The 55160-nt window shown below is 71.4% G+C and carries 58 protein-coding genes and 1 riboswitch (1 of these 59 running past the window's edge); of the genes, 24 read left to right on the top strand and 34 right to left on the bottom strand.

Annotated features, from left to right (window positions below; genetic code table 11):
* Positions 1–515, bottom strand: partial view of a TetR/AcrR family transcriptional regulator gene (locus ACIP6U_RS40305; protein ID WP_401727727.1) — the 5' portion only. The gene continues 136 nt to the left of window position 1, outside the view; only the first 515 of its 651 coding nucleotides appear in the window; the start codon lies at positions 513–515; its stop codon lies beyond the left edge, outside the window.
* Positions 516–618: 103 nt separating this feature from the next.
* Here ACIP6U_RS40305 and ACIP6U_RS40300 point away from each other — a divergent pair, with 103 nt between their 5' ends.
* On the top strand, positions 619–1599 hold the full coding sequence (locus tag ACIP6U_RS40300) for a zinc-binding dehydrogenase (RefSeq protein ID WP_401727726.1): 981 nt from the start codon (positions 619–621) through the stop codon (positions 1597–1599).
* Between the two features lie 98 nt (positions 1600–1697).
* Positions 1698–2186, top strand: coding sequence for a hypothetical protein (locus ACIP6U_RS40295; RefSeq protein ID WP_401727725.1), 489 nt, complete (start codon positions 1698–1700; stop codon positions 2184–2186).
* Here the strand turns inward: ACIP6U_RS40295 and ACIP6U_RS40290 are convergent.
* The gene (locus ACIP6U_RS40290) at positions 2176–2868 is read right to left on the bottom strand and encodes a methyltransferase domain-containing protein (RefSeq protein ID WP_401727724.1); all 693 of its coding nucleotides are present in this window, start codon (positions 2866–2868) and stop codon (positions 2176–2178) included. The two genes, ACIP6U_RS40295 and ACIP6U_RS40290, sit on opposite strands and share 11 nt — an antisense overlap.
* Before the next feature lie 179 nt (positions 2869–3047).
* On the opposite strand from ACIP6U_RS40290, the gene ACIP6U_RS40285 reads away from it, so the two are divergent.
* The 3 genes from ACIP6U_RS40285 (at position 3048) to ACIP6U_RS40275 (ending at position 4815) form a co-directional block, all read left to right on the top strand.
* Entirely contained in the window at positions 3048–3323 is a 276-nt protein-coding gene (locus ACIP6U_RS40285; RefSeq protein WP_401727857.1) for a DUF6355 family natural product biosynthesis protein, read from the top strand.
* A 91-nt stretch (positions 3324–3414) separates the two neighbouring features.
* Entirely contained in the window at positions 3415–4056 is a 642-nt protein-coding gene (locus tag ACIP6U_RS40280; protein WP_401727723.1) for a TMEM175 family protein, read from the top strand.
* Positions 4057–4119: 63 nt separating this feature from the next.
* Positions 4120–4815, top strand: coding sequence for a DUF6518 family protein (locus ACIP6U_RS40275; protein ID WP_401727722.1), 696 nt, complete (start codon positions 4120–4122; stop codon positions 4813–4815).
* Positions 4816–4831: 16 nt separating this feature from the next.
* Here the strand turns inward: ACIP6U_RS40275 and ACIP6U_RS40270 are convergent, their stop codons facing one another.
* The 4 genes from ACIP6U_RS40270 to ACIP6U_RS40255 form a co-directional block, all read right to left on the bottom strand.
* Complete coding sequence (locus ACIP6U_RS40270; protein WP_401727721.1) at positions 4832–5827, bottom strand: aldo/keto reductase; 996 nt, start codon at positions 5825–5827, stop codon at positions 4832–4834.
* A 130-nt stretch (positions 5828–5957) separates the two neighbouring features.
* A complete protein-coding gene (locus ACIP6U_RS40265) occupies positions 5958–7187 on the bottom strand; it encodes an MFS transporter (RefSeq protein WP_401727720.1) in 1230 nt (409 codons plus the stop codon).
* Positions 7188–7321: 134 nt separating this feature from the next.
* The gene (locus ACIP6U_RS40260; RefSeq protein ID WP_401727719.1) at positions 7322–7963 is read right to left on the bottom strand and encodes a dihydrofolate reductase family protein; all 642 of its coding nucleotides are present in this window, start codon (positions 7961–7963) and stop codon (positions 7322–7324) included.
* A 129-nt stretch (positions 7964–8092) separates the two neighbouring features.
* The gene (locus tag ACIP6U_RS40255) at positions 8093–8995 is read right to left on the bottom strand and encodes a ketopantoate reductase family protein (RefSeq protein WP_401727718.1); all 903 of its coding nucleotides are present in this window, start codon (positions 8993–8995) and stop codon (positions 8093–8095) included.
* Between the two features lie 104 nt (positions 8996–9099).
* Here ACIP6U_RS40255 and ACIP6U_RS40250 point away from each other — a divergent pair, with 104 nt between their 5' ends.
* Positions 9100–9330: a DUF2277 domain-containing protein gene (locus ACIP6U_RS40250; RefSeq protein ID WP_401727717.1), complete on the top strand. Its 231-nt coding sequence runs from the start codon at positions 9100–9102 to the stop codon at positions 9328–9330.
* 43 nt (positions 9331–9373) lie between these two features.
* On the opposite strand, the gene ACIP6U_RS40245 is transcribed toward ACIP6U_RS40250, so the two are convergent.
* Entirely contained in the window at positions 9374–10012 is a 639-nt protein-coding gene (locus ACIP6U_RS40245; protein ID WP_401727716.1) for a DedA family protein, read from the bottom strand.
* A gap of 254 nt (positions 10013–10266) precedes the next feature.
* On the opposite strand from ACIP6U_RS40245, the gene ACIP6U_RS40240 reads away from it, so the two are divergent.
* Positions 10267–10800: a superoxide dismutase family protein gene (locus ACIP6U_RS40240; RefSeq protein ID WP_401727715.1), complete on the top strand. Its 534-nt coding sequence runs from the start codon at positions 10267–10269 to the stop codon at positions 10798–10800.
* Positions 10801–10819: 19 nt separating this feature from the next.
* Here the strand turns inward: ACIP6U_RS40240 and ACIP6U_RS40235 are convergent, their stop codons facing one another.
* From ACIP6U_RS40235 to ACIP6U_RS40225, 3 genes are all read right to left on the bottom strand, one after another.
* Positions 10820–12751: an FAD/NAD(P)-binding protein gene (locus tag ACIP6U_RS40235; RefSeq protein ID WP_401727714.1), complete on the bottom strand. Its 1932-nt coding sequence runs from the start codon at positions 12749–12751 to the stop codon at positions 10820–10822.
* Between the two features lie 168 nt (positions 12752–12919).
* Complete coding sequence (locus tag ACIP6U_RS40230) at positions 12920–14572, bottom strand: alkaline phosphatase D family protein (RefSeq protein WP_401727713.1); 1653 nt, start codon at positions 14570–14572, stop codon at positions 12920–12922.
* A gap of 101 nt (positions 14573–14673) precedes the next feature.
* Positions 14674–15318: an HNH endonuclease family protein gene (locus tag ACIP6U_RS40225; protein WP_401727712.1), complete on the bottom strand. Its 645-nt coding sequence runs from the start codon at positions 15316–15318 to the stop codon at positions 14674–14676.
* Positions 15319–15697: 379 nt separating this feature from the next.
* Here ACIP6U_RS40225 and ACIP6U_RS40220 point away from each other — a divergent pair, with 379 nt between their 5' ends.
* Complete coding sequence (locus ACIP6U_RS40220; RefSeq protein ID WP_401727711.1) at positions 15698–16279, top strand: TMEM165/GDT1 family protein; 582 nt, start codon at positions 15698–15700, stop codon at positions 16277–16279.
* Between the two features lie 236 nt (positions 16280–16515).
* Complete coding sequence (locus ACIP6U_RS40215) at positions 16516–17184, top strand: HAD family hydrolase (protein WP_401727710.1); 669 nt, start codon at positions 16516–16518, stop codon at positions 17182–17184.
* 114 nt (positions 17185–17298) lie between these two features.
* Here ACIP6U_RS40215 and ACIP6U_RS40210 read toward each other — a convergent pair whose 3' ends face one another.
* Positions 17299–18267, bottom strand: a complete 969-nt coding sequence (locus tag ACIP6U_RS40210; RefSeq protein WP_401727709.1) for a peptidoglycan-binding protein — start codon at positions 18265–18267, stop codon at positions 17299–17301.
* Between the two features lie 241 nt (positions 18268–18508).
* Here ACIP6U_RS40210 and ACIP6U_RS40205 point away from each other — a divergent pair, with 241 nt between their 5' ends.
* Complete coding sequence (locus tag ACIP6U_RS40205) at positions 18509–20557, top strand: DHA2 family efflux MFS transporter permease subunit (RefSeq protein ID WP_401727708.1); 2049 nt, start codon at positions 18509–18511, stop codon at positions 20555–20557.
* An 18-nt stretch (positions 20558–20575) separates the two neighbouring features.
* Here the strand turns inward: ACIP6U_RS40205 and ACIP6U_RS40200 are convergent, their stop codons facing one another.
* Entirely contained in the window at positions 20576–21070 is a 495-nt protein-coding gene (locus ACIP6U_RS40200) for a GNAT family N-acetyltransferase (protein WP_401727707.1), read from the bottom strand.
* A gap of 112 nt (positions 21071–21182) precedes the next feature.
* Between ACIP6U_RS40200 and ACIP6U_RS40195 the strand changes: the two genes are divergently transcribed.
* Entirely contained in the window at positions 21183–21863 is a 681-nt protein-coding gene (locus tag ACIP6U_RS40195) for a hypothetical protein (RefSeq protein WP_401727706.1), read from the top strand.
* 97 nt (positions 21864–21960) lie between these two features.
* Positions 21961–22575 carry a hypothetical protein gene (locus tag ACIP6U_RS40190; RefSeq protein ID WP_401727704.1) on the top strand — a complete coding sequence of 205 codons (615 nt, stop codon included), beginning with the start codon at positions 21961–21963 and terminating at the stop codon, positions 22573–22575.
* A gap of 27 nt (positions 22576–22602) precedes the next feature.
* Here ACIP6U_RS40190 and ACIP6U_RS40185 read toward each other — a convergent pair whose 3' ends face one another.
* Positions 22603–23028, bottom strand: coding sequence for a DUF1992 domain-containing protein (locus ACIP6U_RS40185; protein WP_401727703.1), 426 nt, complete (start codon positions 23026–23028; stop codon positions 22603–22605).
* An 81-nt stretch (positions 23029–23109) separates the two neighbouring features.
* Here ACIP6U_RS40185 and ACIP6U_RS40180 point away from each other — a divergent pair, with 81 nt between their 5' ends.
* Positions 23110–23502 carry a hypothetical protein gene (locus ACIP6U_RS40180; protein ID WP_401727702.1) on the top strand — a complete coding sequence of 131 codons (393 nt, stop codon included), beginning with the start codon at positions 23110–23112 and terminating at the stop codon, positions 23500–23502.
* A gap of 39 nt (positions 23503–23541) precedes the next feature.
* On the opposite strand, the gene ACIP6U_RS40175 is transcribed toward ACIP6U_RS40180, so the two are convergent.
* Both ACIP6U_RS40175 and proP read right to left on the bottom strand, forming a co-directional pair.
* Positions 23542–24213 (bottom strand): O-methyltransferase, encoded by a 672-nt coding sequence (locus tag ACIP6U_RS40175; RefSeq protein ID WP_401727701.1) that lies wholly within the window; start codon positions 24211–24213, stop codon positions 23542–23544.
* A gap of 131 nt (positions 24214–24344) precedes the next feature.
* Positions 24345–25730, bottom strand: coding sequence for a glycine betaine/L-proline transporter ProP (gene proP, locus ACIP6U_RS40170; RefSeq protein WP_401727700.1), 1386 nt, complete (start codon positions 25728–25730; stop codon positions 24345–24347).
* A gap of 275 nt (positions 25731–26005) precedes the next feature.
* Here proP and ACIP6U_RS40165 point away from each other — a divergent pair, with 275 nt between their 5' ends.
* Positions 26006–28087: a bifunctional glycosyltransferase 87/phosphatase PAP2 family protein gene (locus ACIP6U_RS40165; protein ID WP_401727699.1), complete on the top strand. Its 2082-nt coding sequence runs from the start codon at positions 26006–26008 to the stop codon at positions 28085–28087.
* Here ACIP6U_RS40165 and ACIP6U_RS40160 read toward each other — a convergent pair.
* Positions 28050–29285 carry a cytochrome P450 gene (locus ACIP6U_RS40160; RefSeq protein ID WP_401727698.1) on the bottom strand — a complete coding sequence of 412 codons (1236 nt, stop codon included), beginning with the start codon at positions 29283–29285 and terminating at the stop codon, positions 28050–28052. The two genes, ACIP6U_RS40165 and ACIP6U_RS40160, sit on opposite strands and share 38 nt — an antisense overlap.
* A 229-nt stretch (positions 29286–29514) precedes the next feature.
* Between ACIP6U_RS40160 and ACIP6U_RS40155 the strand changes: the two genes are divergently transcribed.
* Positions 29515–30684 carry a steroid 3-ketoacyl-CoA thiolase gene (locus tag ACIP6U_RS40155; RefSeq protein WP_123999548.1) on the top strand — a complete coding sequence of 390 codons (1170 nt, stop codon included), beginning with the start codon at positions 29515–29517 and terminating at the stop codon, positions 30682–30684.
* On the opposite strand, the gene ACIP6U_RS40150 is transcribed toward ACIP6U_RS40155, so the two are convergent.
* Both ACIP6U_RS40150 and ACIP6U_RS40145 read right to left on the bottom strand, forming a co-directional pair.
* Entirely contained in the window at positions 30668–30865 is a 198-nt protein-coding gene (locus tag ACIP6U_RS40150) for a DUF397 domain-containing protein (RefSeq protein ID WP_401727697.1), read from the bottom strand. The genes ACIP6U_RS40155 and ACIP6U_RS40150 overlap by 17 nt on opposite strands.
* The gene (locus ACIP6U_RS40145) at positions 30843–31673 is read right to left on the bottom strand and encodes a helix-turn-helix domain-containing protein (protein ID WP_401727696.1); all 831 of its coding nucleotides are present in this window, start codon (positions 31671–31673) and stop codon (positions 30843–30845) included. The genes ACIP6U_RS40150 and ACIP6U_RS40145 overlap by 23 nt, the downstream gene beginning before the upstream one ends.
* Positions 31674–31765: 92 nt before the next feature.
* On the opposite strand from ACIP6U_RS40145, the gene ACIP6U_RS40140 reads away from it, so the two are divergent.
* Positions 31766–32161 carry an ATP-binding protein gene (locus ACIP6U_RS40140; protein ID WP_401727695.1) on the top strand — a complete coding sequence of 132 codons (396 nt, stop codon included), beginning with the start codon at positions 31766–31768 and terminating at the stop codon, positions 32159–32161.
* Between the two features lie 21 nt (positions 32162–32182).
* Here ACIP6U_RS40140 and ACIP6U_RS40135 read toward each other — a convergent pair whose 3' ends face one another.
* The 10 genes from ACIP6U_RS40135 to ACIP6U_RS40090 all read right to left on the bottom strand — a co-directional run bounded on the left by ACIP6U_RS40135 (position 32183) and on the right by ACIP6U_RS40090 (position 42637).
* On the bottom strand, positions 32183–32821 hold the full coding sequence (locus tag ACIP6U_RS40135) for a Fic family protein (protein WP_401727694.1): 639 nt from the start codon (positions 32819–32821) through the stop codon (positions 32183–32185).
* Entirely contained in the window at positions 32818–33579 is a 762-nt protein-coding gene (locus ACIP6U_RS40130) for a hypothetical protein (protein ID WP_401727693.1), read from the bottom strand. The genes ACIP6U_RS40135 and ACIP6U_RS40130 overlap by 4 nt, the downstream gene beginning before the upstream one ends.
* A 75-nt stretch (positions 33580–33654) precedes the next feature.
* Entirely contained in the window at positions 33655–34368 is a 714-nt protein-coding gene (locus ACIP6U_RS40125) for a YoaK family protein (protein ID WP_401727692.1), read from the bottom strand.
* Between the two features lie 92 nt (positions 34369–34460).
* Positions 34461–34880, bottom strand: coding sequence for a lytic transglycosylase domain-containing protein (locus tag ACIP6U_RS40120; protein ID WP_401727691.1), 420 nt, complete (start codon positions 34878–34880; stop codon positions 34461–34463).
* A gap of 289 nt (positions 34881–35169) precedes the next feature.
* Complete coding sequence (locus tag ACIP6U_RS40115; RefSeq protein ID WP_401727856.1) at positions 35170–35955, bottom strand: ECF transporter S component; 786 nt, start codon at positions 35953–35955, stop codon at positions 35170–35172.
* 305 nt (positions 35956–36260) lie between these two features.
* Positions 36261–37874 (bottom strand): ABC transporter ATP-binding protein, encoded by a 1614-nt coding sequence (locus ACIP6U_RS40110; protein WP_401727690.1) that lies wholly within the window; start codon positions 37872–37874, stop codon positions 36261–36263.
* Positions 37871–39004 carry an energy-coupling factor transporter transmembrane component T gene (locus ACIP6U_RS40105; protein ID WP_401727689.1) on the bottom strand — a complete coding sequence of 378 codons (1134 nt, stop codon included), beginning with the start codon at positions 39002–39004 and terminating at the stop codon, positions 37871–37873. The genes ACIP6U_RS40110 and ACIP6U_RS40105 overlap by 4 nt, the downstream gene beginning before the upstream one ends.
* Positions 38997–39659: an SCO2322 family protein gene (locus ACIP6U_RS40100; RefSeq protein WP_401727688.1), complete on the bottom strand. Its 663-nt coding sequence runs from the start codon at positions 39657–39659 to the stop codon at positions 38997–38999. Before ACIP6U_RS40100 ends, ACIP6U_RS40105 begins: the two co-directional genes overlap by 8 nt.
* Entirely contained in the window at positions 39656–40957 is a 1302-nt protein-coding gene (locus ACIP6U_RS40095; protein WP_401727687.1) for a prenyltransferase/squalene oxidase repeat-containing protein, read from the bottom strand. The genes ACIP6U_RS40100 and ACIP6U_RS40095 overlap by 4 nt, the downstream gene beginning before the upstream one ends.
* Before the next feature lie 133 nt (positions 40958–41090).
* Positions 41091–41182, bottom strand: a riboswitch (cobalamin riboswitch).
* Between the two features lie 135 nt (positions 41183–41317).
* Complete coding sequence (locus ACIP6U_RS40090; RefSeq protein WP_401727686.1) at positions 41318–42637, bottom strand: PucR family transcriptional regulator; 1320 nt, start codon at positions 42635–42637, stop codon at positions 41318–41320.
* A gap of 287 nt (positions 42638–42924) precedes the next feature.
* On the opposite strand from ACIP6U_RS40090, the gene ACIP6U_RS40085 reads away from it, so the two are divergent.
* Positions 42925–43797 carry a DUF4394 domain-containing protein gene (locus ACIP6U_RS40085; RefSeq protein WP_401727685.1) on the top strand — a complete coding sequence of 291 codons (873 nt, stop codon included), beginning with the start codon at positions 42925–42927 and terminating at the stop codon, positions 43795–43797.
* Between the two features lie 102 nt (positions 43798–43899).
* Here ACIP6U_RS40085 and ACIP6U_RS40080 read toward each other — a convergent pair whose 3' ends face one another.
* The gene (locus ACIP6U_RS40080) at positions 43900–44928 is read right to left on the bottom strand and encodes an MBL fold metallo-hydrolase (protein WP_401727684.1); all 1029 of its coding nucleotides are present in this window, start codon (positions 44926–44928) and stop codon (positions 43900–43902) included.
* Between the two features lie 210 nt (positions 44929–45138).
* Here ACIP6U_RS40080 and ACIP6U_RS40075 point away from each other — a divergent pair, with 210 nt between their 5' ends.
* From ACIP6U_RS40075 to ACIP6U_RS40065, 3 genes are read left to right on the top strand one after another with little or no spacing between them, the layout of a single operon-like run.
* Entirely contained in the window at positions 45139–46596 is a 1458-nt protein-coding gene (locus tag ACIP6U_RS40075) for an aldehyde dehydrogenase (RefSeq protein WP_401727683.1), read from the top strand.
* 5 nt (positions 46597–46601) lie between these two features.
* The gene (locus ACIP6U_RS40070) at positions 46602–46835 is read left to right on the top strand and encodes a ferredoxin (protein WP_401727855.1); all 234 of its coding nucleotides are present in this window, start codon (positions 46602–46604) and stop codon (positions 46833–46835) included.
* 55 nt (positions 46836–46890) lie between these two features.
* Entirely contained in the window at positions 46891–47436 is a 546-nt protein-coding gene (locus tag ACIP6U_RS40065) for a hypothetical protein (RefSeq protein ID WP_401727682.1), read from the top strand.
* A 19-nt stretch (positions 47437–47455) separates the two neighbouring features.
* On the opposite strand, the gene ACIP6U_RS40060 is transcribed toward ACIP6U_RS40065, so the two are convergent.
* Positions 47456–48133 carry a TetR family transcriptional regulator gene (locus ACIP6U_RS40060; RefSeq protein ID WP_401727681.1) on the bottom strand — a complete coding sequence of 226 codons (678 nt, stop codon included), beginning with the start codon at positions 48131–48133 and terminating at the stop codon, positions 47456–47458.
* Between the two features lie 210 nt (positions 48134–48343).
* Between ACIP6U_RS40060 and ACIP6U_RS40055 the strand changes: the two genes are divergently transcribed.
* Genes ACIP6U_RS40055 through ACIP6U_RS40045 form a run of 3 tightly spaced genes read left to right on the top strand, consistent with a single transcriptional unit; the run spans position 48344 to position 51530 of the window.
* Entirely contained in the window at positions 48344–49726 is a 1383-nt protein-coding gene (locus ACIP6U_RS40055) for a glycosyltransferase family 4 protein (protein WP_401727680.1), read from the top strand.
* On the top strand, positions 49720–50463 hold the full coding sequence (locus ACIP6U_RS40050; protein ID WP_401727679.1) for a class I SAM-dependent methyltransferase: 744 nt from the start codon (positions 49720–49722) through the stop codon (positions 50461–50463). Before ACIP6U_RS40055 ends, ACIP6U_RS40050 begins: the two co-directional genes overlap by 7 nt.
* Positions 50460–51530, top strand: a complete 1071-nt coding sequence (locus ACIP6U_RS40045; protein ID WP_401727678.1) for a prenyltransferase/squalene oxidase repeat-containing protein — start codon at positions 50460–50462, stop codon at positions 51528–51530. The genes ACIP6U_RS40050 and ACIP6U_RS40045 overlap by 4 nt, the downstream gene beginning before the upstream one ends.
* A 20-nt stretch (positions 51531–51550) precedes the next feature.
* Here ACIP6U_RS40045 and ACIP6U_RS40040 read toward each other — a convergent pair whose 3' ends face one another.
* Positions 51551–51838, bottom strand: coding sequence for a hypothetical protein (locus ACIP6U_RS40040; RefSeq protein WP_401727677.1), 288 nt, complete (start codon positions 51836–51838; stop codon positions 51551–51553).
* Positions 51839–51983: 145 nt separating this feature from the next.
* Here ACIP6U_RS40040 and ACIP6U_RS40035 point away from each other — a divergent pair, with 145 nt between their 5' ends.
* Positions 51984–52574: a hypothetical protein gene (locus ACIP6U_RS40035; protein WP_401727676.1), complete on the top strand. Its 591-nt coding sequence runs from the start codon at positions 51984–51986 to the stop codon at positions 52572–52574.
* A gap of 6 nt (positions 52575–52580) precedes the next feature.
* On the opposite strand, the gene ACIP6U_RS40030 is transcribed toward ACIP6U_RS40035, so the two are convergent.
* The 3 genes from ACIP6U_RS40030 to ACIP6U_RS40020 all read right to left on the bottom strand — a co-directional run bounded on the left by ACIP6U_RS40030 (position 52581) and on the right by ACIP6U_RS40020 (position 55047).
* Positions 52581–53585, bottom strand: coding sequence for an LLM class F420-dependent oxidoreductase (locus ACIP6U_RS40030; RefSeq protein ID WP_401727675.1), 1005 nt, complete (start codon positions 53583–53585; stop codon positions 52581–52583).
* Positions 53586–53724: 139 nt separating this feature from the next.
* A complete protein-coding gene (locus ACIP6U_RS40025; RefSeq protein WP_401727674.1) occupies positions 53725–54534 on the bottom strand; it encodes a hypothetical protein in 810 nt (269 codons plus the stop codon).
* A 336-nt stretch (positions 54535–54870) separates the two neighbouring features.
* Positions 54871–55047 (bottom strand): hypothetical protein, encoded by a 177-nt coding sequence (locus tag ACIP6U_RS40020; RefSeq protein WP_401727673.1) that lies wholly within the window; start codon positions 55045–55047, stop codon positions 54871–54873.
* Positions 55048–55160: the final 113 nt, after the last annotated feature.

Below are 55160 nucleotides of genomic sequence, written 5' to 3'. Positions count from 1 at the left end.
GTGGGTGACGGGGCGTGGATCCCCTTGTTGGCCATGAGCATCAGGACGAGGTCGTCGAGCGTGAAGTCGGGCCGCAGGCGCCCCGCGTCCTTGGCTCGCTGAGCCAGCGCGTCGACCGCCTTGAACTGGTACTCGCTGCTCGCCACCACGGCCGCCGCGTCCGCTCCCGGGAGCGTCGACATGAACGCCTCGGTGAACCCCCGGTCACGCGCGTGCAGTTCACAGACCTTCTCGACGACCGTACGGAAACCACGCCACGGATCGGGATCGGCGCAGGCCGCGTCGACGATGTCACGGCAGGCGCGCAGTTGGTCCGCGAAGGCGGCGGTCACGAGCGCCTGCTTGGTCGCGAAGTGCCGGTACAGGGTGGCGGGCCCGACCTCGGCGTGCCGGGCGACCTCGCGCATCGGCACGTTCAGGCCCTCGGCGCGGAAGAGCGCGCGGGCCGCGTCGAGGATGCGTTCGCGGTTGAGCTGGGCGTCGGAGCGCAGGGTGTGAGGCAAATCGTCGGTCACGCTCTCACTTTAGCCAAACGGACGGGGGCGTCCGTTACGGTCCGAAACGGCGGCTGCAACCGCGCAACCGCCTCGAACAACCCCGACCCGGACGGAGACCACGTTGAAGGCCATCGAGATCAAGTCGTTCGGAGGACCGGAAGGTCTGGCGGTGGTGGATCTTCCGGCGCCGCTGCCTGCCGCCGGCCAGGTCCTCATCTCCGTGGAGGCGGTGGGCGTCGGCGGCGTGGACACCCTGATCCGGAGCGGCGCGCTGGCCTCCTACGGCTTCACGGAGGGGTTCGTCCCCGGCGGCGAGGTGGCCGGCACCGTCACCGCCGTCGGGGACGGTGTCGAGGGGTCATGGATCGGCCGCCGGGTGTGGGGGTCCCCCGGCGCGGGCGGCGGCTACGCCGAACAGGCCGTCGCCTCGGCGGAGCGGGTCGTTCCGCTCCCCGCCGATCTGTCCGCCGTCGACGCGGTGACCCTCGGCAGCGCCGGGTCCGTCGCGCACTTCGCCCTCGCGCACGCCCATTTCGTGCCCGGGGAGACGGTCCTGGTGCGCGGCGCGTCCGGCAGCCTCGGGCTCATGACCGTACAACTGGCGGCGCGCGGTGGGGCCGCGGCGGTGGCGGTCACGACGTCGTCCGCCGAGCGGGGCGAACGCCTGCGCGCGCTCGGGGCGACCCACGTCCTCGACCGCTCCGGCAACGGGAACGACCACGGCAACGGCAGCGCGGACGCGCCCGCCGGCTACGACGTCATCATCGACATCGTCGCCGGCGCCGACCTGCCCGCGTTCTTCGTCCGGCTCAACCCGAACGGCCGCCTCGTCGCCGTCGGCATGGTCGGCGGCCAGCCGCCCGCGGACTTCGGTACGAAGCTCATGGCCGCCTTCCGGAGTTCGCTGACCTTCGCCACCTTCAGCCTCGACACGGTGGACGAGGCCGACCTGCGGGCCGAGCGGAGCGCGCAGTTCGCCGCCGCGGGCCGTGGTGGACTGGAGGCGGTGGTCCACGAGGTGCTGCCGTTGGACGAGGCGGTGGCGGCGCACCGGAAGATGGACGCCGGTGAGGTGTTCGGCAGGATCGTGCTGATCCCGTAGACCGCCGGATCGGCTCCCGTAGCACCGCCGGATCGGCCACCTCGCGGAGCAGGAAATCGGGATGCGTGGGTGCGGGCCCGGCGCCTAGCGTGAGTGCCATGCGTGTTGTCTTCACCAAGGGCCCCGGCACGAGTTACGACATCGCCGTGCACCGCGAGACCGGCGCGGCGCTGGCTCCGCGCAACGGTCCCGGCGGGCATCCGTATCTGCCGCACGACCTGGTGCACTTCCTCGTGGAGGCGGAGGCGGGGATCAGGCTCGGGGTGTACGGGCGACTGGCCGCCGGTGACAACGGCCTGTTCTGGCCCGCGGATCCCGCCGAGCGGAACAAGGCGGCCCGCCGTCGCAGGTCGAAGCCGACGACACCGTCCCCGCAGGCCCGTGCGGACATGGCCCGCTCGGAGGAGCTGGCGGCCGTCGCGGTCCCCGTCTGGGAGGTCCGGCGCGGCCACGCGAAGACGCTCCCGGCGTATGTCCGTGCCGACCAACTCCCCCCGGTCGTCGACCACATCGTGGCCCGCTTCGACACGTACGCGGACCGCTGGCACGCCTTGCCGGTGGGCGGGAGCCTCGAACTCAGCTGGTAGGGCCGGGGCGTTCGACCGTACGAGGGGGTGCGGAGGTCGGTGTGCCCGCCAGGATCTGCACCCCGGCCGCCTCATGCCCGTTCATCGTGGCGACCGTGATGGGGCGGGTGTCGATGGACGTGAAGTCGCTGAGCAGGTCGGTGAACCAGTCGTCGGGGTGGTGGCGGCAGACGGCGCCGTCGTCGGTGCGGAAGACTCCGTAGGGGCCGCCGTGGCGTTCGCTGTACTCGGTGTAGCGGTCGCGATTGCGCCGGTCGCTCTGGAGGAGCAGATCGCTGAGGTAGAGACGTCCGCCCGGTTTGAGGACGCGGCGCACCTCGCCGATCAGCCGGCGCTGTGCCTGGTCGTCGGGGACGCAGGTCAGGACCGCGAAGAGGACGACCAGGTCGATGCTCGCGTCCGGGCACGGCAGGGTCGGCGGGGTGTCCAGCACCTCGAAGCGCATCGCGGGGTGCAGACGGCGGGCGCGGGAGATCATCCCCGGCGAGGTGTCGACGCCGAAGAGGTCGCCGAAGCCCTGCTGTTCGAGGGCGTCCATGGTCCGGCCGTATCCGCAGCCGTAGTCGAGGATCACGGCGTCCCGGCCGAGGCCGTCGAGCCACGGTGTGTGCAGCGGGTGCGTGAAGTGCTTGGTCTCCGCGACCGCGTCCCAGTAGGCGGTCTGGTGGTGGAGGTCGGACATCGGGCCATCCGTTCGGCGTAGTGGGTGAACGATTCGCCAGGTGAACAACCCGGGCGGCCCCTCAATCCCGCCGGGATACGTCGCAATACTCGGGCATCCAGCCAACTGACCGGCAGGCACAAGCCTGTTCGTGTCGTCGGCCTGCACTGATCCAGGAGTTCCGCTTGCGTATTCGTCGTATGGTGACCCGCGTCCTCGGTGTCACCGCATTCGCGTTCGCCTCCCTGGCCACGGGGACCGTCACCGCCGGACCGGCCGCCGCCGACCCGTGCGGGTTCTACGAGACCTCCAGCGACGCCTACTACAACCACTGCACCTCCGACGGCTCGCGAGTCGTCATCCAGGTCAGGGTTGCCCTGGCGCCCGACTACGAGCGCTGTGTCGCGCCCGGCACGACCTGGCTGGGCTCCGCCGACAAGATCCAGGGAGCCCACTACGTGGGCCGTACCTGCTGACGTACGGCCGCCGGTGACGGCGTGACGGTGTGAGTCGACCGAGCCTTGGCCGGTGCGATCCGGCCAGGGCGGACGCCCTACTCTCGTCGCCATGACAGAGCCGGCGGCGCAGACGCGCACCCACGAGAACGCCCCGGGCGTGGCACGCCTGATCGCTTTGTCCGACGGCATATACGCCATCGCGATGACCCTTCTCGTCATCGACGTGGCGGTCCCCGCGGGTCTGAACGACGCCGCGTTCCACCGGGCCCTGAGCGACGAACTCCCCAGCCTCGGCGCCTTCGCCCTCAGCTTCACCCTCCTCTCCGGCTTCTGGCGCGACCACCGCCGCATCCTCGCCTCGCTGCCCGTCGAGTCGTTCGTCATCACCGAGTTGATCCTGCTCGGCCTGGGCCTGGTCGCCCTGTTGCCCTTCCCCACCGGGCTCCTGGCCGAGTACGCCTCCCAGCCCGTCGCCGTCGCCCTCTACGCCGGTGCGATGGCCGCGATCCACGCGGTGCACACCGCCCTGCTGCTGCTCACGCAACGCCAAGTGCACCCCACGCCCACCTCACCCGCCGCCGTGGCGCGTCGCCGCCTCACCGCCCAACTCGGCTCCAGCGTGCTGGTCTTCGGCCTCTCCATCCCGCTGGCCTTCGTCAACACGGACGCGGCCATGTGGTTCTGGGTCGCGGTCGTCCCCACCCACTTCGTTCTCGGTCGCTTTCCCCGCCGCCCGGTGCCGACGCCGTGATGTGACGCCTCAGGACCGGATGGCTATACACGGCGCGTATACATCGTATGTATAGTGGCCGCCATGGCGACGACTGCGACCCCGGACGGCTTGGGTGATTCGGGCGGCTCGGGTGACTTGGTGCAACCGGGCCGTCACCTCGATGCGTTGACCGCCACGGCGGCGGCGACCGTCGGCGGATCACTGCTCGGCGTACTTACCAACCTCGCCCAGGGATGGCTGCCGGGGGCCTGGAACCAGATCGCCAACTCGGGCGCCGTGTGGTCGGCGGTCGCGTTCGTCGCCGGGGCGCTGCTCGCCGGGCGGGGCGGCACGGTGGTCCGGTCCGCGGTCGGTGGGCTGGGAGCGGAGGCCGGACTTGTCGTCGGGTACTACGGCTACGCCGAGTTCGGGCGCGACGGCATGGGGTCTCTGTTCTTCCCGCTCGTCTGGCTGGGGATGGCGTGCGTGGCGGGGCCGTTGTTCGGCGTCGCGGGGTACGCGTGGCGTGCCGGCAAGGACGTGCGCGGCCGGGACGCGTGGAGCCGTGTCGCCGGGCTTGCCGCGTTCGCCGGGCTCTTCGGGATGGAGGGCGTGATGTTCGCCCGGGACCTCCACTACGCGCCCCAAGCCTGGGGCTGTTTCACGGTGTTCGCCCTCGTCCCCCTGCTCATGGCCCGCACACACCGAGAGCGCGCCCTCACCCTGGCGGCAGCCGTGCCCTTCGCGCTCCTCGCGTACGCGATCGTCGAACTGCCCCTCCAGATGGTCTCCGCCTGAGCGGTGGGTGGCGCACTCACTCGGCGGGAAGCGGTACCCGCGCGTGCAGCAGCCCGGCCTGCCGGACGGCGGTCCAGAACGCGCCCGGTAGCGGATGCGCGAGCATACGGGCGGTCTCCTCGACCTCGGCCGGTGTCCGGGCGCCGACCACGACGCTCGTCACCGCGGGGTGTCCGAAGGGGAATTGGACGGCCGCCGCCTTCGGGGGCACGTCGAAGCGGTCGCAGAGGGCGTGCCAGGCGGTGACCTGACGGGACAGTTCGGCCGGGAGGTGGGTGTAGCCGTGCGGTGCATCGGGGCGGGGGTCGGCGAGGAGACCGGACTGGTAGACGCCGGCGGCCATGACGGCGACACCCCTCGCGGCGCACAGCGGCAGCAGCGCGTCGAGGCCGGACTGGTCGAGGAGGTTGTACCGTCCCGCGAGCATGACGCAGTCAGGCCCGGGCGCGGCCACCTCCTCCAGGTAACGGGCCGCCACCGGCGCGTGGTTGACGCCGATCGACACCGCGCCGACGGTACCCCGGCGGCGCAACTCCGCCAGCGCCCGGTAGGCGTCCGTCACCGCCGTGGGGAAGTCCTCGTCGGGGTCGTGCACATGGAGCACGTCGATCCGATCCAGCCCCAGCCGCTCCAGACTGTCCTCGACCGAGCGCATGACCCCGGCATAGGAGTAGTCGCGCCGCGGTCCGACACCGGGCGGCGGATCGGCCCAGATCGGCTGGGTGTCGCCGCCCCCCGGCACGATCAGGCGGCCGACCTTGGTGCACAGCGTGTACCGCTCGCGCGGACGGCTGCGAAGCGCCGCCCCGGCACGGCACTCGGAGCGGCCGTATCCGTAGACGGGCGCGGTGTCGAAAAGCCGGACGCCGACGTCCCACGCGCGGTCGACGGTCCGCGCCGCGTCCTCGTCGGAGACCGGCGTGAACAGCCCTCCCAGGGACGCGAGTCCGAGTCCGAGCCGGGTGACCCGCAGCTCCGTACGCCCCAGCACGACCGTTTCATCGGCCCGCATCCGCAGCTCCTCACTCCGGCGAGTCCCGCTCGCCTGTCGGTCGAGTCCTCAAGTGGGTTGAGGCCACAAAGGATGCCCCCGCCTCGAAACCGGGCCACGGCCGCAACCACGCCTCACCGCTCACCGCGCGTCAGCCGCCCCCGCCCGCCACCCTTCCCTCCCCGCCGCCCCACAAGCAGAACCCCACCGCAAGTACCGCCATCCCCGTGGTCCCCGCCGCGGCCAGCGCGAAGCCGCCCGTCGCGCCGAAGGCGTCCACCGCTCGGCCGGAGAGTGCCGCCGCGCCCGCCGAGCCGGCCGCGCTCGCGGAGTTCAGCCAGGTGAAGGCCTGGGTGAGGACGGCTCGGTGGACGGTGGACTCGGCCAGGACCGAGAGGAGCACCAGGACGGGTGGGATCGCCGCGCCGGTGAAGACGATCACGGATCCCAGTGCCAACGGCGAGCCGGCGGTGGGGAGGAGCAGGCCGCCGAGTGCCAACACGGCTGTCGCCACGGCAAGTTGTCGTTGCGGGGTCGCCCGCCATCGGCGTACCCCGTACAGCCAACCGGCGAGCAGTCCGGCGCAGTTCGATGCCGCGAAGATCGGTGCCGTCGCGGCCGCCGCGTGGTGCTCGACCGCGAAGGCGGTCACCGAGACCTGTACGGCGCCGAAGAACACGCCGATGGCGAGGTTGAGGCCGATCAGGGCGGTGAATGCGGGGCGTAGGAGCGAGCGCCCCGCGCGGGAACGTTCGGCTGCTTCGGGCGGCGACGTCAACGGCGTCGGCGCGGTGCGGTGTTGGGCGGCGAGGAGGCCTCCGCCGGTCACCACCAGGGCGGCTGCCAGTACGGTGCCCAGGGCCGGATGCCCGTTCGCGCCGAGGGCGCTGACCAGGGTCGGTCCCGCCAGGTAGCCCACCGCGTTGCCGAGCGACTCCAGCGAGAAGGCGCTGGGCAGTTCCGCGGGCCGCTGTTCGCCCAGCAGCGCCACCCAGCGGGCCGCGGACAGCGCGCCGAGCTGAGGGATGGTGGCGCCGACCAGGACTCCGCCCGCTGTCATGAGCCCGGGCGGGCTGTCACCGGCGACCAGGGCCAGCAGTGTGGCCACCGCCGCCGCGTGCGCGAGCAGGAGGGGTGGCAGTACCCGGGTCTGGCCGAAGTGGTCGATCAGGCGGGCGAGTTGAGGCCCGACCAGGGCCTCGGCCACGGCGAAACCGCCGCTCACCAGACCGGCCGAGGCGTAGGAGCCGGTGCGGCCGTGCACCAGCCAGACGATGCCGAGGCCGGTCATCGCGATGCCGACGCGGCCGACGGTCGCGGTCAGGAAGAAGCCCGCGGCACCAGGGGTGCGCAGCAGACGGGGGTAGGGCGCCGACGACACGGCGAATCCTCTTCGCTGCCCGGCGGGGCGGACCACCCGGGGTCGTCGGCGCCCAGATTCACCGACCCGTGGTCATCGCCTGGAACCGTCCAGTGGTGGCGCGGAACGGGGACACACACCCCACGCCGACTCCGTCACCGGGCAGAAGTCTCTCGTACGTTCGGAAGACGATACTTCAGGTGGACGGCGAGAGGAGTGTGGACCACCCGGACCGGCTCGACGGGACGCGGCCGTTGTCCGGTGCCCAGTCCTTCGAACAGCCGTAGTCCGTCCCCCAACAGGGCGGGCACCACGTGCAGTTGGAGCTCGTCGACGAGGTCCTCCGCGAGGTACTGGCGGACCGTGTGCGCGCCGCCCGCGATGTCGACGTTCCGGTTGCCGGCGGCGGCCTTCGCCCGGTCGAGGGCGCTGTGGATGCCGTCGGTGACGAAGGTGAAGGTGGTGCCGCCCTCCTTGACGAGGGTCGGTCGGGGGCGGTGGGTGAGGACGAAGACCGGGGCCCGGAAGGGCGGGTTGTCGCCCCAGAACTCCGCGCCGGTGTCGTACATCATCCGGCCCATCACCACCGCCCCCGTGGCGTCGAACCACTCGCGCATCAGCTCGGAGTCCTGGTTGTCCTCCCCGCCCGTCATGCCCTGGCGCTCCCGCCAGCTCGCCAGGTTGTGGATCCACTCGAAGAGCGGTTCGGCGCCGTGGCCCCCGGGGTTGTCGAGGGTCACGTCGGTGCCGGCGATGTAGCCGTCGAGGGAGATGGCCATGTCTGCGGTGACGGTCACGGTCGGGTGCTCCTGACTCCTGTGCGTCATGGAAGTACTGCCTTCACCCTCACGTCGATCGGGCACCGGCGCATTCGACACGCCCCGACGCCCGACCTACCCCGACCCACCCCGCTTCCCCCGGCGCCCTCAGCCCGCCGAATCCTCCAACTCCCGCACCAGCCGCTCAGCGACCGGCACAGCCACCCCGTGCCGTTCCGCCGCCCGCAGCAACGCCCCGCCGATCGCGTCCAGTTCGAGCGGGCGGCCGGCCTCCGCGTCGCGTTGCATCGAGGACTTGGCGCCGCGCGGGAAGGCGTCGTAGCGGGCCAGGGCCTGGGCCGGGTCCGACGGGCCGCCGCAGGCCCGGCTGACCGCGGCCGTCTCCGCCACCAGGGCCGTCAGTTCGGCACGGTGGCGGGTGCGGACCTCGCCGAGGGGGAGGGCGTAGCGGGTGGTGAGCAGGGCGAAGGGGGCCAGGAACGACATCTTCGCCCACAGCGTCGCCGTCTCGTCGTCGAGGACGCGGGTGGTGGGGCCGGCCGCGTTCAGGGCCCGCGACAGGGTGTCGAGCCGCTCGCGGGGGACCGGGTCGCCGGTCAGGTCGATCTCCGCGAACGGGCTGCCCAGCTCGATCACGCCCGGTGCGAGCCGGGTGGACTCGGCGCGGATGACCGCCGGGGCGACCAGCTCGCGGCGGTAGCGGGCGCGCAGGGCCGCCGGGTGTTCGACGCCGTTCAGGAACGGTACGAGGAGCGCGTCGCCCAGGGCGGCGGGCGGCACGCGCTCCAGGGCGGAGGCCAGTGCCGTCTGCTTGACCGCCACCAGGCACGCGTCGACCGGCTCGCGCAGCACCGCGTCCGCCTCGACCCGGGCCGTGAAGTCGCCGAACAGGCCGCTGCGGACCCGGATCCCGTCCGTCCGCAGTGTCCGGGCCGTCGCGTCACCGGCCAGGCAGATCACCCGGTGTCCGGCGCGTGCCAGCAGCCCCGCCAGCAGGCCGCCGATACCGCCGGGGCCGAGCACCGCCACGGTGAGTTCGTCGTTCGCCATGATTCTTCTGTCCCCTTCGTCGGTCGGCCCCTTGCCGGTGGCCGCCTCGAACGGGATCATCCCAGGCCTCGCCGAATCGGGGGAGACCGGTGGAGACTGGTCGCATGTGCCGAAGCATCAAGACACTCCGCCCGCCCGTGCTGCCCGAGGAGGCGACGGAGGAGGAGATCAGGGCCGCGGCCCTCCAGTACGTACGCAAGGTGTCCGGCTTCCGGGCCCCCGCCGCCCACAACCAGGAGGTCTTCGACCAGGCCGTCGACGCGATCGCCGAGGCGACGGCGGAACTGCTGGCGGGGTTGCAGGTGCGAGGTCAGGGACAGAAGGCCGGCGCCTAGGGCCCGCGACGCCGGACTGATCCGCCGGACAGGCCCTAGGGGCTCAGGGGGCGTCCACCACGGCCGCCTTCTCCGGCCGGCGCATCACGTACGCCGCCCCCGCGCCCGCCCCGAACAACGCCAGCACGGACACCCCGGTGCCCAGCCAGGTCGTACCGAGCCAGCGGCCGCCGTAGTAGCCGAGGGCGACGCTGTACGCGGCCCAGGCCAGGCCCGCCAGGGCGGACCAGGGCAGGAACTCGCGGACCCGGCGGTGGGCGGCGCCCGCGCCGAGGGAGACGACCGAGCGGCCGGCCGGGGCGAAGCGGGCGAGGATGACCAGGGCGCCGCCGCCGCGGGCCAGCGCGACGCCGAGACGTTCCTGCGCCAGGGTCAGCCGGCGGGAGCGGGCGATGGCGCGGTCCAGGCGCTCGCCGCCCCGCCAGGCCAGCCGGTACGCCACCAGGTCGCCGAGCACGGACGCGGTGGCCGCGCAGAAGATGAGCGCCAGGATGTCGGGCACCTGGGTCGGGACCTGGCTCGACACCTGCCCGGTCGCCGAGCCGGCGGCGGCGGCCGTCGCCGCCGTGATCACCAGCACTCCGCTCGGCAGCACCGGCAGGAACACATCAAGCAGGACCGACAGCGCGACCATGGCATAGATCCATGGACTGCCTGTCAGCGTCCCCACACTCTCCAGCACCGCGACTCCCCGTGAACTCCCCCGTGGCCAGACCGTGCCGCATTGTCGCGGGGGAGCGGCAGGGGCGGCCATCAACAGCCATACAGCGTACGCCTGGAGTGTGACAGCAGATTCATGGGGGGCACGTGGGATCGGCACACGACGTTCACCCGGCTGCCGTCCCCCGGCGGGCGCGGGCCGCCGGTGTCCCGTAGCACGGAGTGGGGGCGACCTTCGGCCGCAGCGGCCGTACGACGTGAGGAACGGTACAGATCATGGTGGCAGGTATATGCGCGGGCGCCGTCGCGGCGGCCGTGCTCGCGGCAGGCCCTGGCGGCGCCCACGGCTACTCGATGCACACGGACGCGGCTTTCGCGCCGCCCACCGCCCTCGTCCCGTCGGCGGCGAAGACGTACGACATGAAGCTGGTGCCGGCGGGTTCGTGGATCGAGGTGGACCAGCGGACCGCCGAGGGCGGTGCGACGACCGTGCGGCTGCGGGTCGAGGGGCTGGTGCCCGGGCACGCGTACGCCGTCCATGTGCACCAGAAGCCCTGCGCCGCCGACCCGGCCGCCGCGGGCGGGCACTACCAGCACGAGGTGGGCACCGACGCGGCCCACGTGAACGCGGACAACGAGGTCTGGCTCGACTTCACCGCGGGCAAAGACGGCTCGGGCGAGGCGAGCGCCCACCACGACTGGGGCTTCCGGCGGGGCGAGGCGTCCTCGGTCGTCATCCACGACATGCCGGGCACGCACGGCGCCCGCGTGGGCTGCTTCACGGTGCCGTTCGGCTGGGTCGCCGGGTGATCCGGTCAAGCCGGGTGAACTAGTCGACGCGGGCGAGCCGGGCGCCCGGCCACGGACCCGCCTCCACCGCCATCCCTGCCTCCGGTGCCGCCGGTGCCTCCGGCCCCACCTCGGCCGCCGCCACCCGCAGCACCGCTCTCGCCACCGCGTCCGCGTCCGAGAGCGTCACCGAGTCCACCCCGGGGCGGGCACCCGCGGCCGTCACCCAGTGGACGCCCTCCGTCGGCACGCCGAAGGCGAACCGCCGTGCGTGGGGCCGACCTTGACGGTCCATCAGCCGGTACGGCCGTTCCGTGACATCGAGGCCGCCGGTCTCGTAGCCGTCGACGGTGTGCGGTCGGCAGCGGCCCGTCTTCAGCAGCCGCGCGAGGAGGGGGTCGGCGGTGCGGCGCAGGTCGGGTTCCGGGAGACGGGCCTCCACGAGGGTGGTCACGCGGGCCGCGGAACCCGGTATCTCGGGGGAGCGGGCCAGCCAGGCGCCGTCCTCCTCGGTGACCTCCAGGCGGGGGCCGAGGACCTGCACCACGCCCGCCTCCACCAGCGCGGCCAGTTCCTCGATGCGGCGGCGGGGCGGGCCGATGGAGAGGAAGGCGTTGAGCGGGGTGTACCAGCGGTCCAGGTGGTCGCGGCGGGAGATGCCGGTCAGGCCGCCGTGGTCGACCACCAGCCGCAGCTCGTTGCGCAGGTCGCGCAGGACGTCGAGGGCCGCTTTGAGGGGCCCGTCCACCGTGCCGAGGGCTGCCTGCGCCGCGTCCTCGCGCAGATGGGCGAGGAGCCACTCGCGCCACTGCCCGGGATGCGCGAACTCCCTTTCCCGGTACGGCCGGGAGACCCGGTCCCAGCTCCAGCGCCGGGCGGCCGGGACCCCGAACGCGTCGAGTACGTCCGCCTCTTGGGGATCGCCGTGCGGTACGGAGAGGAAGCGCGCCGCGAACTCCGGGCGCCGTGGGCGTCGTAGCAGCGCCGTGTAGTAGACCGTCTCGACCTCCTTCGCCACCAACGGCCATATCTCGGCGAGGAAGTCGGGCGCCTCGCCGTTCTCGGCGCGTTTGCGGAAGCCGGCGATCACGTCCGGGGTGAGGACGCGCGGGGTGTGGCGGCCGTAGGGGCCCTTCGCGTTGTCGCCGCGCGCCTGGTAGGGGACACCGCGTCGGGAGCCGGCGTACAGGCGGGGCTCGCGGCCGGAGGGGACGTACCGCAGACCGCCGCGGCGGGTGGCGACGAAACGGCCGCCGCGGCCGGTGGTCAACAGGGCCGTGTGGTCGAAGAAGTTGAGGCCCAGGCCGCGCAACAGCACGGGTTCGCCGGGCGGTACGGCGGACAGGTCGACGTCGGCCGGGTTGGCGGGCGGGACATGGCGCAGGCCGTGCCGCTCGGCGTAGGCCGCGAGGCGTTGCTGCGTGCCGTCGGCGACGGTCGGCAGGTGGCCCTGGGCCAGGACGACCGCGGCGAGGCCGGTGAGCAGCCCGCCGTCGTCCAGGGTCAGCAGCTGGCGGCCGTCGGAGGTGTCGTCGAGGCGCACCGCGCGCGCCCGGTGCGGGACGACCCGGACCGCCGCCGGGGCCTCGCGCACGGCCTTCGCGAACACCCACTCCAGGTACCGCCCGTAGTGCGCGCGGGTCGGGTACTCGTCCGCGCCCAGCTCGCCGTCGGCCCACTCGTACAGGCTCGGACCGGGCCGTACGGGCCCCGAGCAGTCCACGCTGTCGTCGGTGAAGAGGGTCACCTGGCAGGCCACGGTGTTCATCAGCAGCTCGGGCGACTGGCCGGTGCGCCACACGCTGCCCGCGCCCGGCGGGGCGGGGTCGACGACGTGCACGGTCAACCGGACGCCCGGCGGGAGGAGTTCGGGCACCGAGGCGCAGAGGCGCTCCAGGACGCCGGTGCCGCGCGGTCCGGCGCCGACCACGGCGAGCGAGACGGAGGGCGGTTCCGCGGTCGGTGCAGACAAAACGGGGACTCCCGGGCGTGTGGGGCGCTTGGCAGCAAACCGCCTACTGGAAGCAGACGGTCCGCATCATCATGCCTCCGGCAGTCACGTAAGCCAACGTCAGCCCCACCCGCCCCCATTGCCCCGCATGCGGTGGTGAGGGCCGGATTACTCGGTGGTGAGTCGGGACTACTTGGTGGTGAGGACGGACTCCGTCACCGTCTCCAGATCACCGACCGTCCCCGGCACCGCCCCCGGCCGCACCCGCGCCTGCTCCAGCCGCAGCCCCGCCGAACGCCCGCGCAGCGTCAGCGTCATGAGCTGGTTGCCGAACCAAGGCCCGCCCTTCTTGCGCCACTTGACCTTCAGCGGCGCGCACCGGCCGTGCCGCAGGAACCGTCGCCCCAGCGCTCGGGCCACCGCGCTCCAGCCGAAGCGGAAGCCGACGCGGACATAGGCCGGTACGGAGTTGTGGACCGGCGAGCAGGTCAGTTGCAGCACCCGCGCGTCCGGCGCGCCCTCGTCCCAGGTCGCCTCGGCCACGTACGCGTGATGCACGTCTCCCGAGAGGACGAGCACGCTCGCCGGCGCGGTGGGCCCGGAACCGACCTCGGCGATCAGCTCGGCCAGGGCCGCGAAGGACGTCGGGAAGGCCGCCCAGTGCTCAAGGTCCCCGGTGCGCCGCAGGTTCTCCCCGAACCGCGCCCAGCGCGCCCCGCGCTCCCCCCGGCACAGGGCCGCGTCCCACTGCTCGGCGTCGTGCACCAGATGCGGCAGCAGCCAGGGCAGGGAGGTGCCGATCAGGAGGTGGTCGTACGACTCCCGGTCCGCCAGGGCCTGTTCGCGCAGCCACCGCGCCTCGCCCGGGTCGAGCATCGAGCGGGACTCCTCGTCCAGGACGCGGGCCGCCCGGCTGTCCACCATCAGCAGCCGGACCCGGCCGAAGTCGCGCCGGTAGCTCCAGCGCACCGAGGCCGCGTCGGCGTCGGCCTTGGAGGCGAAGGCGCGCAGGTCGTCGGTGGCGTCGGGGACCGCGCGGACGGCCGCGTAGAGGGGGTCGTCGGCCAGTTCGTCGGGGGAGAGGTTGCCCAGGTGCTGGTGGACCCAGTACGACATCAGGCCGCTCAGGATCCGCTCCCGCCACCAGGCGGTGGCGCGCATGTCCTCGAGCCAGGCGGCGGAGGTGTTCCAGTCGTCGATCACGTCGTGGTCGTCGAAGATCATGCAGCTGGGCACGGTGGACAGCAGCCAGCGCACCTCGGGGTCGAGCCAGGACTCGTAGTAGAGGTGCGTGTACTCCTCGTAGTCCGCGACCTCGCTGCCCGGGGCGTCGCCCAGATCGCGCCGCGCCGCCAGCCACCGCTTCGTCGCGTCCGAGGTCTCGTCGGCGTACACCTGGTCGCCCAACAGCAGGAGCACGTCCGGGCGTTCGCCGTCCGGGTCGGCCGCCATGCGGGTGGCGAGCGAGTCCAGGGCGTCGGGTCCGACGGGGTCGTGACCGCCGGCCGGCGGCGCGGCCCAGCGGCAGGAGCCGAAGGTGACGCGGACGCCGTCGTCCAGGACGCCGGTGCGGATCACGGAGGGCGGGAAACGGGAGTCCGGCAGCGGCCATACGCGCGCGCCGTCCAGGAACACCTCGTACGCGGTCGTCGTGCCGGGGGTCAGCCCGGTCACCGCCACCAGCGCGTAGTGATGGCCCGCGACCTGGAAGGTGCGGGTCTGTCCGGCGCTGCCGTCCGCGCAGCGCACCTCGGCGGTGCACGGACGGCTCGCCTCGACCCATACGGTCGCGGACGAGCCGTCGGCATACCTCAGCAGTGGTCCCAGGCGCAGTTCGGCCACGATGATCGCCCCTCCTCCGTCGCACCGTACGGTATTGAACGACGGGGGAGGGCGGACAGTGTCCGGCGATCACCGTTACCGAATCAGCAGCCGTCGCCGGATCAGCAGCCGGAGAGGTAGCTCGTGAGCGCGGACTTCTCGGCCGAGTCGACGGAGAGGTCGTAGTAGTACTTCACTTGCACCCAGGCGCGGACGTAGGTGCAGCGGTAGGACGTGAGGGACGGCATCCAGGTGGCCGGGTCCTGGTCGCCCTTGGACTGGTTGACGTTGTCGGTGACCGCGAGGAGCTGCGGGCGGGTGACGTCGTTGGCGAAGGACTGGCGCTGCGCGGTGGTCCAGTTGCGGGCGCCGGAGTCCCAGGCCTCGGCCAGCGGCACGAGGTGGTCGATGTCGACGTCCGAGGCGGCGGTCCAGGTGGCGCCGTCGTAGGGGGAGTACCAGCTGCCGCTGGTGGCGACGCAGGCGGAGGTGGTGACGACGTTCGTACCGTCCCGCTTGAGGATGTACTCGCGGGTGTTGCAGGTGCCGCTGATGGTGATCCAGGTCGGGAACAGATCCCGGTCGTAGCCGGTCCTGACCTCGGTCGCCACGGGGAGGGAGGCGAGGTAGGTGCGGGCGGTGGAGGCACTGATGGGGGTGGGGAGGGCGGCGGAGGCGTTCGGTCCGTTGAACAGGGCGACGGAGGCTATGAGTCCGGTGAACGCCGCGAGTATGCTCAGCCGTCGACGCGCGTAGAATTTCGGCATACGAACTCCCTTGGGGTGGGGGGACGTTGGAGTGCGAGCGAAGGAATGCTCGCGGTGCCGTGTTGCGGTGGGGTGTGCGTTGGGTAAGAAGCTAGTGACGCGTACATGACATGACAAGGTTTACGGTCGAACTTCTGCCTTGTGAGTCGGTCGCGTACAGTGGACGGCGCAGAAGGGGAGTAGCTCTTCGCTGGACCGTCGACATACTGCTCAGCTCGTCTGAGCCGGCGCCCAGAGGCAGGTCCGTGATGCGTCACGGCCGGCCAGCGAGACCTTCGGTAAGCAGTGCACCAGTTGTTTTTGTGTGTGCTGCCGTGCCGAGGTGTCCGCGGACAGCACACACACTCTCGGTGGGGCAGCCCCGACCGATAGAGGAACCTTGATCACCTTCAGCGTCACGGCGGTCGTCTTCGGCGTCGTCTTCCTGGCCGAACTCCCCGACAAGACCGCGCTCGCCGGGCTCGTCCTGGGCACCCGCTACCGCGCCTCGTACGTCTTCGCGGGCGTCGCCGCCGCGTTCCTGCTGCATGTGGTGCTCGCCGTGGCGGCGGGCAGTGTGCTCACGCTGCTGCCGCAGCAGCTCGTGGCCGCGGTGACCGGTGTGCTCTTCCTGGGCGGGGCCGCGGTGCTCCTCTTCAAGAAGGACGACGACGAGGAGGAGGTCCGCAAGCCCGGGGATCAGTCCTTCTGGAAGGTCTTCGGCGCCGGGTTCATGCTCATCCTGGTCGCCGAGTTCGGAGACCTGACCCAGATCATGACGGCCAACCTCGCGGCCCGCTACGACGATCCGCTCTCCGTCGGCCTCGGTGCGGTGCTGGCGTTGTGGGCGGTCGCCGGGCTCGGCATCGTCGGCGGAAAGGCGCTGATGAAGCGGGTGCCGCTGGCGCTGATCACGAAGATCGCGGCGCTGCTGATGCTGGGGCTCGGGGTGTGGAGTCTGTGGGAGGCGGTGGCGGGCTGAGGCTCGGGGCCGGGGGGCGGAGGGTCCGAGGTGAGGGATCGGCCGAGCTGAACGTTCGGTGAACTGTTCCCGGAGTCGGTGGCGGATGCGGGAGATGTTTTGTACCGTGGAGGAACAAAGTGGCTCCCGTCCGTTCTCCCTGACCGGCGGGCGGGGCGCTTTGTCCCTCCGGCTGTACCGCCATGGGCTCGACCCGTAAGCCTCTGGCGCCCCTTCCCGCCGCCTTGGAGCTGCCGATGACGGCCACCACCGTGCCCACCGTCCTCACCGCCCACGCCCTCCTGCTGGACATGGACGGCACCCTCGTCAACTCGGACGCCGTCGTCGAGCGCTGCTGGCGGCGCTGGTCCGAGCGGAACGGGCTGGACGCGGACGAGGTCATGAAGGTGGTCCACGGCCGCCAGGGCTACGCCTCCATGGCGGTCCTGCTGCCCGACCGGCCCATGGAGCAGAACATGGCCGACAACGCGCGCATGCTCGCCGAGGAGACCGCCGACCTGGACGGCGTCGTCCCCGTCCCGGGCGCCCAGGAGTTCCTCGCGTCCCTGGCGGGCCTTCCGCACGCCCTGGTGACCTCGGCCGACGTGGCCCTCTCGACGGCCCGCATGGGCGCGGCCGGCCTCTCCCTCCCGGACATCCGCATCACCGCCGAGTCGGTCGGCGCGAGCAAGCCGGACCCCGAGGGTTTCCTCAAGGGCGCCGCCGAACTGGGCGTCGACCCCGCCGACTGCATCGTCTTCGAGGACTCGGCGGCGGGCATCGCGGCGGGGCGCTCCGCGGGGATGCGGGTGGTGGGGGTTGGGGGTCGGGCGGATTTTCATGAGCCGGATGTTGTGGTGCGTGACCTGCGGCAGGTGCGGGTCGAAGGGGTTGCGGGCGGGGGGATTCGGGTTTACGTGGCTTAGGGGTAGGCGGGGTGAGCGTGTGCTGGGGGCTCCGCCCCCAGACCCCCGATCGGCCCTGAAGGGGCCTCGTCCTCAAACGCCGGACGGGCTGAAAAAAGTGACCGGCGTCGAGAGCTACGGCTCCGTCGTCTCGGACTCCAGCTTCGCCCGCGTGGCCGCCCCGTACACCCCGGACTCGTCCCCGGTGATCCCCCTGGCCACCTGGAACGTCCGCACCGAACTCTCCACCGACGTGCTGAAGTCGCCGTCGTCCTTGCCGATGTACAGGTTCAACTGGCCGAGCCGTTCCTGGAGTTCGACCACCTCGGCGCCGTGGTCGCCGCGCCGCAGCACCGGTGGCGTGGTGCTGTCGCCGCCGCCCTCCTGGATCGTGCCGGTGGCGCCGACGGTCGACGGCGTGTGGGTGGGCTCGGTCGACCGGGTCGGCCTCGGGGAGACGGCGGTCGCCGACGGTGACGTCGAGGGCGTCGGGCTCGTGCTGACGGACGGTGACGGCGACGAGGTCGTCGGCGACGGGGAACCGGTCTCCTCGGACGGCGACACGGACGCCGTCGCGCTCGACGCCGGCACACTCGCCCGTACCCCGCCCGAGGCCGCGTCGTCGCGGGACGGCGTCTGGTACGACAGGAACCCGCTCGCCAGCCCGGTCGCGGCCACCACGGCGACGACGGCTCCGCCGGCCGCGAGCAGGACGGTACGGCGACGGCGTACGGGCCTGACGCCTTCCTCGGCCTCGGGCTCGTCCATCGACGGAACCGGCGGCAAGGGCGGCAGCAGGGACGTGGCGTCCACGGCCTGGAGCGGGACCGTCTCGTCCGCCGGTAAGGCCGACGGTGCGGGCGTCACCGGTGGCGGTGCGGGCGGTACCGCCTCGCGGCCCTCGCTGCCCGTGCCCCCCTCGCCCGTCAGTTCCACGTACGGCCGTATGCGCAGCGGGTCGAAGTCCTCCGCCGCGGCCGCCTCCGCCGTGCGGGCATCGCGCAGGGCGTCGGACGCCCGCTGTGTGCAGCCGCACGACGGGGTGTTGTCGGCCCCTCTGGGTGCCCCGCACTCCGGGCACTCGTGGCCTGTCGGCTCTGTCACGCGTCGTCCCTCCCTCCGCAATCCCCCCACGAACTCCAGAGATTATGCAGACCGTCTCCACAGCCGCTGTCGGAAGCCCCCTGGGGAGGGTCCCGGTAAATCGGGCGGCAACGGGACTCGACAGGCCATAACGGTGTGCACCGATCACCATGGATGTGAGGGATGTGCAGGCGAGGGTGCTGTGTAACGAGAGCCGCTGGAGGTCTTCATGGCCGAGGATGCGCACGGTATGACGGGAAATATGCGAGACGTACCGATGCGGGGCAGTGCTCCCAAGAAGGGCAGTGCCGCCGAGGAACACGTGCCCGGCAATGTGCTGGTCTCCATCGGTGCCCTGCTGCTCGGCATGCTGCTCGCCGCCCTCGACCAGACGATCGTGTCGACCGCGCTGCCCACCATCGTCAGCGATCTCGGCGGTCTGGAGCACCTGTCCTGGGTGGTCACCGCGTATCTGCTGGCGTCGACCGCCGCGACCCCGCTGTGGGGCAAGCTCGGTGACCAGTACGGGCGCAAGCGGCTCTTCCAGACGGCGATCGTGATCTTCCTGATCGGTTCGGCGCTGTGCGGAATGGCACAGAACATGCCGCAGCTCATCGCCTTCCGCGCGCTCCAGGGGCTGGGCGGCGGTGGCCTGATGGTGCTGTCGATGGCGATCGTCGGGGACATCGTGTCGCCGCGCGAACGCGGGCGCTACCAGGGGCTGTTCGGCGCGGTGTTCGGGGCGACGAGCGTGCTGGGCCCGCTGTTGGGTGGGCTGTTCACCGAACACCTCAGCTGGCGCTGGGTGTTCTACATCAACCTGCCCGTCGGCCTGGTCGCCCTCGCGGTGATCGCGACCGCGCTGCGCATCCCGCGCAAGTCGACGCGGCACGTCATCGACTATCTCGGTACGTTCCTGATCGCGTCGGTCGCGACCTGCCTGGTGCTGGTCGCCTCGCTGGGCGGTACGACGTGGGGCTGGGGTTCGCCGCAGATCATCGGTCTGGCGGTGCTGGGCGTGGTCCTGGCGGTCGTCTTCGTACAGGTGGAGCGTCGGGCCGCGGAACCCGTCCTCCCCCTCAAGCTCTTCACCGTCCGCACCTTCACCCTCTCCGCGGTCATCAGCTTCGTCGTCGGGTTCGCGATGTTCGGCGCGATGACGTATCTGCCGACGTTCCTCCAGGTGGTGCAGGGCATCTCGCCGACCATGTCGGGCGTGCACATGCTGCCGATGGTGATCGGGCTGCTGCTGTCGTCGACGGCGTCCGGGCAGATCGTCAGCCGGACGGGCCGCTGGAAGGTGTTCCCGGTGGCGGGCACGGGCGTCACGACGATCGGCCTGCTCCTTCTCCACCGCCTCGACGAGAACAGTTCGACGACCGAGATGAGCGCGTACTTCTTCGTCTTCGGCCTCGGACTCGGCCTGGTCATGCAGGTGTTGGTCCTCATCGTGCAGAACTCGGTCTCGTACGAGGATCTCGGCGTCGCCACCTCGGGCGCGACCTTCTTCCGCTCGATCGGCGCGTCCTTCGGCGTGGCCATCTTCGGCGCGATCTTCGCGAGCCGCCTGGCCGACAAACTGACGGACGCCTTCCGCGGCACCGACCTCCCCACCGGCATCTCGGCGGACACCCTCAAGTCCGACCCCCGGGGTATCAACTCCCTGCCGCCCGCGCTGCGCGAACCGGCGGTGCACGCGTACGCCTCGTCCATCACGGACGTGTTCCTGTACGCGGCCCCCGTCGCCCTCCTCGGCTTCGTCCTGGCGTGGTTCCTCAAGGAGGACCGCCTGCGCGGCTCGGTCACGGCGCCCGACCTCACGGAGACGCTGGCCAGCAACCCGGTCGAGCGCTCCTCCTACGACGAGGTCTGCCGCGCCCTGTCCGTGCTCGGCACGCGGGACGGCCGGCGCGAGATCTACCAGAAGATCACCGACCGGGCGGGCTACGACCTTCTCCCGGCCGCCAGTTGGCTCCTGCTGCGCATCCGCCGCGACGGCTGGGCGGAACCGGCGGTCCTCGCCGAACGCAGCACCGTGCCCCTCCCGGTCATCCTCGCCGCGGTCCGCCAGGTCGAGGAACGCCGGCTCGCCACCCGAGAGGGCCTGGACCTGGTCCTCACCCCCGAGGGCCGGGAAACCGCCGACCACCTCTCCAAGGCCCGCGAGGAGTCCCTCGCCACCCTCCTGGGCGACTGGTGGACCCCCGACCGCCCCACCGACCTCAACCGACTGGTCACCGAACTCACCGACGAACTCTGCGGCTCGGACAGGGAACAGCCGCACAACGGGTCGGCGCCGCGGATCAGTTGAACGGGCGCCTCGGACTCCTCACCCGACCAGCTTCTTCCGGAACCAGTGCTCGGCGTACCGGCCGTCGTTGTGCGGCCCGGTCTCCGCGTAGCCGAGCCGCGCGTACAGGGCACGGGCCTCGACGAGGTCGCTGCGGGTGTCCAGGATCAGCTCCTCGGCGCCCAGGGCGTGTGCGGCCTCCTCGGCGGCCCGTACGAGGAGCGCGGCGCCGCCCTTGCCGCGCGTCTCCTCGTACACGAACACGCGGGTGAGCTCGGCGGTCGTCGACGTCAGCAGCCGTACCCCCGCCGACCCGGCCGCCGCACCCCGGTACCACCCGACCAGCAACTGCCCGCCGGGCGGCGCGAGTTCGGCGCCGGTGGACGCGGCGATCTCGCGTTCCAGCTCGGCGGGGTCGGTCCGACGCCCTTCGTGCAGGAGGTACCAGCGGTCGCTGACCTCCGTGTAGTAGGCCCGCCACAGGGCGGCGGCGACGGCCGAGTCGAAGCGTTCCGGGGCGATGATCCAGTTCATGCCGGAATTCTCGTCGATCACCGTCGTCGCGTTCCACGCAGTTTGAGTGCGGGGTTCCGGGCAACCCGGAGGGAGAACCGGCCCGTTGGGCCGAAGCATCCGGAAGGCACCCATGTCCACAGGCATGATCATCATCGTTATCGTGATCGTGGCGGTCGTGGTCGTTGTTGCGGCCGCCCTCACCCTGCGTAGCCGCGGCGGCGTCGGTGGTCGGGATCTGAAGCACCGCTTCGGGCCCGAGTACGACCGCGCGGTGACCCGCCACGACGGCGACACCAAGGCCGCCGAACGTGAGCTCGCAGAGCGCGTTGAGCGGCACGGATCGCTGCGTGAGCAGCCGCTGGAGACGGCCCGGCGCGAGCAGTTCGAAGCCCGTTGGGCGGCCGCGCAGGAGCGGTTCGTTGACTCGCCCCGAGAGGCCGTCGCCGACGCGGACCAGCTGCTCGGCGAACTCGCCACCGTCCGCGGTTTCCCCGACGGCGCCCAGTACGAGGAGCAGCTCGCCGCCCTCTCCGTCCACCACGCGCCCGACGTCAACGGCTACCGCCACGTGCACAGCGTGGCTCGCGCCGACGACACCCGCGCCGACACCGAGGAACTGCGCGAGGCGATGGTCGAGGCCCGCGCGCTCTTCGACTCGCTCATCGACGGCGCCCGCACGTCGTCCGGCACGTCCCACGACAGGTCGCACGGCAAGACGTCCCACAAGCTGTCCGACAGGCTCCCTGGCAAGACGGCCAGGCGGTCGCACGACACCTCATCCGACAAGCAACAGACGATCAAGGGGGGTTGACACAACCATGGCCGACGAGACCAAGAGTTCCACACCCGCATCCACACCTGGTTCCACGCCCGGTTCCACGCCCGCAGCGACACCGACGCCGATACCGATGTCCGCGCGTTCGGACCGCTCGGACGGCTCGGACCGTTCGGAGCGCCTGGACCGTTCGGACCGCTCGGACCGCTCGGACCGTTCCGAGACGCCCACGCGTACGGGCACGGACGAGACCAAGACGTCCGCCCGCACCGACGGGAGCAGGGTCCCCGCACCCACTCCCACCTCCACCTCCGCGCGTACGGACACCCCCGCCCGCACGGAGACACCCGCACCGACGTCCACGCAGTCGACCGACGGCAGGACCCCGGCGCAGACATCCTCGCGCCCGAACTCCTCCACCCCGTCGTCGTCTTCGTCCTCGACGCCGACGTCGACGCCGTCCTCGTCCCCGCTGCTCCCGCGCGACGAGACCGACAAGCTCGCCGAGCGGCTCCAGCACGCCCTGGCCGGGTTCGTCGACGACCCTCGTACGGCCGTCGAGGAAGCCGACCACGTCGTGGAGGAGATCACCGGCCGCTACACGGACGCGCTGACCCAGCGCCGCCGCACGCTGCGCAGGTCCTGGCAGGAGGGTGACGCGAAGTCCGACGACCACTCCGACACCGAGCAACTCCGGCTGGCCCTGCGGGACTACCGCGAGATCGCCGAGCGGCTGCTGCACGCCTGACTCGCCCGATCCGCCCGACCCGCTCGATCAGACCGTCCCGCCCGACCCGTCCCCCGCCCGGCGCTCCCGCCACTCACGCACGACGTCCTCGACGTCGTAGGGCTTCTTGCCCAGGGGAGGGCCGGGCGGCGGCTTGAACATCATCTCGCGGATCTTGACGTTGACTTCGGTGATGATCTTGCGGACGATACGTTCGGAAGGGGCCGCGTACGCCGCCGCGAGCGCGTCCTCGGCCTCCTTGCGCAGGGCCAGTGTGGGCGGCAGGACCGAGAAGCCCTCTCGGGCCAGCTTCTGCCTGATCCACCAGAGTTCGTCGTAGGACGTGTCCGCGCCGTTCGGCAGGGGCTTGCCCGCGCCGGGGAGTTCGGCGAAGTCGCCGCGCGCCTCCGCGTCGCGGATCTGCTTGTCCACCCAGGATTCGAACGGCACGCCGGGAGGCTTTCGCTCGGTCATGAGTCCAGTGTGCCGGACGCGACATGGCCGGGCGATTTATCATGCGGCGGCTGCATAAGGACACTTCAGGAGGAGCGCCGCGTGCTCGAACTCACCATGGCCACCGTCTCCGGGACGGAAGAGGGGGCCACGGCCGGCATGCTCATGGCCGAAGCGCCGAGCGAACCCGGTGCCGTGCTCCGGGTGGGGCGGGACAAGTCCGTGTGCCGGCTGGCGACGCCGGACGACTGGCTGTTCGTCTCACGGGTCCATCTGGAGTTCCTGTGCGGCCCGGAGGGCGTCTGGCAGGTCTCCTGGCTGCGCGGTTCGCAGCCCGACCCGTCGTCCGAAGTCCGCCTGATCGTGGGGGAGTACGCACAGCCCCTCGTCTACGGCGGCAGCGTGACACTGCCCCGGGGCGGCAGCGGCGAGATCGTCGTCCAGGACCGCACCGCCCCGCGCAGCGTCAACGTCGGCTTCTACCACGAGGGTTGAGCCCCGCGAGGCCGCCCGGGACCCGTGAAACGCACGGCGCTACGCCAGCACCCGCGCCAGCGCGAACCCGTCGTACCCCTTCGTGCCCACCGTCTGGATCGCCGTGGCGCTCAACTTCGGGTGGGCGCCGATCAGTTCGATGGCGGCGCGGGTGCCCACCACGTCCGCCGCGGTGCTGTCCGTGTCGGTGACCCGGCCCTCCCGGACGACGTTGTCGACGATGATCAGGCTGCCGGGGCGGGTCAGCTTGAGCGCCCACTCGACGTAGTGCGGGTTGTTGCCCTTGTCGGCGTCGATGAAGACCAGGTCGAAGGGGGCCGGGTTCTCCTCCGCCAGCTTGGGCAGCGACTCCAGGGCGGGGCCCACCCGTACCTCGACGAGGTGGTCGAGGCCGGCCCGCGCGATGTTGTCCGTCGCGACCTCGGCGTGCTTCGCGCTGAACTCCAGGGAGATCAGCCGGCCGTCGGCGGGCAGCGCGCGGGAGAGCCAGATGGTGCTGTAGCCGCCCAGGGTGCCGATCTCCAGGATCCTGGAGGCGCCGTGGATCTGGGCGAGGAGATGCAGGAGCTTGCCCTGCGGGGCCGTCACCGCCGCGTGCGGCAGACCGGCCGCCTCGCTGTCGCGCGTGGCCGCCGTCAGGGCCTCGTCCTCCGGGGTGAGGTGGGCGGTGAAGTAGTCGTCGACGGCGTCCCAGACCTGCGACTGGCTCATGAGTCCGTGCCTCCCGTGGCCTCGCGGATGTCTCATTAGAGTTTCTAACTAGGTGCGCTAACGAACATAGCCCTGTGCGGGTTCCCCGTCAGCCGCGTCACGAGCGCCCGCGCGCGGATGTTTCCGGACCGTCATCGGGGCTCCACCGAGGGTGCCGAGCCCGGCAGCGGGCGGCCCGCCGACTCGGTCATGCGCCAGACGGCGAAGCCGCCGATCACGGCCGCCACCATCATGTAGTACGCGGGCATCATCAGGTCGCCGGTCGCGCCCACCAGGGCCGTCACCACCAGCGGGGTCGTGCCGCCGAACAGCGACACCGACACGTTGAAGCCGATCGAGAGGGAGCCGTAGCGCACCCGCGTCGGGAACAGGGCCGGGAGCGCGGACGGCATCGCGGCCGTGAAGCAGACCAGGAGCAGGCCCAGGGCGGCCATGCCCAGCGCGACCGCGACCAGGCTGCCCTGGCGGATCAGGAGCAGCGCAGGGACCGACAGGAGCAGGAAGCCCGCGCAGCCCGCCGCGATCACCGGGCGGCGGCCGACGCGGTCCGTCAGGGCGCCCGCGAACGGCTGGACGACCATCATCAGCGCCATCACGCCCAGGACCACGAGCAGCCCGTGCGTCTCGTCGTACTCGAGCTCGCTGGTGAGGTAGCTCGGCATGTACGACAGCAGCATGTAGTCGGTGACGTTGAAGACGAGCACCAGGCCCACGCACAGGAGCAGCGCCCGCCACTGGCCCGTCACCATCTCGCGCAGCGGCACCTTCGGGCGGCTGGCCTCGGACTTCGCGACCTCGGCGGCGAAGGCCGGGGTCTCCTCCAGGCGCAGCCGCAGATACAGGCCGATGATCCCCATCGGGCCCGCGATCAGGAACGGGATCCGCCAGCCCCAGGACGTCAGGTCGTCCGTGGACAGCAGGGCCGTCATCAGCGTGACCAGGCCCGCGCCGCCGACGTAACCGGCCAGCGTGCCGAACTCCAGCCAGCTCCCGAGGAACCCGCGCCGCTTGTCCGGCGCGTACTCGGCGATGAAGGTGGACGCGCCCGCGTACTCACCGCCGGTCGAGAAGCCCTGGACCAGGCGTGCGGCCAGGAGCAGCAGCGGGGCGCCGACGCCGATGGACCCGTACGACGGGATCAGGCCGATCGCGAACGTGCCCGCGGCCATCATGACCATCGTCAGCGCGAGGACCTTCTGGCGGCCGATCCGGTCGCCCAGCGGGCCGAAGACCGTCCCGCCGAGGGGGCGGACCAGGAAGGCCGCGGCGAAGGCGCCGAAGGTGGACAGCAACTGGGCGGTCGGGTTCCCGGAAGGGAAGAAGACCTTGCCGAGCGTCACCGCGATGTAGCTGTAGACGCCGAAGTCGAACCACTCCATCGCGTTGCCCAGCGCGGCGGCCTTCACGGCCCGCCGGACCAGCGCGGGATCGGTGACAGTGACGTCGGGGGCGTCGGTAGGGCGGGCGGGGGCGGGGTACTCGGACGGGGGACCGGGGGTGGTGTCTAGGAGGGACATATCCGACCGACCATAGGGGCGGTCGCGGCGTGTACGTGGCGTATGCAATCAGTTGCGCAGGGCAGCAAAAGGGCGGGTGCGCAGCGCCGCTCACCCGGCCGCGGGCGGTTCCCGGCGGACGCCACTGTGATCCATCTCGCGTCCCGCCGAGGCAACCCAACCTCCGGCGCACTATCGTCGTCCAGACAAAAGGAGAACGGACGACAGGTGAAGCCGGGGTAGCCTGCGTCTCTCTGTGGGGGCACACAGAAAACGGGGCGGGAGGCCTACGAGGCGTGGCGAACGTGGAGCACAGCGGGCGACCGGCGGATGCCTTCCGGGCGACGGCCGCCGGAGCCGTCAGAGGGCGGCTGCGGGTGGCACGTCTGGGGTTGTGGCTGGTGGCCGCGGTCCTGGCCGTCCGTCAGGTGGTCGTCGTCCTGAGCACCCCCAAGGGCGAACGGCTGACGGACCTGGAGACCTGGGTCGGTCCCGACGGTGTCCTGCACGTGAACGGGTCGCTGTACGACTCGACGCGCTTCACGGGTACGCCCTTCGGCGGACTCGTCCTGAAGCCCCTGACCAAGGCCGCCGAACAGGCCCTCGGCTGGGGCTGGACCTTCGGCACACTGCTCCTGGTCGTCGCCCTCGGGCTGATCGCCGCCCGCGCCCTGCCCAAGCCCGTCACCCGCCGCAGCGCGCTGCTGGCCGCGCCCGTCGCGATCAGCCTGCTGATGCTGTCGCTGCCGGTGCGCAACACGCTGTGGCTCGGCCAGACCAGCATCATCCCGGTCCTGCTCGTGCTGCTCGGCTGCTTCACCGTCCGCGGTGAGCGGACCGGCGGCCTGCTGATCGGCATCGCCGCGGCCCTCCAGCCGACCGTGCTGCTCTTCGCGCCGCTCCTGTGGTTCACCGGCCGCCGCCGCGCCGCCGTCTCCGCAGGAGTCACCTTCGCGGCCTGTACGGCCATCGCCTGGGCCGCGATGGCGCACGACTCGTACACCTACTGGGTGCACCACATGGCGGGCACCGGACTCGGCGGCCCCGCCGACGACCTCGCCAACCAGTCCCTGCACGGCGCCCTGCTGCGCCTGGGCCTGTCAGGACCGCTGGAGATCGGCCTCTTCCTCACGCTCGGTGCCGCCGTCGCCGTCCTCGGAGTGCGCCGCGCCGTCCACTACGCGCGCGACGGACAACTGCTCCTCGCGGTCGCCATCACCGGCTGCGCGGCCATCGCCGTGTCCCCGACCACCTGGCAGCACCAGCTGCTGTGGGTGCTGCTCGCGGTCGTCGGACGGGTCGGCAAGCGCGCCTCCGACCGGTACGTGTGGCCGGTCGCCGTCGTCCTGGTGATGACGCTGCCCGCCAAGATGATGCTGCCGAACATGTCGGCGATGTACGCCCTGCGCGACAACGTCGTCCTGCTCGCCGCCCTCGCCGCGGCCACCGTCATCCCGTTCCTGTCGCGCACCTCGCCGTACTACCGCTCCCCGATCCCGACCGAGTACGCCGCCCCCGTGCCGGCCCGCCTCAAGCACGTACCGCTGCTGCCGTTCCTGCGCCGGGTGCTCACCCGCCCGAACCTCCTGCTGGAACTGCTCCTCATCCGCGTCACCTACGCCGCCTACCAGAAGGTCCGCCTCGCGGCGACCGGCGGCTCCAACTCGGCGGGCCGGGTGCGGGCGGAGGAGCACGGGCACCAGATCCTCGACATCGAGCGGTTCCTGCACATCGACGTCGAGCACTGGGTCAACCACGCGGTGGTGAAGGTCGACTTCCTGCGGAACTTCTTCGACTTCTACTACGAGTCGTTCCACTTCATCGTCCCGCTGAGCGTCATGGCCGTCCTGTATGTGCGCCGCCCGGTCGACTACCGCTGGGCCCGCACGTCCCTCGGCTTCGCGACCCTGCTCGCGCTGGTCGGCTTCTGGCTCTACCCGCTGGCCCCGCCGCGCCTGCTGCCCGGCCTCGGCATCATCGACACCGTGCACGGCGTCCAGGACTTCTCCAAGCCGGACTACGGCACCCTGACGGCCCTGACCAACCAGTACGCGGCGATGCCGTCCCTGCACTTCGGCTGGGCCCTGTGGTGCGGTGTCGTCATCGCGATCATCGCGCCGAAGTGGTGGATGAAGGCGCTGGGCCTGCTGCACCCGTTCTTCACCGTCTCGGCCATCGTCGCGACCGGCAACCACTGGGTGCTGGACGCGGCCGGCGGCGCGGCGGTCGTCGGCGCCGGGTTCGGGCTGTCCTACCTGCTCCAGGGGCCGCGGGCACGCTTCGCGGGACGGGCCGGCGGCGCCGGGAAGGCCGCCGACCCGAGTTCCGAGCCGGTGGGCGTCAGCCCGTCCGGACCTGAAGGTGCTTCACGCCGTTGATCCACGCGGACCGCAGCCGGTCGGGGTCGCCGGCCAGGGTGAGGTCCGGGAGGGCGTCGGCGATCGCGTTGAAGATGAGGTCGATCTCCAGGACGGCCAGGGACTTGCCCAGGCAGTAGTGCGGGCCGCCCCCGCCGAAGCCGAGGTGGGGGTTGGGGTCGCGGGTGATGTCGAAGGCGTCGGGGTCGGTGAAGACCTCGGGGTCGTGGTTGGCGGAGGCGTAGAAGACGCCGACCCGGTCGCCCTTCTTGATGAGTTTGCCGCCGAGTTCGGTGTCCTGGGTCGCGGTGCGCTGGAAGGCGTTGACCGGGGTGGCCCAGCGGACGATCTCCTCGGCCGCCGTCGCGGGCCGGTCCCGCTTGTACCGCTCCCACTGCTCGGGATGGGTGAGGAAGGCGTGCATCCCGTGCGTGATCGCGTTGCGGGTCGTCTCGTTGCCGGCCACCGCCAGCATCAGGACGAAGAAGCCGAACTCGTCGGAGTTCAGGTTCCCTTCGTCCTCCGCGGCCACCAGGGTGGTGACGATGTCCTTGGCCGGGCACTGCTTGCGGTCGGCGGCCATGTTCATCGCGTAGGCGATGAGTTCGGTGGCCGACTCGGCGCCGACCTCCTCGGTGATCGCGTACTCGGGATCGTCGTACGAGATCATCTTGTTGGACCAGTCGAAGATCTTGGTCCGGTCGTCCTGCGGGATGCCGATGAGTTCGGCGATGGCCTGGAGGGGCAGTTCGCAGGCGACCTCGGTGACGAAGTCGAACGGGCCCGCGTGGGTACGGGCGTTGGCCGCGATGGCGTGGGCGCGCTCGCGCAGGCGGTCCTCCAGGGCGCGGATGGCCCGCGGGGTGAAGATGCGCTGCACGATCTGGCGGACCCGGGTGTGTTCCGGCGGGTCCATGTTCAGCAGGATCAGCTGCTGCGCGTCGATCGCGTCGCGCTCCATGTGCTCGTGGAAGCGGATGATCGCCGTGTTGGTCGTCGAGGAGAACAACTCGGGGTGCGTGGACACGTACTTGACGTCGGCGTGCCGGGTCACGGCCCAGTAGCCCTCGTCCTGGAAACCGGCGATGCCTGCCCGCTGGGGGATCCAGCAGACCGGTTCGACCCGGCGCAGTTCGGCGAACTCCGGTAGGGGAACGCGGTGGTGAAGCACGTCGGGGTCGGTGAGGTCGAACCCGTCGGGGAGAGCTGGACAGGCCATGGGTGTCTCCAGCTGAGTTCTGACGGTCCATCAGGAATTGCCGTGAAGGTAGTAACGGGTTCTACAAGAGGCAAGGGGTATGGCAGCCCTAATTACCTGCACGCCCCTTGCGGTTGCGGACGGACTGTCAGCAGACTGCACAAAGAACTAGAACACGTACTAGTTCTGCGTGGCGGGTGGGCCGGGACGCCCGCGCCGCGCGGGTACCGGATGGAGAGGATCCACCCTCATGGCCGCGGAACCCGTGATCGTCGAAGCCGTACGCACCCCCATAGGCAAGCGCGGCGGCGCGCTGGCCAATCTGCACCCTGCCTACCTTCTTGGCGAGACCTACCGTGAACTCCTGGGCCGCACCGGCATTCCCGCCGACGCGGTCGAGCAGATCGTCGGCGGCACCGTGACCCACGCCGGCGAGCAGTCCATGAACCCCGCGCGTACGGCCTGGCTGACCGTGGGCCTGCCGTACGAGACGGCGGCGACGACCGTCGACTGTCAGTGCGGCTCCTCGCAGCAGGCCTCGCACATGACCGCCAACATGATCGCGGCCGGTGTCATCGACGTCGGCATCAGCTGCGGCATCGAGGCGATGTCCCGCGTGCCGCTGGGCTCGGGCTCCAAGCACGGTCCGGGCAAACCGTTCCCCGACGAGTGGAACGTCGACCTGCCCAACCAGTTCGAGGCGGCGGAACGGATCGCTCGCCACCGGGGCCTGACCCGGGAGAACGTCGACTCGCTCGGCCTCATCTCGCAGGAGCGCGCGGCGAACGCCTGGTCCGAGGAGCGCTTCAAGCGGGAGACGTTCGCGGTCCAGGTGCCGACCACGGAGGAGGAACAGCGGGCCGGTCAGGGCATGTGGCGGCTCGTCGACAAGGACGAGGGCCTGCGCGACACGTCCATGGAGGCGCTGGCCCGCCTCAAGCCGGTGATGCCGACGGCGATCCATACGGCGGGCAACTCGTCGCAGATCTCCGACGGAGCGGCGGCCATCATGTGGGCGTCGAAGCGGATGGCTCGCGCCCTGAAGCTGAAGCCGCGGGCGCGGATCGTGGCGCAGGCCTTGGTGGGTTCCGACCCGCACTTCCACCTGGACGGGCCGATCGACGCCACGCGCGCGGTGCTCGGCAAGGCGGGCATGACCCTGAAGGACATCGACGTCGTCGAGATCAACGAGGCGTTCGCGTCAGTGGTGTTGAGCTGGGCGCAGGTCTTCGAGCAGGACCTGGAGAAGGTCAACGTCAACGGCGGCGGGATCGCGCTCGGGCACCCGGTGGGAGCGACGGGTGCGCGGCTCATCACGACGGCACTGCATGAACTGGAGCGCGCGGACAAGGAGTTCGCGCTGGTGACGATGTGTGCGGGTGGCGGTCTGGCCACGGGCACGATCATTCAGCGGCTGTAGACGTCCAGTTCAGGAACGTGGTGAAGGCGGTGGGGTCGATCGTGACGGTTGGCCCCGCCGGGTTCTTGGAGTCGCGGACGCCGACGGTGGGGGTGGCGGGGTAGGTGGGTTCGGCGACTTCCACGCACTCGCCGCCCTGGTCGCTGCTGTAGCTGGACTTACGCCAGTTCCTGCTCGCCATAGCGGTCCTCCATCACGCGCCGGATCAACTCCGCCGACTCCCTGAGGGAGAGTGCGGACGCTCGGAGATGATCGTATCGGAGCGAGCAGTTCTTGACCGTGTCCGGGTTGGCCGTGGGATGCCCGCTCCCGTAGCCCTCGGTGTAGACGATGGTCGGGTCGCTGGCGAAGCGGAAGACCGTGAATGAGCCTGTGAGTCCCGCGTGCGCTCCGGCGGCGAACGGCAGTACCTGGATGTTGATCCGGGGATTGTTCTCGAAGCTCAACAGGAGCTCCAGTTGACCGCGCATGGTGGCCGGACCACCGATTTCCTGGTGCAGCGCGGCTTCGCTGAGGACCATCCAGAAGACCGGCGGCTCACCCTTCTCGAAGATGCGCTGGCGGGCGAGCCGGACGGCGCTGCGGTCGTCGAGGTCGGTGTCGTCCAGTGCGCCGAGTACGGCACGGACGTATTCCGGAGTCTGCAACAGCCCGTGGACCATGCCCATCTGGAACGTACAGATCTCTGTCGCCCGCACCTCCAGCTCAGCCACCTGCTGAAACCACGCCGGAAGTTGACTTCGCAGCACCAGCTCCACGAGCCGGGACAACGACCCGCCCGTCCCCAACGCTGCGTCCACCCGTTCGCTGAACTCCCGCGTCGGCAGCTTCCTCGCCGTTTCGATCTGGCCGACCAGTGACCCGGTGTAGTTGACGATGTCGCCGAGCTGCCGTTGGGTCAGGGCCGCCGCCTCGCGGTAACGGCGCAGTTCGTAGCCGTAGTAGTCGAGTGGCGAGGCGCCGGGGTCGAGGACGTTGATGTTGGTCACGCAGGGCCCCCTCTCGGGCAACTCGGTCCACAGACGGACCGGTTGTGTCCATTCGGTAGCCCAGGGTAGTCAGTCGGGGTCACCCTCGTCCTGTGAACGGATACCTTCCCCCTACGTACCGCATGCGCCTGACCGTGGGCGAACACTCGGTACGTCACATTCGCCGTATCGTGCGCTCGCTGCTCGACGAGTGGGAGCTGCTGGAGCTGTGTGACGCCGCGGAGTTGGGCGTCAGCGAGCTCATCACCAACGTCGTCCGCCATGTCCCGGACCGGCGCTGCACCGTGCTGATGCTGCGGGTGGCGGCGGGGATGAGGGTGGAGGTGTCCGACGGGGTGCCCGAACTGCCGGTGATGGCGGCCGAGTTGTCCATGGACGCGGAGGGCGCCCGCGGACTCGTACTGCTCGACGCCGTGGCCGACAAGTGGGGTGCGGAGCGGGTGAGCGGGGGCGGAAAGAGGGTGTGGTTCGAGTGCTGGAGACGGTGACGCGGCCGGGGCGGGCGGCGGCTAGACGCCGATGAGGACGGCCAGCAGGTCGGCGAGCGCGAGCGCGCCCTCGGGGTCGTCCGCGTGACGCTGGATGCGGCGGACGGGACCGACCTGTTCGAGGGCGACGCCGGCGCGCGCCAGCACGTACGTGAGGGTCAGGAAGGCGGAACGGGCGTTGCCGTCGTCGAAGGGGTGGAAGAAGCAGACGTCGAGGTACGCACGGGCCGCGCGGGCGGTGAGGGGGAGGGGCGAGTCCTCGGCTCCGGCGACGGCTTCCGCTGCGGCCTCGGCGAGGCAGGCCTCCAGGAGGGCGGGAAGGTCCGCGCCGGTGCCGTACCGCTCGCGGCCTCCCTTCGCGTAGGCCGGGTGACGGCGGAACGGGGCCTCGGGGACGTCCAGGACATGCCGCTGCCAGGTGCTGAGCGTCGCGAACGTCAACGGCGTACCGGATGCGGCGTCCGCGCGGGCCAGGGCGAGCGCGGTCAGCAGGGAGTGCGCGCGGTGCGGGGAACGGGCGTGGTCGTGGGTGCGGATGTCGTGGACGGCGCCGTCACGGGCGGGGCGGCGGGCGGGGAGGGCGACCGGGCGGGCCTGGTGCCAGGGCACCTGGGTGCGGAGGGCGAGCCAGATGCGGAGGTGGTCCGTGGCGGTGGTCACTCGTCGAGGTGGGACTGGATGCGGGCGGACGTGTAGGTGTACGTGCCGCTGGGGTCGGCAGGTTCTTCGGCGCCCAGCGCGACGGCGAGCTGTTCCGATACGTCGTCCAGCAGCTTCCCCGCCGGCATGGTCCAGCTCTCGAACCGGCCGCCGATCGCCTCCTCGACCAGCGCGCGTGCCGTCGTCGGGTCCGTGTCCCAGCGGGTGAGGTACCAGGTCAGGACCTGTCGGCAGTGGGCGTACCAGGCGTCTCCCGAGCCGGTGCGGTCCACGACCTGGAGGATCAGGCGATGGGTGGCGGGCGGCCCCTCCAAGGGGTAGCGGGCGAACCAGTCGGCCAGGAACTCCAGCCACTCCCGCCACTCGCACAGCGCGGCGGCGACCCGTTCCAGGGTCTCCTCGGGGGTGCCGATCGAGTGCAGGGTGCAGCACCAGGCGCCGACGGGCCCGCCGCCCAGGTCGCCCTCGTCGTGCGCCCACCGCCAGCCCGTGCTCCACCGGCCGTACCGCTCGACCAGCGCCTCGGTCATGTCGTCGGCCCAGGCCCAGCCCTCGTTGTGGGACCAGTGGCAGAGCGTGCGGTACTGCTCGGCGGCCTCGACGGGTTCGGACGTACGTTTCTGGACCGGCCGCACCGGGACGCGGCTCGCCGGTTCCAGGGCGCGGACCATGTCCAGGGCATCGGCGTGGTCGAAGGCGTGCGTGCGCGGGTCGACGTCGGTCCAGGCGAGGTCGTAGGGGCGGAGCTCCAGGTTCACCGCACAGACGTTCCATGACGGTCGCCCCGCGCTCAACCCAATTAGTCCCGCCCGACCGGTACTGGTCCCGCCCGATCAGTCCCGCCCCGACGCCACCACCGCCAGTACCCCGGTCAGCGCCGCGGCGACCAGGAGGGGGATGCCCAGGCCGTGGTCGGTCACCAGCCAGGCGCCGAGGAAGGCGCCGAGCGCCAGCGCGATCACGGAGGCCGTGCGGCGCGCGGCGTGGGTGCCCGGGCCGCCGCCGGCGGGCGACTCGGCGGCGAGGCCGGTCAGGGTGGTGGTGACGACGACCGTGGTCGGCAGGGCGGGCACGCCGAGTTTGCGGACCGTCGCGGTGCGCAGGCCCATCGCGAAGGCGGTGAGGGCGATCACGGTGTAGCGGGTCCCGCCCGCGTCCGGGGCGGCGAAGGCGACCACCGCCGCGGCGCCGACCAGCAGCGCCTCGGCGGTCAGCGTGAGCCGTGCCCAGCGCCGCTTCGGGCCGCCGCCCAACCACCCCTCGATCCGGCCGCCGACCACCGCGCCGATCAGGAAGCAGCCCAGTGAGGTCACCGTGTGCGGCACCGAGAACCCGGGCGCCCCGGCCGCCGCGAAGCCCAGCACCACGACGTTGCCGGTCATGTTGGCGGTGAAGAGATGGCCGAGGCCGAGATAGGCCACGGCGTCGATGAGCCCGCTGACGACGGTCAGCCCCAACAGGACGAACACCAACCGCAGGCCGCGGGCTTCGGTGTCGGACGTCTCCGGTGACTCAGGCGTCTCCGGGGTCTGGGGACTGGCGCTCATCGCCCCAGAAAACCACGAAGTGCCCCCGAGGTCGGTCCGACCTGAGAGGCACTTGTGCTTGGGCGGCTATGTGCGAAGCCACTGGGGACGGCTCAGTACCAGCCGTTCGCCTGCCAGAAGGCCCACGCGCCGGCCGGGCTGCCGTAGCGGGAGTTCATGTAGTCGAGACCCCACTTGATCTGGGTCTTGGCGTTGGTCTTCCAGTCCGAACCGGCCGACGCCATCTTGGAGCCGGGGAGCGCCTGGACCAGGCCGTACGCGCCGGAGGAGGCGTTGCTGGCGTCGACGTCCCAGCCGCTCTCGTGCTCGACTATGTTGCTGAAGGCGTTGTACTGCGCGGAGCTCGGGATCAGCTTGTGCGCGATCGCCTTGGCCTCGGTGGCCGAGTCGGCGGTCGCGGCGTGGGCGGGAGCCGCGGTCAGCACCATGCCGGCGGTGGCGGCGGCCACGGCGGCGGAGGCGAGGGCCTTCTTCGGGGACGCGATGCTGCGGGCGATGCGGGAGACGATCACGAGGAACCTTTTCTTCGGGGACGGGACGGTCGCGCACACCTTCGGCATGCGTCGGCGCCGAGGCCCAGTGGGCTCGTCGGCGCCGTGCGACGTTGTCCAGAGAAACAGGCTTGAGGGGCGTCCGCAATGACCCCTTTTACTAGTTGTGGTCGAATCGAGTGGAATGGCCGGTCGTGTGACCTGGCTCTCAATGTGCAGGTCAGAGCGGGTTATGGCATGCCCATGGCGTCCGATATGCCCTACGAGGGAAGATAGTTGGTGATGTGGGTCATGTGGGGTGGTTCACCGCTCAACCGGCCTCGAATGTGACCGCGGTCTCGAACGCGGCCCGCCGGGTGGCTCTGCGTAGCGCCTTGAGCACGGCCGGACCGACGGCGAGGGTGAGGACGACGGTGACCACCGCCCGGCCCAGGTCCCAGCCGAGCGAGGTGGCCACGCAGTACGCGACGAAACGGGCCAGGTTCGTCGGGACCGCGGCCTGCGGATCGAAACCGATGCCCGAGGCGAGCGCGCCCATGAAGGGCCAGCCGGCCAGGTTCATGATCGTGCCGTAGGCGAACGCGGCCAGGAAGCCGTAGCAGGCCAGCACCGCCAGCTCGGTACGGCCCCGCAGCCGGTCGGGCCCCGGCAGCAGCCCCGCGCCCATCGTGAACCACCCCATCGCGAGCATCTGGAACGGCAGCCACGGCCCCACCCCACCCGTGAGCAGCGCGGACGCGAACATGGTGACCGACCCGAGGGTGAACCCGAAGCCGGGCCCCAGCACCCGCCCGCTCAGCACCATCAGGAAGAACATCGGCTCGAGCCCGGCGGTCCCGGCCCCGATCGGCCGCAGCGCGGCCCCGGTCGCCGCGAGCACCCCCAGCATGGCCACGGCCTTCGGCCCGAGCCCGGACTCCGAGATCGTCGCCGCCACGACCCCGACCAGCAGCACGAGCAACCCCGCGAACAGCCACGGCGCGTCCTGCGCGTGCGCCGCCACCTGCGACCCGGGCGGCGCGAGAAAGGGCCACCCGAACCCGACGACCCCGACGGCGCTGACGAGGAGGAGGGCGGCGACGGATCGGGGGCCCAGGCGGACAGGGCGGGCTTGGCGGGTGGTGGCGCCGGGCGATGACGAGGGCGCTTCGGCGGGCGCGTGCGGGGTGGGCGGCGCGGACCCGTGTGGTGTTGAGGGCGTGCGCGGGGTGGGCGGCGCCGGTCTGCGCGGGGTTGGGGGCGCGGGTGTGTGCGGGGTCGGCGCCCCGGGCGTGTGCCGGGTGGCGTGGCCGTGCTCCGGCGGGATGGTGTCCTCGGGGGCCGGCGGAGGCGTCTTCGCGGTCCCGTGCGCGGCTGCCTGCCACGGGCCGCGCGGGATCGCCTTCCTGATCCATCGCCCGGTCATGCGAGAGCCTCGCGCACCTGCGCCACCGTGAGCCACTGCTGCGGCGCCAGGATCTTCGTCACCTGCGGGGCGAAGGACGGCGAGGACACGACCACCTCGGTCGTCGGACCGTCGGCGATCACCTCACCCTCGGCCAACAGGACGACCCGGTGGGCGAGTTCGGCCGCCAGCTCCACGTCGTGCGTCGCGAGGACGATGGCGTGCCCCTCGGCGGCGAGCGACCGCAACAGCCCTACGAGCCGTGCCTTCGCCGCGTAGTCCAACCCTCGCGTCGGCTCGTCGAGCAGGAGCAGCGGCGGGCGTGCGGTCAGTACGACGGCCAGCGCGAGCGTGAGCCGCTGGCCCTCGGAGAGGTCACGGGGGTGGACGTCGTCGGCGACACCGGGGAGGAGGTCCGACAGCAGCGCACGACAGCTACCGGGCTCGGCCCCCGCGTCCCGGTCGGCCGCCGCGCACTCACCGGCGACCGTGTCGGCGTACAGCAGATCGCGCGGCTCCTGCGGGACCAGACCGACCTTCCGTACGAGGTCCCGGGGCCGCGTGCGGTGCGGGGTGAGGCCACCGACGCGTACCGTCCCGCCGCTCGGCTCGACCAGCCCGACGAGCGCCCCGAGGAGCGTCGACTTCCCGGCGCCGTTGCGTCCCATGAGGGCGACGGTCTCGCCGGGGGAGACGGTGAGGTCGACGTGCCGGAGAGCTCGAACGCGGGCGCGTCGGACGGCGAGGGCGCGAACCTCCGCGATGGGCGCGGGAGTTGAGGAGGCGGCGGGGGTCGGGGTGGGCGGCACCTCGTGGTCCGCCAGCCGCTCCCGCAGGGCACCCGCCCGCCTTCGCGCATCCCTGACCGACAACGGCAGCGGCGACCACCCGGCCAGCCGCCCCAGCCCCACCACCGGCGGATACACCGGCGATACGGCCATCATCTCGGCCGGTGTGCCGAGCAGCGGGGCGGCTCCCGGGGCGGGCAGGACGGCGACCTGGTCGGCGTACTGGACGACCCGTTCCAGCCGGTGCTCCGCCAGCAGGACCGTCGTGCCGAGGTCGTGGACGAGGCGTTGGAGCACCGCGAGGACCTCCTCCGCGGCGGCCGGGTCGAGGGCCGAGGTCGGTTCGTCGAGGACCAGGACGCGGGGGTGCGGGGTGAGCACCGAGCCGATGGCGACGCGCTGTTGCTGTCCGCCGGAGAGCGTGGCGATCGCCCGGTCGCGCAGCTCGGCGAGGCCCAGCAGGTCGAGCGTCTCCTCGACCCGGCGGCGCATGACGTCCGGCGCCAGCCCCAACGACTCCATCCCGTAGGCGAGTTCGTCCTCGACGGTGTCCGTCACGAAGTGGGAGAGCGGGTCCTGGCCCACCGTGCCCACGACGTCGGCGAGTTCACGCGGCTTGTGCGTCCGGGTGTCGCGTCCGGCGACCGTGACGCGACCGCGCAGGGTGCCGCCGGTGAAGTGCGGGACCAGGCCGCTCACGGAGTTGAGGATCGTCGACTTGCCGGTGCCCGACGGGCCGACGAGCAGGACGAGTTCACCCTCGGGGACCTCGAGGTCCACGCCCCGCACGGCGGGTTCGGCGGCTCCGTCGTAGGTCACGGAGACATCCTCGAAGCGGATCACGACGGCTCCTCGGGGGCGGAAGCGGAGGCGGGGGTGGGTGCGACGAACGGGGGCAGCAGGCCGACGAGCACGGCCGCGGCCGGCCACAGGGGGAGGGCGGGCGCGACCAGTGGGACGACACCGGGATGCAGCGCGTCCGGATCGGCGCTCGCGGCGAGGGCGAGCAGTGCGGCGACGGCCGCCCCGGAACCGGCGACCAGCCAGGCGCGTACGCCCCAGTGGTCGGGGCGATAGCGGGTCCGGATGCTGCGCCGACCCCCGAGCCGCAGCCCACCGAGCGCCGCCACGAGCCCCGCGAGCAGCAACGGCAGCCCGTACGTGCCCCCTTCGGCGGTGAGCAGCCCGTACGTGCCCGCGCAGACGCCGAGCAGACCGCCGAGGGTGAGGGCGGCGGTCGTACGGCGGACCGGGGCGGGCACGTCGGCGGTGCGGCCGTAGCCGCGGGCGTCCATCGCGGCGGCGAGGGCGACGGAACGCTCCAACGCGCCCTCCAGGACCGGGAGTCCGACCTGGAGCAGGCCGCGGACGCCCTTGTCCGGACGGCCCCGCAACCGGCGCGCGGCGCGCAGGCGTTGGACGTCGGCGATGAGGTTCGGCGCGAAGGTGAGCGCGACGACCACCGCCACGCCGATCTCGTACAGGGCGCCCGGCAGGGACTTGAGCAGCCGGGCCGGGTTGGCGAGGGCGTTCGCCGCGCCCACGCAGATCAGCAGGGTGGCCAGCTTCAGGCCGTCGTAGAGCGCGAAGACGAGCGCCTCCGCGGTGACCTCGCCGCCGAGCCGGATGCCCTGCGCCCAGTGCGGGAGCGGGACTTCGGGGAGCGTGACGAGCACGTGCGTGCCGGGGATGGGGGAGCCGAGGGCGACGGCGAAGAAGAGGCGGATGAGGAGGACGGCGAGCGCGAGTTTGACGAAGGCCGCGTAGGAGCGCGCCCAGGGGGTGTCGGGGCGGCAGGTGGCCACGACGTACGCGGAGACCGCGACGAGCAGGGCGAGGAGGAGGGGGTTGGTGGTGCGGGTGGCGGCGGTGCCGAGGCCCAGCGACCACAACCACCAGGCACCGGGGTGGAGTTGCCGTCCGTGACCGGCGGCCGTGCGGGCGCCGAGGCGGGGTGCGCGGACGTCAGCCATGCCTGCGTCGCCGCGCCTGCCACACCGCTGCCGCCCCCAGCAGGGCGACGGCCCCGGCACCGGCCCACAGCCCGACCGAGGGTCCGCCGTCGTCGTCCTTCGGCGCCTTCTTCCGCACCTCGGTGGTCGGCTTCTTCCCGGCCGACACCTGCTCCCCGCACCCCGTCCGCGGATACCCCGCGATCGCGCAGAGCAGCGCGCCGGTGTCGTACCGCAGGGGCTTCGCGACCGAGGCGAGCGCCTGCGCCGTCGTCGCGTCGGACGCCACCCGCGCACAGGCCGTACGCCGGGCCGGCGGGGTCTCGCCCGACGGGGCGTCCGCCGCCGTACCGAAGTCGATGACCAGCGCGACCCGCTTCTCGCCGTCCTTGGCGGGCGTCCGCGCGCAGATGACGGTGAAGACCGCCGGTCCGCGCGGCCGCGCCGAGTCCGAGGAGTCCTCGCTGACCGAGAAGCGGAAGCCCTGGACGTCTCCGTCGGACGGGCGGGCGGTGGAGGGGCCCTGGGTGGCGTAGGCCCAGGTGTCGCCGGTGCGGTCCCAGAAGGACCAGTAGCGGTAGCCGGCGGCCTGGGCGGGGGCGGCCTGGCCGATGCCGGCGGCCAGGGCGACGAGGAGGAGGACGGCGAGGTGCAGGGCGTGCCGGGCGCGGGTCACGGCTGCTGCCGCCGTCGGCCGCGGAACATCAGCGTGGCGCCGATGAGGGCGCCGATCAGGAGGCCGCCGCCGATCGCCCAGACGGCCTTCGGGGTGCCGTCGTCACCGTCCGCCGACTTGGTGGCAGGGGTGGCCGTGTCGGTGGCCTGCGCGTCGGACGTCTTCTTCGGTGTCGGGCCGGTCGCACCGAGCTGGTCGACCAGGTTCTGCCCGCCGAAGTCCCGGGGATCGGCGCCCGCGTCGGTGGCGGCGAGGATCAGCTGCGCGTACGCGGCGGGGCCGGCCTGCGCCGCCCACTTCGCGGAGTTCGCCTCCAGCCAGCGCACGGCGGGCTTCGCCTGGTCGGCGAGGCCGGCCGAGGTGAGGGCGACGACCGCGTCGGCGGTGTTGCCGTAGTCGGGCTGGTCGTCGGCGCCGGGGAGGGCGGAGGTCAGGTGGCCGTCCTTGGCGAGGGCCTTGGCGAGATAACCGGCGCCGTTCAGCGCGGCGCGCTCGGGGTCGGCGGTCTTCGCGCAGGCGGAGGGGGTCTCGGTGCGGGCGGTGCCCTCGGTGCCGGAGCCGGTGATGGGCTCGCCGAGCGCGCCCAGGACCGCCGCCGCGGTGGCGTCCGCGTTGGCGGTGAGGGCGCCCTTCTTGTCCGGCTGGTAGGCGAAGGCGCCCGCGTCGGCGCCGGTGCAGGGCAGGGCGAGCGCGAGCAGGGCGTCGTAGGGGGACTTGCCGGAGCTGCCGGAGCCGGCGCCCTTGCGGATGTCCTGCGGCTTCGTTCCGGCCGTGGCGAACGCGCCGATGACGACGGACGTCGAGTTCGCGTCGCTGGGCCCGCCCGCCGTGTACCCCCAGCCGCCGTCCTTGTTCTGCACGGACTTCAGCCAGGCCAGCGCGTTGTCGGTCGCGGTGTCGTGGCCGCCCAGCGCCGCGAGCGCCTGTACGGCGACGGCCGTGCTGTTGGTGTCGGCGGCGCAGGGCTTCCCGGCGTCCGCGCGGAAGGCGCCGAAGGCACCGTTCGCGCACTGCTGCCCGGCCAGCCAGGTCACCGCCTTGTCGGCCGGGACCACCCCCACGGCGTCCTGCGCGATCAGGGCGAGCGACTGGCGCCACACGCCGTCGTACGTCGGGTCGGCGGTGCCGTAGAGCCCGGCGGGGATCGCCACGGACGGCGAGGGCGAGGGCGTCGCGGCGAGGGCGGGTGCGGCGGAACCGACGACCGCGGAGCCGATGACTGCGGTGCCGACGGTTACGGAGCCGATGACTGCTTTGGCGGCGGCCAGGGCCGCGGCGGTGCGGCGGACGGCGTTCATGATCGGCGGATGCCTCTCCCTGCGGGAGCCGGGCAGGCGCACGGGACACCCCGGGCGGCTCGGCTCCGTATGCCTCGACGGTGCCGTGCGCCGACGGGTTGCCGACACACCTGAGCCGGTCACGATCCGCGCGGGGCGATCCGGCTCACCGGTCCCAGGGCCTCTCGGGCTCTCGCGGACCGGCACACGGTTGCGGGTCAGCGCCGGAATTGCACCGGCTTCCCCCCGTACGGGTGTGATGACGACCTGGCCACTCTACCGGGGCGTAGGAATCGGCTGAGGGCCGCCTGTGAGCCCGAGCGGATCCGGTTCGCGGCTTCGCCTCACCGGCCGGGGGGAGGGGGGGCTGAGCACCGAGGGTCAGTGCCACGCCCCCGACAGGTCCCGGGCGACGACGGTGGTGAAGAGCCGGACGCCGTGTGTCGAGCCGGGGTCGGTGTCGGTGAGTTCGCGGACCCGGCGCAGGCGGTAGTCGAGGGTGCGCGGGTGGATGTTGAGGGCCGCGGCCGCGGGACCGCGGTTCATGTCGTGGCGGTAGTACGCGTCGAGGGTGATCAACAGGTCCGGGCCGGATGCCAGGCGCCGGGCCGTCGTACGGAGCCAGTCGTCGACGAACGGCTCCTCGGCGACGGAGAGTTCGATGAAGACGTCCGCCAGGGTGTGCGGTCTCAGCCGGGTCGACGCGCGTCGCAGCGGGGCCGCCCGGCTGATCCGCCGGGCCAGGTCGAACGCGTCCGCGAGGCCGGTCAGCGGTGCGGTGGCGGTGCCGGCGGCACAGGGGCGGCCGAGGGCGTCGGCGAAGTCCCGTAAGAGGTCGGGCACGACATCCGGTAATCGGTCCGGTACGGGATCCGGTGTATCCGGTGAATCCGGTACCAGGGCGACCAGTTCACCGCCTCGGTCGGTGCCGGTGCCGGTGCCGGTGCCTGTGCTGCTGCCGCTGCCGGTACCGCTGCCGATTCCTCCGCCGGCCCCGTACTTGTCCCCGGCCCCGTGTCCGTGGCGTTCCGGGTACCACGTCACCGGTACCCGGTGTGTCTTCACCAGTGCTTCGATGTCGTTCCTCAGTTCGCGGTCGCCGGCCGGGCGGTCCGGTACCCGGATCACCAACACCGTGTAGAACTCGGCCAGTTCCATGTCGGCGACCTGGGCCAGCTCCTCCGCCGTCCCGTTCTCGGACAGCAACGCCCTTGCCAGCAGCGAGACTTGCTCGACGTACGGCTTGCGGCGACGCATGACCGTCACGAAGCCCCGGCGGTAGGCGCCGATGCCGCGTTCGCCCTGGGGGGCGAACCAGCCCATGATGCGCATGAGTTCGTCGAGGTCGCCGCCGCGCAGGGCCTCGGTCGCCTCGTTGATCTCGCGCAGCATCAGCTCGGTGTGGACGCGCAGGACGCGGTGCCGTGAGTCCAGCGACATCCCCGCGCCGGCCCGCACCTCGCCCATCGACGCGATGTAGTCGAGGTCGTCGTCGGTCAGCACGCCGTTGCCCGGGGCCAGTTCGACCGTGCGGCGACGGAACCAGACCGCGTACTCCAGGGACTCGGCCCTGGCCCGGGAACTGGTGCCCAGGGACCCGAGTTCCGGTATCTCGCGTACGTACGTCTCGACCTCGCGGCGAGCGTTGGTCGACGCCCGCCGGGCCAGTTCGGCGAAGAGGCTCCCCATGAGCGTGAGCATGTCACCCAGGGTGAGGCGGTCGACAGGCGAATACCGGACGGGCATTTATCAATCCGGGTGAAACGGTGAAGCGTGTGAGGGCGGCGCATTTGTCACAGTGCGCAAAGTTCCTTTATCGGGGCGTTCTTGCGGCTCGATTCCCTTGTGAAGGAGCTGTGGCCTCGGCTTAATGAGAACCGCGCCCGATGCCCATGGGGACCGTTTCGGACAGGGACCACTTCGAATTCGCGGGGCGCGTGCCACCCAGTGACCTTCGTTCAAACGGGAGGACAACAATGTCGAAAGCCATGAAATCCGGAACCAGAAAGAGAATCGCGACCGCGGTCGCGATCGTGTCCGCGGCCACCGCGCTCATGGTGACCTCGCCCGGCTCCAGCTCCGCCGCGGCCACCCCCAAGCTGATGGCGTACGGGATCACCGCGGACGGCACGACCATGGCCAGCTTCTCCACCGACACCCCGGGGGTCCTCAACTGGGTCCGGGATGTCACCGGACTCAGCGGCGACACCAAGCTGGTCGGGATCGACCACCGGGTGCAGAACGGTCTCATGTACGGGCTCGGCGAGAAGGGCGGCATCTACACGATCAGCACCCCGCCGACCACCACGGACGTGGTCGTCACCAAGGTCTCCCAGCTCCAGATCGCGCTCTACGGCACGTCCTTCGACATCGACTTCAACCCGGCGGCCGATCGGCTGCGGGTGATCAGCAACAACGGCCAGAACCTGCGGCACAACCTGAACGACGGCACCACCGTCGCCGACTCGGCCCTGAACCTCCCGCCGTTGACCACGGCCGCCACCGGCGTGACCGGCGCCGCGTACACGAACAACGACCTGGTCGGCTCCACCGGCACCACGCTCACCGACGTGGACACCTACAACGACCAGATCACCATCCAGTCGCCCCCGAACGCCGGCAGCCTCGTCCCGACCGGCCTGCTCGGCTTCGACGCGAACCTCGAAGCCGGCTACGACATCTTCAGCACCCTCACCAACGGCAAGACGACCGCCAACTCCGCCTTCGCCACCCTCACGCCGTACAACGGCAAGGCGTCGTTCTACAGCATCGACATTCTCACCGGCGCGCCGACGCTCATCGGTACGTTCCCGACCCTGGTCCCCCTCACGGACTTCACCATCTCCATCAGCGGCACCTGACTCTCCGGGCTCCCGACAGCCTCTACTCGCCGCGGTCCGGCTTTCCCGGCCGCGGCGCAGTACGCGGCGCTCGGCCACGGAGGCCGGTTCGCCGAGGTCGGATCACACCGCCACGTACGTCACCGGCTCGCTCCCCGGCACCGCCTCCGCCCGCCCCAGCTTCACCAGCCGCCGCAGGTGCGCCTCGGCCTCCGAGACGGCGATGTTCCTTGATCCGTACGGGATCTGGGCCCAGGGCCGGTTCCACTCCATGCGCTCGGCGACCTGCCAGGGGGTGAGCGGCTCGACGAGAAGGGCGCGCAGCCCGGTGAGCCGTTCCTCGTGATGGTCGAGCAACTCCCGTACCCGGCCCGGTCCGTCGGCGAACGCGTACTGGTGGGCGGGGAGGACCTCGGCAGGGGCGAGGCGGCCGATGCGTTCGAGGGAGTCGAGGTAGTCGCCGAGCGGGTCGGTGACCGTGACGTCGTCGGGATCCTCGTACAGGCCGATGTGCGGGGTGATCTCCGGGAGCAGGTGATCGCCGGAGAACAGACGTCCGTTGCCGGGGAGTTGGGAGGGGTGCTGCTCCTCAAGGTGGAGGCAGACATGGCCGGGCGTGTGCCCCGGCGTCCAGATCGCGCGCAGCCGCCGACCGGGGAGGTCGAGCAGCTCGCCGGGGACGATCTCACGGTCGGGCAGCGCGGGGGCGAAGCCCGGCAGGGTGCTGCGCGGAGCGGCGTCGCGCAGGGGCGCCACGTGCTCCTCCGGAGCGCCGACGGTGACCAGCTTGTTGGCCATGTACGAGAACCAGCGCCCCGGCCGGGTCTCCCGCGTCCGCCGCACGATCGCGGTGTCCGCCGCGTGCATCGCGATCCAACTCCCGGACGCTTCCCGCACCTTGCCCGAAAGGCCGTGATGATCGGGGTGATGGTGGGTGACGACCACGCCATGGATCTCGGCCACCGAGGTGCCGCACCCCGTCAGCCCCTCGGCGAGCGTGTCCCAGGAGGCGGGGTCGTCCCAGCCGGTGTCGATCAGGACCGGGCCGCGGTCGGTGTCGACGACGTAGACGAGGGTGTGGCCGAGAGGGTTGTCCGGGATGGGGACCTTGATCGACCGTACGCCCCCGCCGTGATCGGCCGTGTCCACCATGGGTTCCCCTATCGCCGCGTCCCGGCCACTATAACTAGAACGCGTTTCGATGGGAGCCCGAGTCATCCGTCCGTCCCGTTCCGTGGACTCCTCCGAGTGGAACTGGTATCAGTTCCACTGAGTGCGTATCTGATGGATCGTCAGAGACTCAATGAATCGTCAGAGGCTCAGTGGAGACTCAGGGGCGAGGATCCGGGGAGGCGGTCGGCCATGGCCGAGCTCGTGGAACACGGACAGCTGTTCATCGGCGGGGAGTTGACCGACCCCCTCGGCAAGGACGTCATCGAGGTCGTCTCGCCGCACACCGAGGAGGTCATCGGACGGGTGCCGCACGCCTCGCCGGCGGACGTGGACCGGGCGGTCGCGGCGGCCCGGACGGCGTTCGACCAGGGGCCCTGGCCCCGGATGACCCTCGACGAACGGATCGAGGTGGTCGGCCGGATCAAGGACGCGATCGCCGTACGGCACGAGGAGATCGCGCGCGTGATCTCGTCCGAGAACGGGTCGCCGTACTCCTGGAGCATCCTGGCGCAGGCGCTCGGCGCGATGATGGTGTGGGACTCGGCGATCACGGTCGCGCGGAACTTCACGTACGAGGAGTACCGCGACGGCGTGCTCGGCAAGATCCTCGTCCGGCGCGAACCGGTCGGGGTGGTCGCGGCCGTCGTCCCCTGGAACGTCCCTCAGTTCGTGGCCGCGGCCAAGCTCGCGCCCGCGCTGCTGACCGGCTGCACGGTCATCCTCAAGCCGTCGCCCGAATCGCCCCTGGACGCCTACCTGTTGGGCGAGATCGCGAAGGAGGCGGGCCTGCCGGAGGGCGTGCTGTCGATCCTGCCCGCCGACCGCGAGGTCAGCGAGTACCTGGTCGGACACCCCGGCATCGACAAGGTCTCCTTCACCGGTTCCGTCCCGGCCGGCAAGCGCGTGATGGAGGTCGCCGCGCGCAACCTCACCCGCGTGACACTGGAGTTGGGGGGCAAGTCGGCGGCGGTCGTGCTGCCCGACGCGGACATCACGACGTCCGTCCCCGGCATCGTCTCGGCCGCGTGGATGAACAACGGCCAGGCCTGCGTGGCCCAGACCCGCATCCTCGTACCCCGCTCGCGCTACGACGAGTTCGCGGACGCCTTCGCCGCGGCGGCGAGCGCGCTGGTGGTCGGCGACCCGCTGGACCCGGCGACCCAGGTCGGCCCGTTGGTGGCGAAACGCCAGCAGCAGCGCAACCTCGACTACATCCGCATAGGCCAGGAGGAGGGCGCCAAGATCCTCACCGGCGGCGGCCGTCCCCCCGGCCTCGACCGCGGCTGGTACGTCGAGCCGACCCTCTTCGGAGACGTCGACAACTCCATGCGGATCGCCCGCGAGGAGATCTTCGGCCCGGTCATCTGCCTGCTCCCGTACGGCGACGAGACCGAGGCGGTGAAGATCGCGAACGACTCCGACTACGGCCTCAGCGGCAGCGTCTGGACGGCCGACGTGGCCCACGGCATCGACATCGCCCGCCAGGTCCGCACCGGCACCTACTCCGTCAACACCTTCAGCCTCGACATGCTCGGCCCCTTCGGCGGCTACAAGTCCTCAGGTCTGGGACGGGAGTTCGGCCCGGAAGGCTACGGCGAGTTCCTCGAACACAAGATGATCCACCTGCCGGCCGGCTGGGAGGCATGAGCGGTATGGGCGACCGCTGGGAGGTAGAGGTCGACCGCTCCATCTGCATCGGCTCGGCCCAGTGCGTCCACCGCGCCACGGGCGCGTTCCGTCTCGACTCGGCCATGCAGTCCCACCCGATGGAACGGGAGACCGACGCGAACGAACTCATCCTGGAGGCGGCGGAGAGCTGTCCGGTGGAGGCGATCGTGATCACGTTGCTGGGGAGCGGGGAGCCGGTTTTTCCGCCTGAGGAGTAGCTCGTACGTGCGAAACTCTGCCTCGACTGTGTGTGATCTGTGAGGCGGGAGAGCCATGCGAGGGGTGGGGACCGTGCTGTCCACGGCCGTGACGGTCGTGGTGGCCGTGGCGCTGGCGGGATGCGGCGGGGGAGACGGTGACGGGGGCGGCGGTTCGAAGGGCAAGGCGTCTGCGGTGGATGCGGGCGAGCGGACGGTGACCGTCGCCGCTGTGCAGGGGGATGTCCGGGCCGCCGTGGCGGCCGGGGGATTCGGGCGGCCGGCCTTCGCCGACGAGCGGTCGGCGACGATGCGGCGGCATCCGTGTCAGGTGGCCGCGCGGGTGCGCACCCACACCGCGCCGGACCGGAAGGCCGCCGAGCGGGTCGTCGCCGAGCTGACGGACCGCGGCTGGACGGCTGAGGAACCTTTCGTGGACGAAAGCGGGATCGCCTGGGCGCTGGACCGAGACGGCTGGACGTTGAGTGTCATCGCCGGCGATGCGTACCCGCAGGAGATGTGGGCGGCCCTTCCGCCCGAAGACGGAGACGGTGGGTTCGAAGGGGTGGCGTTCTTTGGATTCGGCAACTGCGGGCTCGGCACAGCCACGCCGACCCCCTGACCCCAGCCCCCGCCGAGGACTACTCCCGCTCCCTGGTCTCCGTCAGGTCGATCAACCGGCACACCGTCTCGATGTCGATCTTCACCTGGGCGATGGACGCGCGGCCCGAGAGCCAGGTGATGAGGGCCGAGTGCCAGGTGTGCTCGATGACGCGGACCGCGGAGAGCTGTTCCGGGGTCGGGTTCTCCAGGCCCATCGCGTCCAGGATGATCACCGTGGTCTGGCGGGAGACCTGGTCGACCTCGGGGGAGACGCTGCGGTCCGCGAAGGTCAGGGCGCGGACCATCGCGTCGGCCAGGTGCGGCTCGCGCTGAAGGGCGCGGAAGGCCCGCATCAGGGTCTCCGCGACCCGCTGGGCCGAGGTCTCGCCCTGGGGCGGCTTCTTGCGGAGCGTGCCGTGCATGTGTTCCAACTGGTCCTGCATGGTGGCGACCAGGAGGTGGACCTTGGACGGGAAGTACCGGTAGAGCGTGCCCAGGGCGACCTGGGAGGACTCCGCGACCTCCCGCATCTGCACCGCGTCGAAACCGCCCCGGCTGGCCAACTGCGCGCTCGCGTGCAGGATCCGGCGCCGACGTGCCTCCTGGCGCTCGGTCAGCGGCGCGGAGGACGGCAGGGTGGAAGGCAGGGTCGACGACGGGGAGGGCGGCGGGGAGGTTCTGGCCTCCGCCTTGGCCGGCTTGGCTTCCGCAGGCATGGGTCCCGTTCCGTGACGGTCGGTGAGGGCGAGTGATCGGACCGATCATGACAGGGGCTCCGTCGTGGTGTGAATCACCTGATCCACTTCTCACGGCGCCCCTACCAGCCGGTAGATTCAGAGCCTCCTGGACGATCAAGTCTGAAACTTGTTCTAGATTAGCGTCCCGGCGTAATCTCGCGGGACAGTGCAGGCAGAAGGGGGCTCAGAGTGACCGCTGAGGCCAGTCAGGCGGGTCTCCAGGAAGACCTCGCCACAGACGGCGAGCGACCGCTCCGTATCGCACTCCTCACCTATAAAGGGAACCCGTTCTGCGGCGGCCAGGGCGTCTACGTCCGCCATCTGTCGCGCGAGCTGGCCCGCCTCGGCCACCATGTCGAGGTCATCGGATCCCAGCCCTACCCGGTGCTCGACGAGGTCGAGGACCACGCGGGGCGGCTGAGCCTCACCGAGCTGCCGAGCCTGGACCTCTACCGCTCGCCGGATCCCTTCCGCACCCCCAGGCGCGACGAGTACCGCGACTGGGTCGACGCGCTCGAAGTCGCCACGATGTGGACCGGCGGCTTCCCGGAGCCCCTGACGTTCTCCCTGCGGGCCCGCCGCCATCTGCGCGCCCGGCGCGGTGAGTTCGACGTCGTGCACGACAACCAGACCCTGGGATACGGGTTGTTGGGGGAGGTGGGCGCGCCGCTGGTGACGACCATCCACCACCCCATCACCGTGGACCGGCAGTTGGAGATCGACGCCGCCGAGAACTGGCGTCAACGGCTGTCCAAGCGACGCTGGTACGCCTTCACCCGCATGCAGCGCCGGGTCGCCCGCCGGCTGCCCTCGGTCCTCACCGTCTCGGGCACCTCCCGCCGGGAGATCGTCGACCAGCTGGGGGTGCGGGACGACCGTATCCACGTGGTCCACATCGGCGCGAACGCCGAGCTCTTCTCGCCCGACCCCGCGGTGCCCGTCGTACCCGGCCGGATCGTCACCACGTCCAGCGCGGACGTCCCCCTCAAGGGCCTGGTCTTCCTGGTCGAGGCGCTCGCCAAGGTCCGTACCGAGCACCCCGACGCGCACCTCGTCGTCGTCGGCAAGCGGCCCGCCGAAGGGCCCGTCGCGCAGGCGATGGAGCGCTACGGGCTCGAAGGCGCCGTCGAGTTCGTCAAGGGCATCTCGGACGCCGAACTGGTCGACCTGATCCGCTCGGCCGAGGTCGCCTGCGTGCCGTCCCTGTACGAGGGCTTCTCACTGCCGGCCGCCGAGGCCATGGCCACCGGGACGCCGTTGGTCGCCACGACGGGCGGCGCGATTCCCGAGGTGGCCGGGCCGGATGGGGAGACCTGTCTCGCGGTGCCTCCCGGCGATCCCGGGGCGCTGGCCGCGGGGTTGAGCCGACTGCTGGGCGACCCGGAGCTGCGCGAGCGGCTCGGCCGGGACGGGCGTGAGCGGGTGCTGGCCCGCTTCACCTGGGCCCGCGCCGCCGAGGAGACGGTGGCCCGCTACCGCGAGGCGATCGCCGCCGCCGCGCCCCACAGCTCCGGCCGCCCGGCGGCCGTCAGTGTTGCAGGCATCTCATCCGAAAGCAGGGCCACGTGCTGACCGTCGACTTCTCCCGGTTCCCGCTCGCGCCGGGCGACCGCGTCCTGGACCTCGGCTGCGGAGCCGGCCGGCACGCGTTCGAGTGCTACCGGCGCGGCGCCCGGGTCGTCGCGCTGGACCAGAACGGCGAGGAGATCCGCGAGGTCGCCAAGTGGTTCGCGGCGATGGAGGAGGCGGGCGAGGCACCGGCCGGCGCGACCGCGACCGCGATGGAGGGCGACGCCCTCGCGCTGCCCTTCCCCGACGAGTCCTTCGACGTCGTCATCATCTCCGAGGTGATGGAGCACATCCCCGACGACAAGGGCGTACTCGCCGAGATGGTACGGGTGTTGAAGCCCGGCGGCCGGATCGCCGTCACCGTCCCGCGCTACGGACCCGAGAAGGTCTGCTGGGCGCTGTCCGACGCCTACCACGAGGTCGAGGGCGGCCACATCCGCATCTACAAGGCCGACGAACTCCTCGCGAAGATGCGCGAGGCGGGCCTGCGCCCCTACGGCACGCACCACGCCCACGCCCTGCACTCCCCGTACTGGTGGCTGAAGTGCGTGTTCGGCGTCGACAACGACAAGGCGCTGCCCGTGCAGGCGTACCACAAGCTCCTGGTCTGGGACATCATGAAGAAACCCCTCGCCACCCGGGTCGCCGAACAGGCGCTGAACCCGCTGATCGGCAAGAGCTTCGTGGCCTACGCGACCAAGCCGCACCTGCCCGGCCTCGCCGAGGCGGCCGCCAAGTGACCACCCCCCGGACAGAACACCTCGTCCTGCCCGGGGTCCTCACCGCGGAGGAGGCCGCCGCGACCGTGCACGGCGTCCTGGCGGTGCAGCGGGAGGACGGGGCGATCCCGTGGTTCCGCGGACACCACCTCGACCCGTGGGACCACACCGAGGCCGCGATGGCCCTGGACGCGGCCGGCGAGCACGAGGCCGCCGAGCGGGCCTACGAGTGGCTCGCACGGCACCAGAACGGGGACGGTTCCTGGTACGCGGCCTACGCCGACGGGGACTTCGCCGACGTCACCGACCGCGGCCGCGAGACGAACTTCGTGGCGTACGCGGCCGTCGGCGTCTGGCACCACTACCTCTCCACCGGCGACGACACGTTCCTGGACCGCATGTGGCCGACCGTGTACGCGGCCGTCGAGTACGTGCTGCGGCTCCAGCAGCCCGGCGGGCAGATCGGCTGGAAGGGCGAGGACGACGGCACCTTCACCACCGACGCCCTGCTGACCGGCTCGTCCTCGGTCCACCACGCGCTGTGCTGCGCGCTCGCCATCGCCGAACAGCGTGAAGAGCCGCAGCCAGACTGGGAGTTGGCGGTCGGCGCACTGCGGCACGCGATCCGCCGGCACCCGGAGCGGTTCCTGGACAAGGACCGCTACTCGATGGACTGGTACTACCCGGTGCTGGGTGGTGCGTTGACCGGTACGGAGGCCAAGTCCCGGATAGAGGACGGCTGGCAGCGCTTCGTCGTGCCCGGCCTCGGCGTGCGCTGCGTGGTCCCCAACCCGTGGGTGACCGGCGGCGAATCGGCCGAACTCGCCCTCGCGCTCTGGGCGATGGGCGAGTCCGACCGTGCGCTGGAGATCCTCCAGTCGATCCAGCACCTGCGCGATCCGGAGACCGGCCTGTACTGGACCGGCTACGTCTTCGAGGACGAGACGGTCTGGCCCCAGGAACTCACCACCTGGACGGCCGGCTCGCTCCTCCTCGCGGTCGCCGCACTGGGCGGCCACGAGGCCACCTGCGCGGTGTTCGGCGGTGAACACCTGCCCAGGGGGCTGGACCCGGACTGCTGCGACTGAGACGTCAGGCCGTTGTCGTCTCAGTGGCGCTGCATGCGTCCGGCGATGGCGTGGCCGATGAAGAGGTAGACGACCGCCGCCAGTCCGTAGCCCGCGACCACACGTGCCCACGCCTCGTCGAAGGTGAACAGGTCGCGCGACCAGCCTGCCAGCCAGTAGGCGATGTTGTGGACGAACTGCACCAGGTCGTTGGCCCGGTTGGCGTCCAGGAGGTACATCAGAATCCACAGGCCCAGGATGAGGGCCATGACGTCGGCGACGATCGCTATGACCGCGCCGGCCCGATTGCCGCTTCTGTATCGAGACATGGTTTCCGGATTGCCGCCGGATCGCATATGAAACCCGGGCGATGGGAAACCCGTTCGATGCCGCCCGAGTGGCGCCCCCGCCGGTCCCGGGTGAGGCTGTCGGAGGACAACGCCCGCTCGGGGAGGACACGCCGGAGGACTTCTCGTGCGCGTACCGATACAGCGCCTCGCAGTGGCGCTCACCCTGTGCTGTGCCCTGTTGGCCGGAGCCACCGCCTGCGGCAGCGGCGGCGGTGACAGGAGTGGCGCCCGGGAGACCACCGCCGCGGACGTGGCGGCCGCCGCGGACCGGGCGGGCACCCCGAGCCCGAGCACCTCCGCCCAGCGCCAGAAGTTCGCCAAGACCCGCTTCGTGGCCAACGCGGGTCTCGCCGCCGGGGCTTCGTACCAGTGGATCGTGAAGCCCTGGAAGGCCGGCAAGTTCAAGAAGGGCGCCAAGGGCCGCAAGTTCGCCCTCGTCAAGGCGGGCCTCGCGGGCGCGTTCGCCTACAACCGGCTCAAGGCGGCCACCCGCAACGCGAAGGGCGACCCCACCCTCGCCAAGGCCCTGGCCCCGCTCACCGCCGGCATCGACTCCCTCAAGGACCTCCCGTCCAAGCTCCGCAAGGGCGATTCCGCCGACTCGGTGGCCGGTTCCTTCGACGACATCATCAACAAGGTCAAGGACGCGGGGAAGAACGCGGGCGCGGAGGTGACCAACAAGGTGCCGTCGGCCGGGCAACTCGCGGGCGGCTGACCCGAGTTACGAGTTCAGCTCCGCCAGCACCCGCAGCGTGTGCGGGTCGGGTGCGAGGGCCAGAAGGTCCGTCACCGGGCCCTTGCGCCACAACTCCAGGCGTTCCGCGATGCGTTCGCGCGGACCGACCAGGGAGATCTCGTCGGCGAAGGCGTCCGGCACGGCCCGTACCGCCTCCTCGCGGCGGCCGGACAGGAACAGTTCCTGGATCCGGCGGGCCTCCTCCTCGTACCCCATGCGCGCCATCAGGTCGGCGTGGAAGTTGCGGGCCGCGTGGCCCATGCCGCCGATGTAGAAGCCGAGCATCATCTTGACCGGGAGGAGGCCCTCGGCGACGTCGTCGCAGACCTTCACCTGGGTCATGGGCGCGACGAGGAAGCCGTCGGGGAAGTCGGTCGTCCCGTACACCTCGGGCCGGCTCGGCGACCAGTACAGCGGCAGCCAGCCGTCGGCGATCCGGGTCGTCTGCGCCACGTTCTTCGGGCCCTCGGCGCCCAGCAGGATCGGCAGGTCGGGGCGGAGCGGGTGGGTGATCGGCTTCAGCGGCTTGCCGAGCCCGGTGCCGTCCGCGCCGCGGTAGGGGTGGGAGTGGAAGCGGCCGTCCAGTTCGACCGGCGCTTCGCGGCGGAACACCTGCCGTACGACCTCGACGTACTCCCTGGTCGCCGTCAGCGGCGACTTGGGGAACGGGCGCCCGTACCAGCCCTCCACCACCTGCGGCCCCGACAGGCCGAGCCCGAGCATGACCCGCCCGCCGGAGAGGTGGTCGAGGGTGAGCGCGTGCATCGCGGTGGTGGTGGGGGAGCGGGCCGCCATCTGGGCAATGGCCGTACCCAGCTTGATCCTTGAGGTCTGCGCGGCGATCCAGGTGAGGGGCGTGAAGACGTCGGAGCCCCACGACTCGGCGGTCCACACGGAGTCGTAGCCGAGCCGCTCCGCCTCCTGGGCGAGCGGTACGTGGTCGGCGGAGGGGCCGCGCCCCCAGTAGCCGAGTGCCAGACCGAGCCGCATGCCTGCCTCCTGACGATCCGTCAGATACCGGGTGACCGCTGGCGACTGTACGACAACGGCCCCCCGCCGGGAAGGGCGAGGGGCCGTCGGGAGACTCGGCGGTGGGACTCGGCCGCGTCGGGAAACTCTGTGCCGGGACTCAGCCGCGCTGGATGCCGCTCGTGTCCTGCAGTACGCCACGACGGCCGTCCTGCGTCTGTGCCACCAGGCTCGGACCGCGCTGCTCGACGGCCAGGTACCAGGTGCCGGGCGCCAGTTCGGCGATCGGGGACGGCGAACCGTCCTCCGCGAACAGCGGGCGCGCCACCGGCACGGCGAACCAGAACGGCGCGAACTCCCCGGCCGGCTGCGGCGGCTGGGCGGCGGGCGCCGGCTGACCACCGTAGGGCTGACCCGGCTGCGGCTGACCGCCGTAGGGCTGGGGCTGGCCGGGCTGCGGCTGCTGCGCACCCGGGTAGCCGTAACCACCGGGCGGCTGGGCGCCGTAGGGCTGGGGCGCGGCGGGGCTGGGCGCCGGGAGCAGAGCCGCCTGCAGCGGAGGCAGGAGCGGGGTGGCGATGGCGCCGCCGGCGAGGACCAGAGCGGCGATCAGACCGAGGATGAGTCCGCCGCCGACGTCCACTCCGGAGGCCAGATCGTCGAAGGGGCCCACCGGGTCGATGATCGTCCAGAAGGAGGTCCACAGGGCGAAGACGGTCAGCGAGACGCCGACCTGGCCGAGGTCGAGGCCGACGATCTTGCGTGGTTGCGGAAGTGCTCGTGCGACGACGATCAGGACCGCGCCGATGATGCCGCCGACGTACACGCTCATCAACAGGCCCAGATTGTCCCAGGCGTTGGGGATGTCGCTGCCGGAGCCGTCGTACGTGTTGAGAAACGACGCGATCAACAGCAGAATCGCTGCCCCGATCACCACGCCGTCGCCTCGAGTGAGGGAGCGGATATTCACTTCAGGTCCTTCTCGGGTCGTCTCGTCGTCAATAGGAGGCGTCACTGCCACCGTCCAGCCGTGAGGCTCCGGTGAGAAGCGCGGGGATGACCCCTCATGGTATGGACGACACTATCGTCCAGACGACCAGGGTGTCCGCTCGGATCCATCCGCCGATCACCTCTCGCCCAGGAAATCCACGAGTTCCGCAGAATCCCTGGGCGTTGGGCACTGCCCATGCACGGTGCCCGGACCTGTGCCGGACGCCAGGAGCGCTGAGGGATCGCGGTTGCGTGGACTGCTGCGGACGGCAGGTGGGTTTGTGTGCCTTCCGTCCGCTCCGGCGTCGTCCGCGCCCTAACGCTGGTGATACTTGAAGCAGACGCCGATCGGCTTGGCGGCAGTCTTGTTCGTCTGGGTGGTTGCCCATGTGTTGAGGAGCAAGACCTGGACGTCGAACCGCTTGACAACGTACTTCGTGTAGGCGTCGAGTGTGCCGTACTTGCCCTTGGGTACGTCGTGCGATCCGCTCACCGTGATGCTCCGTGACTTAGACGTCGTTTCTAATGGTGAGGAACGGATCGTCGGCGTCTATGCGTCCGTCCACTCGGCACGATTGGAGTAGGACTCGTAGCTGTACTGTGTCC

The organism is Streptomyces sp. NPDC088794 (assembly GCF_044750545.1).
GTDB lineage: Bacteria > Actinomycetota > Actinomycetes > Streptomycetales > Streptomycetaceae > Streptomyces.
Note: the sequence above shows the minus strand (reverse complement) of the source record. Positions and strands in the feature narration are given on the sequence as shown.

Excerpts from the sequence above, each read along its gene's own strand:
- ACIP6U_RS40295 (WP_401727725.1), top strand. The coding sequence starts at position 1,698 with ATGCGTGTTGTCTTCACCAAGGGCCCCGGCACGAGTTACGACATCGCC.
- ACIP6U_RS40290 (WP_401727724.1), bottom strand. The coding sequence starts at position 2,868 with ATGTCCGACCTCCACCACCAGACCGCCTACTGGGACGCGGTCGCGGAG.
- ACIP6U_RS40285 (WP_401727857.1), top strand. The coding sequence starts at position 3,048 with ATGGTGACCCGCGTCCTCGGTGTCACCGCATTCGCGTTCGCCTCCCTG.
- ACIP6U_RS40280 (WP_401727723.1), top strand. The coding sequence starts at position 3,415 with ATGACAGAGCCGGCGGCGCAGACGCGCACCCACGAGAACGCCCCGGGC.
- ACIP6U_RS40275 (WP_401727722.1), top strand. The coding sequence starts at position 4,120 with ATGGCGACGACTGCGACCCCGGACGGCTTGGGTGATTCGGGCGGCTCG.
- ACIP6U_RS40270 (WP_401727721.1), bottom strand. The coding sequence starts at position 5,827 with ATGCGGGCCGATGAAACGGTCGTGCTGGGGCGTACGGAGCTGCGGGTC.
- ACIP6U_RS40255 (WP_401727718.1), bottom strand. The coding sequence starts at position 8,995 with ATGGCGAACGACGAACTCACCGTGGCGGTGCTCGGCCCCGGCGGTATC.
- ACIP6U_RS40250 (WP_401727717.1), top strand. The coding sequence starts at position 9,100 with ATGTGCCGAAGCATCAAGACACTCCGCCCGCCCGTGCTGCCCGAGGAG.
- ACIP6U_RS40240 (WP_401727715.1), top strand. The coding sequence starts at position 10,267 with ATGGTGGCAGGTATATGCGCGGGCGCCGTCGCGGCGGCCGTGCTCGCG.
- ACIP6U_RS40225 (WP_401727712.1), bottom strand. The coding sequence starts at position 15,318 with ATGCCGAAATTCTACGCGCGTCGACGGCTGAGCATACTCGCGGCGTTC.
- ACIP6U_RS40215 (WP_401727710.1), top strand. The coding sequence starts at position 16,516 with ATGACGGCCACCACCGTGCCCACCGTCCTCACCGCCCACGCCCTCCTG.
- ACIP6U_RS40205 (WP_401727708.1), top strand. The coding sequence starts at position 18,509 with ATGCGAGACGTACCGATGCGGGGCAGTGCTCCCAAGAAGGGCAGTGCC.
- ACIP6U_RS40200 (WP_401727707.1), bottom strand. The coding sequence starts at position 21,070 with ATGAACTGGATCATCGCCCCGGAACGCTTCGACTCGGCCGTCGCCGCC.
- ACIP6U_RS40195 (WP_401727706.1), top strand. The coding sequence starts at position 21,183 with ATGTCCACAGGCATGATCATCATCGTTATCGTGATCGTGGCGGTCGTG.
- ACIP6U_RS40190 (WP_401727704.1), top strand. The coding sequence starts at position 21,961 with ATGTCCGCGCGTTCGGACCGCTCGGACGGCTCGGACCGTTCGGAGCGC.
- ACIP6U_RS40185 (WP_401727703.1), bottom strand. The coding sequence starts at position 23,028 with ATGACCGAGCGAAAGCCTCCCGGCGTGCCGTTCGAATCCTGGGTGGAC.
- ACIP6U_RS40175 (WP_401727701.1), bottom strand. The coding sequence starts at position 24,213 with ATGAGCCAGTCGCAGGTCTGGGACGCCGTCGACGACTACTTCACCGCC.
- proP (WP_401727700.1), bottom strand. The coding sequence starts at position 25,730 with ATGTCCCTCCTAGACACCACCCCCGGTCCCCCGTCCGAGTACCCCGCC.
- ACIP6U_RS40160 (WP_401727698.1), bottom strand. The coding sequence starts at position 29,285 with ATGGCCTGTCCAGCTCTCCCCGACGGGTTCGACCTCACCGACCCCGAC.
- ACIP6U_RS40155 (WP_123999548.1), top strand. The coding sequence starts at position 29,515 with ATGGCCGCGGAACCCGTGATCGTCGAAGCCGTACGCACCCCCATAGGC.
- ACIP6U_RS40150 (WP_401727697.1), bottom strand. The coding sequence starts at position 30,865 with ATGGCGAGCAGGAACTGGCGTAAGTCCAGCTACAGCAGCGACCAGGGC.
- ACIP6U_RS40125 (WP_401727692.1), bottom strand. The coding sequence starts at position 34,368 with ATGAGCGCCAGTCCCCAGACCCCGGAGACGCCTGAGTCACCGGAGACG.
- ACIP6U_RS40105 (WP_401727689.1), bottom strand. The coding sequence starts at position 39,004 with ATGGCTGACGTCCGCGCACCCCGCCTCGGCGCCCGCACGGCCGCCGGT.
- ACIP6U_RS40095 (WP_401727687.1), bottom strand. The coding sequence starts at position 40,957 with ATGAACGCCGTCCGCCGCACCGCCGCGGCCCTGGCCGCCGCCAAAGCA.
- ACIP6U_RS40090 (WP_401727686.1), bottom strand. The coding sequence starts at position 42,637 with ATGCTCACGCTCATGGGGAGCCTCTTCGCCGAACTGGCCCGGCGGGCG.
- ACIP6U_RS40085 (WP_401727685.1), top strand. The coding sequence starts at position 42,925 with ATGAAATCCGGAACCAGAAAGAGAATCGCGACCGCGGTCGCGATCGTG.
- ACIP6U_RS40080 (WP_401727684.1), bottom strand. The coding sequence starts at position 44,928 with ATGGTGGACACGGCCGATCACGGCGGGGGCGTACGGTCGATCAAGGTC.
- ACIP6U_RS40075 (WP_401727683.1), top strand. The coding sequence starts at position 45,139 with ATGGCCGAGCTCGTGGAACACGGACAGCTGTTCATCGGCGGGGAGTTG.
- ACIP6U_RS40070 (WP_401727855.1), top strand. The coding sequence starts at position 46,602 with ATGGGCGACCGCTGGGAGGTAGAGGTCGACCGCTCCATCTGCATCGGC.
- ACIP6U_RS40065 (WP_401727682.1), top strand. The coding sequence starts at position 46,891 with ATGCGAGGGGTGGGGACCGTGCTGTCCACGGCCGTGACGGTCGTGGTG.
- ACIP6U_RS40060 (WP_401727681.1), bottom strand. The coding sequence starts at position 48,133 with ATGCCTGCGGAAGCCAAGCCGGCCAAGGCGGAGGCCAGAACCTCCCCG.
- ACIP6U_RS40040 (WP_401727677.1), bottom strand. The coding sequence starts at position 51,838 with ATGTCTCGATACAGAAGCGGCAATCGGGCCGGCGCGGTCATAGCGATC.
- ACIP6U_RS40030 (WP_401727675.1), bottom strand. The coding sequence starts at position 53,585 with ATGCGGCTCGGTCTGGCACTCGGCTACTGGGGGCGCGGCCCCTCCGCC.